Origin of the sequence: Gordonia effusa NBRC 100432, assembly GCF_000241305.1 — a bacterium.
Taxonomy (GTDB): Bacteria; Actinomycetota; Actinomycetes; order Mycobacteriales; family Mycobacteriaceae; genus Gordonia; species Gordonia effusa.
The window spans coordinates 1-55,924 of record NZ_BAEH01000028.1 but is presented as its reverse complement, the minus strand read 5'-3'; the positions used below and the strand labels follow the sequence as shown (position 1 = coordinate 55,924).

The 55,924-nt window shown below is 61.8% G+C and carries 51 protein-coding genes; 21 read left to right on the top strand and 30 right to left on the bottom strand.

Going from position 1 to position 55,924, the window contains the following annotated elements:
• On the top strand, positions 1-2,059 hold a 2,059-nt coding region (gene katG / locus GOEFS_RS04655; RefSeq protein WP_007316726.1), incomplete at its 5' end, for a catalase/peroxidase HPI.
• 197 nt (positions 2,060-2,256) lie between these two features.
• The gene (locus tag GOEFS_RS04650) at positions 2,257-4,353 is read left to right on the top strand and encodes a PhoX family protein (RefSeq protein WP_007316725.1); all 2,097 of its coding nucleotides are present in this window, start codon (positions 2,257-2,259) and stop codon (positions 4,351-4,353) included.
• A gap of 7 nt (positions 4,354-4,360) precedes the next feature.
• On the opposite strand, the gene GOEFS_RS04645 is transcribed toward GOEFS_RS04650, so the two are convergent.
• The 3 genes from GOEFS_RS04645 to GOEFS_RS04635 are packed head-to-tail and all read right to left on the bottom strand — an operon-like array spanning position 4,361 to position 5,674.
• Complete coding sequence (locus GOEFS_RS04645; protein WP_007316724.1) at positions 4,361-4,801, bottom strand: SRPBCC family protein; 441 nt, start codon at positions 4,799-4,801, stop codon at positions 4,361-4,363.
• 10 nt (positions 4,802-4,811) lie between these two features.
• Entirely contained in the window at positions 4,812-5,174 is a 363-nt protein-coding gene (locus GOEFS_RS04640) for an ArsR/SmtB family transcription factor (protein ID WP_007316723.1), read from the bottom strand.
• Positions 5,171-5,674 (bottom strand): SRPBCC domain-containing protein, encoded by a 504-nt coding sequence (locus tag GOEFS_RS04635; protein WP_007316722.1) that lies wholly within the window; start codon positions 5,672-5,674, stop codon positions 5,171-5,173. Before GOEFS_RS04635 ends, GOEFS_RS04640 begins: the two co-directional genes overlap by 4 nt.
• Before the next feature lie 133 nt (positions 5,675-5,807).
• Here GOEFS_RS04635 and GOEFS_RS04630 point away from each other — a divergent pair, with 133 nt between their 5' ends.
• Entirely contained in the window at positions 5,808-6,089 is a 282-nt protein-coding gene (locus GOEFS_RS04630) for a hypothetical protein (protein ID WP_007316721.1), read from the top strand.
• A gap of 453 nt (positions 6,090-6,542) precedes the next feature.
• Here the strand turns inward: GOEFS_RS04630 and GOEFS_RS04625 are convergent, their stop codons facing one another.
• The 3 genes from GOEFS_RS04625 to GOEFS_RS04615 form a co-directional block, all read right to left on the bottom strand.
• Positions 6,543-7,955 carry an amino acid permease gene (locus GOEFS_RS04625; RefSeq protein WP_007316720.1) on the bottom strand — a complete coding sequence of 471 codons (1,413 nt, stop codon included), beginning with the start codon at positions 7,953-7,955 and terminating at the stop codon, positions 6,543-6,545.
• Between the two features lie 604 nt (positions 7,956-8,559).
• Positions 8,560-9,636 carry an LLM class flavin-dependent oxidoreductase gene (locus GOEFS_RS04620; protein WP_007316718.1) on the bottom strand — a complete coding sequence of 359 codons (1,077 nt, stop codon included), beginning with the start codon at positions 9,634-9,636 and terminating at the stop codon, positions 8,560-8,562.
• Between the two features lie 66 nt (positions 9,637-9,702).
• Positions 9,703-10,392: a VOC family protein gene (locus tag GOEFS_RS04615; protein ID WP_007316717.1), complete on the bottom strand. Its 690-nt coding sequence runs from the start codon at positions 10,390-10,392 to the stop codon at positions 9,703-9,705.
• A gap of 90 nt (positions 10,393-10,482) precedes the next feature.
• Here GOEFS_RS04615 and GOEFS_RS04610 point away from each other — a divergent pair, with 90 nt between their 5' ends.
• Both GOEFS_RS04610 and GOEFS_RS04605 read left to right on the top strand, forming a co-directional pair.
• On the top strand, positions 10,483-11,436 hold the full coding sequence (locus GOEFS_RS04610) for a helix-turn-helix domain-containing protein (RefSeq protein WP_040524504.1): 954 nt from the start codon (positions 10,483-10,485) through the stop codon (positions 11,434-11,436).
• Positions 11,437-11,454: 18 nt separating this feature from the next.
• Positions 11,455-12,009: a dihydrofolate reductase family protein gene (locus GOEFS_RS04605; protein WP_007316715.1), complete on the top strand. Its 555-nt coding sequence runs from the start codon at positions 11,455-11,457 to the stop codon at positions 12,007-12,009.
• On the opposite strand, the gene GOEFS_RS04600 is transcribed toward GOEFS_RS04605, so the two are convergent.
• Positions 12,006-12,668 (bottom strand): PaaI family thioesterase, encoded by a 663-nt coding sequence (locus GOEFS_RS04600; protein ID WP_007316714.1) that lies wholly within the window; start codon positions 12,666-12,668, stop codon positions 12,006-12,008. The two genes, GOEFS_RS04605 and GOEFS_RS04600, sit on opposite strands and share 4 nt — an antisense overlap.
• An 82-nt stretch (positions 12,669-12,750) precedes the next feature.
• Here GOEFS_RS04600 and GOEFS_RS04595 point away from each other — a divergent pair, with 82 nt between their 5' ends.
• Positions 12,751-13,605, top strand: a complete 855-nt coding sequence (locus GOEFS_RS04595; RefSeq protein WP_007316713.1) for a crotonase/enoyl-CoA hydratase family protein — start codon at positions 12,751-12,753, stop codon at positions 13,603-13,605.
• Between the two features lie 78 nt (positions 13,606-13,683).
• Here the strand turns inward: GOEFS_RS04595 and GOEFS_RS04590 are convergent, their stop codons facing one another.
• Positions 13,684-14,154, bottom strand: coding sequence for a nitroreductase family deazaflavin-dependent oxidoreductase (locus GOEFS_RS04590; protein ID WP_007316712.1), 471 nt, complete (start codon positions 14,152-14,154; stop codon positions 13,684-13,686).
• A 23-nt stretch (positions 14,155-14,177) separates the two neighbouring features.
• On the opposite strand from GOEFS_RS04590, the gene GOEFS_RS04585 reads away from it, so the two are divergent.
• Entirely contained in the window at positions 14,178-15,101 is a 924-nt protein-coding gene (locus tag GOEFS_RS04585) for an N-acetylglucosamine kinase (RefSeq protein WP_040524502.1), read from the top strand.
• Here the strand turns inward: GOEFS_RS04585 and GOEFS_RS04580 are convergent.
• Positions 15,098-16,348, bottom strand: a complete 1,251-nt coding sequence (locus GOEFS_RS04580) for a hypothetical protein (RefSeq protein ID WP_007316710.1) — start codon at positions 16,346-16,348, stop codon at positions 15,098-15,100. The genes GOEFS_RS04585 and GOEFS_RS04580 overlap by 4 nt on opposite strands.
• Positions 16,345-18,351 carry a molecular chaperone HtpG gene (gene htpG / locus GOEFS_RS04575; RefSeq protein ID WP_007316709.1) on the bottom strand — a complete coding sequence of 669 codons (2,007 nt, stop codon included), beginning with the start codon at positions 18,349-18,351 and terminating at the stop codon, positions 16,345-16,347. Before htpG ends, GOEFS_RS04580 begins: the two co-directional genes overlap by 4 nt.
• 198 nt (positions 18,352-18,549) lie before the next feature.
• Between htpG and GOEFS_RS04570 the strand changes: the two genes are divergently transcribed.
• The gene (locus GOEFS_RS04570) at positions 18,550-19,320 is read left to right on the top strand and encodes a PIG-L family deacetylase (RefSeq protein WP_007316708.1); all 771 of its coding nucleotides are present in this window, start codon (positions 18,550-18,552) and stop codon (positions 19,318-19,320) included.
• 325 nt (positions 19,321-19,645) lie between these two features.
• Here GOEFS_RS04570 and GOEFS_RS04565 read toward each other — a convergent pair whose 3' ends face one another.
• On the bottom strand, positions 19,646-20,932 hold the full coding sequence (locus GOEFS_RS04565; RefSeq protein WP_007316707.1) for an MFS transporter: 1,287 nt from the start codon (positions 20,930-20,932) through the stop codon (positions 19,646-19,648).
• Positions 20,933-21,099: 167 nt separating this feature from the next.
• On the opposite strand from GOEFS_RS04565, the gene GOEFS_RS04560 reads away from it, so the two are divergent.
• From GOEFS_RS04560 to GOEFS_RS04550, 3 genes are read left to right on the top strand one after another with little or no spacing between them, the layout of a single operon-like run.
• Positions 21,100-21,747, top strand: a complete 648-nt coding sequence (locus GOEFS_RS04560; protein WP_007316706.1) for a TetR/AcrR family transcriptional regulator — start codon at positions 21,100-21,102, stop codon at positions 21,745-21,747.
• A gap of 32 nt (positions 21,748-21,779) precedes the next feature.
• Positions 21,780-23,003 carry an oxygenase MpaB family protein gene (locus tag GOEFS_RS04555; protein WP_007316705.1) on the top strand — a complete coding sequence of 408 codons (1,224 nt, stop codon included), beginning with the start codon at positions 21,780-21,782 and terminating at the stop codon, positions 23,001-23,003.
• Positions 23,000-24,199, top strand: a complete 1,200-nt coding sequence (locus GOEFS_RS04550; protein WP_007316704.1) for a DUF5995 family protein — start codon at positions 23,000-23,002, stop codon at positions 24,197-24,199. Before GOEFS_RS04555 ends, GOEFS_RS04550 begins: the two co-directional genes overlap by 4 nt.
• Here GOEFS_RS04550 and GOEFS_RS04545 read toward each other — a convergent pair.
• Genes GOEFS_RS04545 through GOEFS_RS04535 form a run of 3 tightly spaced genes read right to left on the bottom strand, consistent with a single transcriptional unit; the run spans position 24,150 to position 25,441 of the window.
• Positions 24,150-24,605 (bottom strand): peroxiredoxin, encoded by a 456-nt coding sequence (locus GOEFS_RS04545; RefSeq protein WP_007316703.1) that lies wholly within the window; start codon positions 24,603-24,605, stop codon positions 24,150-24,152. The two genes, GOEFS_RS04550 and GOEFS_RS04545, sit on opposite strands and share 50 nt — an antisense overlap.
• A gap of 34 nt (positions 24,606-24,639) precedes the next feature.
• Positions 24,640-25,050 carry a MaoC family dehydratase gene (locus tag GOEFS_RS04540; RefSeq protein ID WP_007316702.1) on the bottom strand — a complete coding sequence of 137 codons (411 nt, stop codon included), beginning with the start codon at positions 25,048-25,050 and terminating at the stop codon, positions 24,640-24,642.
• A complete protein-coding gene (locus GOEFS_RS04535) occupies positions 25,043-25,441 on the bottom strand; it encodes an FAS1-like dehydratase domain-containing protein (RefSeq protein ID WP_007316701.1) in 399 nt (132 codons plus the stop codon). Before GOEFS_RS04535 ends, GOEFS_RS04540 begins: the two co-directional genes overlap by 8 nt.
• A 127-nt stretch (positions 25,442-25,568) precedes the next feature.
• Between GOEFS_RS04535 and GOEFS_RS04530 the strand changes: the two genes are divergently transcribed.
• The 3 genes from GOEFS_RS04530 (at position 25,569) to GOEFS_RS04520 (ending at position 30,875) form a co-directional block, all read left to right on the top strand.
• Entirely contained in the window at positions 25,569-28,901 is a 3,333-nt protein-coding gene (locus tag GOEFS_RS04530; protein WP_007316700.1) for a DEAD/DEAH box helicase, read from the top strand.
• A gap of 86 nt (positions 28,902-28,987) precedes the next feature.
• A complete protein-coding gene (locus GOEFS_RS04525) occupies positions 28,988-29,218 on the top strand; it encodes a hypothetical protein (RefSeq protein ID WP_040524494.1) in 231 nt (76 codons plus the stop codon).
• A 115-nt stretch (positions 29,219-29,333) separates the two neighbouring features.
• Entirely contained in the window at positions 29,334-30,875 is a 1,542-nt protein-coding gene (locus GOEFS_RS04520) for an AMP-binding protein (RefSeq protein WP_007316698.1), read from the top strand.
• Between the two features lie 102 nt (positions 30,876-30,977).
• On the opposite strand, the gene GOEFS_RS04515 is transcribed toward GOEFS_RS04520, so the two are convergent.
• On the bottom strand, positions 30,978-32,567 hold the full coding sequence (locus GOEFS_RS04515) for a (2,3-dihydroxybenzoyl)adenylate synthase (protein ID WP_040524493.1): 1,590 nt from the start codon (positions 32,565-32,567) through the stop codon (positions 30,978-30,980).
• Between the two features lie 23 nt (positions 32,568-32,590).
• Here GOEFS_RS04515 and GOEFS_RS04510 point away from each other — a divergent pair, with 23 nt between their 5' ends.
• From GOEFS_RS04510 to GOEFS_RS04500, 3 genes are read left to right on the top strand one after another with little or no spacing between them, the layout of a single operon-like run.
• Positions 32,591-33,247, top strand: coding sequence for an isochorismatase family protein (locus GOEFS_RS04510; RefSeq protein ID WP_007316696.1), 657 nt, complete (start codon positions 32,591-32,593; stop codon positions 33,245-33,247).
• 5 nt (positions 33,248-33,252) lie between these two features.
• Complete coding sequence (locus GOEFS_RS04505) at positions 33,253-33,966, top strand: 2,3-dihydro-2,3-dihydroxybenzoate dehydrogenase (RefSeq protein ID WP_007316695.1); 714 nt, start codon at positions 33,253-33,255, stop codon at positions 33,964-33,966.
• Positions 33,967-33,999: 33 nt separating this feature from the next.
• Complete coding sequence (locus tag GOEFS_RS04500) at positions 34,000-34,977, top strand: ABC transporter substrate-binding protein (RefSeq protein WP_007316694.1); 978 nt, start codon at positions 34,000-34,002, stop codon at positions 34,975-34,977.
• A gap of 88 nt (positions 34,978-35,065) precedes the next feature.
• Here the strand turns inward: GOEFS_RS04500 and GOEFS_RS04495 are convergent, their stop codons facing one another.
• Positions 35,066-35,425 (bottom strand): DoxX family protein, encoded by a 360-nt coding sequence (locus GOEFS_RS04495; RefSeq protein WP_007316693.1) that lies wholly within the window; start codon positions 35,423-35,425, stop codon positions 35,066-35,068.
• 269 nt (positions 35,426-35,694) lie between these two features.
• Between GOEFS_RS04495 and GOEFS_RS04490 the strand changes: the two genes are divergently transcribed.
• On the top strand, positions 35,695-36,546 hold the full coding sequence (locus GOEFS_RS04490) for a sigma-70 family RNA polymerase sigma factor (RefSeq protein ID WP_007316692.1): 852 nt from the start codon (positions 35,695-35,697) through the stop codon (positions 36,544-36,546).
• Positions 36,547-36,612: 66 nt separating this feature from the next.
• Here GOEFS_RS04490 and GOEFS_RS04485 read toward each other — a convergent pair whose 3' ends face one another.
• From GOEFS_RS04485 to GOEFS_RS04465, 5 genes are all read right to left on the bottom strand, one after another.
• Positions 36,613-37,779, bottom strand: a complete 1,167-nt coding sequence (locus tag GOEFS_RS04485; RefSeq protein WP_007316691.1) for a lipase family protein — start codon at positions 37,777-37,779, stop codon at positions 36,613-36,615.
• A 10-nt stretch (positions 37,780-37,789) separates the two neighbouring features.
• Positions 37,790-39,127: a hypothetical protein gene (locus tag GOEFS_RS04480; protein WP_138917879.1), complete on the bottom strand. Its 1,338-nt coding sequence runs from the start codon at positions 39,125-39,127 to the stop codon at positions 37,790-37,792.
• A gap of 285 nt (positions 39,128-39,412) precedes the next feature.
• On the bottom strand, positions 39,413-40,399 hold the full coding sequence (gene meaB, locus GOEFS_RS04475) for a methylmalonyl Co-A mutase-associated GTPase MeaB (RefSeq protein ID WP_007316689.1): 987 nt from the start codon (positions 40,397-40,399) through the stop codon (positions 39,413-39,415).
• The gene (scpA, locus tag GOEFS_RS04470) at positions 40,400-42,712 is read right to left on the bottom strand and encodes a methylmalonyl-CoA mutase (RefSeq protein ID WP_007316688.1); all 2,313 of its coding nucleotides are present in this window, start codon (positions 42,710-42,712) and stop codon (positions 40,400-40,402) included.
• Complete coding sequence (locus tag GOEFS_RS04465; protein WP_007316687.1) at positions 42,709-44,616, bottom strand: methylmalonyl-CoA mutase family protein; 1,908 nt, start codon at positions 44,614-44,616, stop codon at positions 42,709-42,711. The genes scpA and GOEFS_RS04465 overlap by 4 nt, the downstream gene beginning before the upstream one ends.
• 189 nt (positions 44,617-44,805) lie before the next feature.
• Between GOEFS_RS04465 and GOEFS_RS04460 the strand changes: the two genes are divergently transcribed.
• Positions 44,806-45,531 (top strand): TVP38/TMEM64 family protein, encoded by a 726-nt coding sequence (locus GOEFS_RS04460; RefSeq protein WP_007316686.1) that lies wholly within the window; start codon positions 44,806-44,808, stop codon positions 45,529-45,531.
• Between the two features lie 4 nt (positions 45,532-45,535).
• The gene (locus tag GOEFS_RS04455; RefSeq protein WP_007316685.1) at positions 45,536-46,303 is read left to right on the top strand and encodes an ATP-grasp domain-containing protein; all 768 of its coding nucleotides are present in this window, start codon (positions 45,536-45,538) and stop codon (positions 46,301-46,303) included.
• Here the strand turns inward: GOEFS_RS04455 and GOEFS_RS04450 are convergent.
• The 3 genes from GOEFS_RS04450 to GOEFS_RS04440 all read right to left on the bottom strand — a co-directional run bounded on the left by GOEFS_RS04450 (position 46,298) and on the right by GOEFS_RS04440 (position 49,161).
• Complete coding sequence (locus GOEFS_RS04450; RefSeq protein ID WP_083837236.1) at positions 46,298-47,626, bottom strand: SPFH domain-containing protein; 1,329 nt, start codon at positions 47,624-47,626, stop codon at positions 46,298-46,300. The two genes, GOEFS_RS04455 and GOEFS_RS04450, sit on opposite strands and share 6 nt — an antisense overlap.
• Before the next feature lie 37 nt (positions 47,627-47,663).
• The gene (locus GOEFS_RS04445) at positions 47,664-48,092 is read right to left on the bottom strand and encodes an NfeD family protein (protein WP_007316683.1); all 429 of its coding nucleotides are present in this window, start codon (positions 48,090-48,092) and stop codon (positions 47,664-47,666) included.
• A 190-nt stretch (positions 48,093-48,282) separates the two neighbouring features.
• Complete coding sequence (locus GOEFS_RS04440) at positions 48,283-49,161, bottom strand: DUF3097 domain-containing protein (RefSeq protein WP_040524492.1); 879 nt, start codon at positions 49,159-49,161, stop codon at positions 48,283-48,285.
• Positions 49,162-49,200: 39 nt separating this feature from the next.
• Between GOEFS_RS04440 and GOEFS_RS22320 the strand changes: the two genes are divergently transcribed.
• Positions 49,201-50,022, top strand: a complete 822-nt coding sequence (locus GOEFS_RS22320; RefSeq protein WP_007316681.1) for an Rv1486c family protein — start codon at positions 49,201-49,203, stop codon at positions 50,020-50,022.
• 196 nt (positions 50,023-50,218) lie between these two features.
• Here the strand turns inward: GOEFS_RS22320 and GOEFS_RS04430 are convergent, their stop codons facing one another.
• The 6 genes from GOEFS_RS04430 to GOEFS_RS04405 all read right to left on the bottom strand — a co-directional run.
• Positions 50,219-51,325 (bottom strand): ferrochelatase, encoded by a 1,107-nt coding sequence (locus GOEFS_RS04430; RefSeq protein ID WP_007316680.1) that lies wholly within the window; start codon positions 51,323-51,325, stop codon positions 50,219-50,221.
• Between the two features lie 11 nt (positions 51,326-51,336).
• Positions 51,337-52,176 (bottom strand): NADH-dependent enoyl-ACP reductase InhA, encoded by an 840-nt coding sequence (inhA, locus tag GOEFS_RS04425; protein WP_007316679.1) that lies wholly within the window; start codon positions 52,174-52,176, stop codon positions 51,337-51,339.
• A gap of 48 nt (positions 52,177-52,224) precedes the next feature.
• The gene (fabG1, locus tag GOEFS_RS04420) at positions 52,225-52,962 is read right to left on the bottom strand and encodes a 3-oxoacyl-ACP reductase FabG1 (protein WP_007316678.1); all 738 of its coding nucleotides are present in this window, start codon (positions 52,960-52,962) and stop codon (positions 52,225-52,227) included.
• 68 nt (positions 52,963-53,030) lie between these two features.
• Complete coding sequence (locus GOEFS_RS04415; protein WP_040524495.1) at positions 53,031-53,999, bottom strand: VWA domain-containing protein; 969 nt, start codon at positions 53,997-53,999, stop codon at positions 53,031-53,033.
• A 5-nt stretch (positions 54,000-54,004) separates the two neighbouring features.
• Entirely contained in the window at positions 54,005-54,955 is a 951-nt protein-coding gene (locus GOEFS_RS04410; RefSeq protein ID WP_007316676.1) for a DUF58 domain-containing protein, read from the bottom strand.
• A partial coding sequence (locus GOEFS_RS04405) for an AAA family ATPase (protein ID WP_007316675.1) occupies positions 54,942-55,924 on the bottom strand: 983 nt, incomplete at its 5' end. The genes GOEFS_RS04410 and GOEFS_RS04405, both read right to left, overlap by 14 nt.

Sequence of the window (55,924 nt, the reverse complement as noted above, 5' to 3'; positions counted from 1 at the left end):
GATCTCCAACCCAGAGGGTCCCGACTTCGACTACGCGGCGGAATTCAAAACTCTCGATTTGCCTGCCGTTAAGGCCGACATCGAGGCGGTGCTCACCGACTCCAAACCGTGGTGGCCGGCCGACTTCGGCAACTACGGACCGTTCTTCATCCGCATGGCGTGGCACGCCGCGGGCACGTACCGAATCAAGGATGGTCGCGGCGGCGCCGGTCACGGCATGCAGCGCTTCGCACCGCTCAACTCCTGGCCCGACAACGCCAGCCTGGACAAGGCCCGACGCCTGCTCGGTCCGGTGAAGAAGAAATATGGCCGCAAGCTCTCCTGGGGCGACCTCATTGTCTTGGCCGGCAACGTCGCCCTGGAGTCGATGGGCTTCGATACCTTCGGATTCGGCGGCGGTCGCGTCGACAAATGGGAGCCCGAGGAGGTCTTCTGGGGCACCGAGCGCGTCTGGCTCGACGACGAGCGCTACAGCGGCGATCGCGATCTATCCAACCCGCTGGCAGCGGTCCAGATGGGTCTGATCTACGTGAATCCCGAAGGGCCCAACGGTAATCCGGACCCGCTTAAGGCAGCCGTCGACATCCGGGAAACCTTCGCCCGGATGGCGATGAACGACGAAGAGACCGTCGCACTGATCGCCGGTGGCCATACCTTCGGCAAGACACACGGCGCCGGCGACGCCGACCTGGTCGGCCCGGAGCCAGAAGCGGCGCCGCTCGAGCAGATGGGACTTGGCTGGAAGAGCACCTACGGCTCCGGAGTCGGCGGCGACGCCATCACCAGCGGTCTCGAAGGTGCCTGGAACAGCACCCCGATCACCTGGGACAATAACTTCTTCTGGACGCTGTTCGGCTACGAGTGGGAACTCACCAAGAGCCCGGCCGGCGCTCAACAATGGATCCCCAAGGATGGTGCCGGCGCCACGAGCGTCCGCGACGCGCACGATCCCGAGAAGTCGCACCCGCCGGTCATGCTGACCACCGACCTAGCGCTGCGATTCGATCCGATCTACGAACCCATCTCACGTCGGTTCCTCGACAATCCGAAGCAGTTCGCCGATGCGTTCGCGCGTGCGTGGTTCAAGCTCACGCACCGGGACATGGGCCCGATCGAGAACTACCTTGGCCCCGAGGTCCCCGAGGAGATCTTGATCTGGCAGGACCCGGTTCCCGCAGTCGATCACGATCTCATCGGTGATGCGGATATCGCCACATTGAAAAGTGACATTCTCGCCACCGGTTTGACTGTGGCACAACTGGTTACGACTACATGGGCGGCCGCGTCGTCGTTCCGCGGCAGTGACAAGCGCGGCGGTGCCAACGGTGGCCGCATCCGACTACAGCCACAGGTCGGCTGGGAGGTCAACAATCCCGACGAACTCACTCAGGTCATCAAGACCCTAGAAGGCGTCGCGGAGTCGTTCAACGCGGCGCGGACCGACAACACAAAGGTGTCCTTCGCCGATGTGTTAGTCCTCGGCGGCGCGGCAGCCATCGAGAAGGCCGCCCGCGACGGGGGTGTCGAGATCACGGTGCCGTTCCGCCCGGGTCGCACGGACGCGACTCAGGAATGGACGGACGCGGACTCGTTCGCGGCGCTGGAGCCCGATGCCGACGGTTTCCGCAACTACGTCGGCAAGGGTGCCGAACTGCCAGCCGAATACCTGCTCGTCGACAAAGCCAACCTACTGACACTCTCGACCCCGCAGATGGCGGTCCTCGTCGGTGGCCTGCGAACTCTCGGCGCCAATTACGACGGTTCTTCGCTGGGCGTCCTCACCGATAATCCCGGCGTGTTGAGCAACGACTTCTTTGTCAACATCACCGATATGGATATCACCTGGGCGCCGTCGTCGAAGGATGACGGCACCTACGACGGCACCGATTCGGCTACCGGAGACGTCCGATGGACCGGTTCACGTGTCGATCTGGCATTCGGCGCGAATTCCCAGTTGCGTGCGGTTGCCGAGGTTTACGGCGCCGACGACGCGAAGGAGAAATTCGTGAAGGACTTCGTCGCCGCGTGGACCAAGGTAACCGAGAGCGACCTCTTCTAGGTTCACTCCACCTGAATGGACCGATGGTCGTCCCCTACTCGGGGGACGACCATCGGTCATATCCCCCGTCGCGCCGCTCGCCCCGGTCGTTTTGTAGCGATAGTCGTTCTTGTGCCGTTAACCTGGCTAACCCTATTGGTTTGATCGGACCGCATAGTTTGCTCTCAACCCCGGTCCCTTCAGCCCAAGGATGATCCATGGTCCGCATCGCCCTGCCATTGTTCGCGCCCTATGACCGCCACGACGGTCAATCCAAGCGGGCCCACCTGACTTGTCGTTACAAATGTGGCGACGCATGTTGGCGAGAGCCTGGAAACACCAGCGACAACCCGTATTTCGGCGACGTGGTACGAACCGCGGTGTCTCGCCGAGCGATGCTGCGCGGCACGGCGGGTGCCGCGATCGGCGTCGGAGCAGCATCATTGTTGGCCGCGTGTGGCGATGACAATTCACCTACGACGTCCGGACCAGCGTCGGTCACCGGTTCAGGTGATGGTTCACAGGGAATGAACTTCTCAATCGTCGCGCCCAACAAGGAGGACGCGCTAGTTACCTCCGCCGGATATGAGCAGGCGGTCGTGATCCGTTGGGGTGACCCAATTTTGCCGGGTGCACCGAAATTCGACTTCGAGCGGCAGTCACCGCGAGCACAGGCGCAACAGTTCGGTTATAACAACGACTTCGCCGGACTGATCCCGGTCGAAGATGGTGACGGAAAAGCGGTCGACGGGCATTTCTACCTGGTCTGCAACAACGAATACACCAACCCCGAACTCATGTTCCACAACTACAACCCGGACAGTCCCACCGATCAGCAGGTCGGCATCTCGATGGCCGCACATGGAATTAGCATCGTCGAGGTCGCTACCGAATCAGGCAGTGGCAAGCTGACACCGGTGATCGGCGAGCGCAACCGTCGGATCACCGCCGACACCGAATTCACATTGACCGGGCCCGCTGCGGGTTCCCAATTCGTCAAGACCACAGAAGACCCCTCGGGCACCAAACTGCTTGGCACCATTGCCAATTGCTCGGGCGGTATCACGCCATGGGGCACCATGCTCTCCGGCGAAGAGAACTACAACAACTACTTCGCCAACGCGTCCAAGGTCACCGACAAGACCGCGGCAGAACATCTCAAGCGCTACAGTTTCGACGACGACGCCGACACAAACCTTTGGGCACACTACGTTCCGCGCTTCGACCTGGCGAAAGAACCAAACGAGTCCAACCGGTTCGGCTACGTGGTCGAGGTAAATCCGCATGATCCCAAGTCGACTCCCGTCAAGCACTCAGCGCTCGGTCGTGTCAAACACGAGTCGGCGAATATCTTTGTCACCAAAGACGGCACCGTCGTCGCCTATACCGGCGATGACGAAAAGTTCGAATACATCTATAAATTCGTGTCCAGCAAGAAGATAACCACCGGGTCGACGGCCGCGACCGCCAACGAGAACATGAAGATCCTCGATCACGGCACCCTCTACGTCGCGCAGTTCACCGGCGAAACCCCCAAGGAAATCAACGGAACCGGCAAACTCCCGAACGATGGGAAATTCCACGGTTCGGGTACCTGGATCCCACTACTCGCCGTCGACAACAATGGCAAAGCCGAGTCGAAAATCTCCGGGATGTCGGCCGCGGAAGTCTCGGTATTCACTCGGATTGCGGCCGACCGCGCGGGCGCCACCAAGATGGACCGCCCCGAGGATATCGAGCCACACCCGGTAAGTGGCAAGGTCTATTGCGCGCTCACCAATAATGACAAGCGCGGCACCAAGGGGAAAGCCGCCGCCGACGAGGCCAATCCGCGCAACGAAAACAAGAACGGACAAGTCCTCGAGATCACCGACAATCACACCGGGACCGACTTCACCTGGGAACTATTGCTCGTCTGCGGTGACCCTAAAGCCGCCGACACCTACTACGGCGGCTTCGATAAGACGAAGGTCTCCCCTATCTCCTGCCCCGACAACGTGGCCTTCGATCCGCACGGCAATCTATGGATCTCCACCGACGGCAATGCTCTGAAGAACAACGACGGACTCTTCTCGGTGGCGCTCGAAGGAGCGAATCGCGGTGAGACCAAACAGTTTCTGACCGTTCCGCGCGGTGCCGAGACCTGTGGCCCGATCATCACCGAAGATCGCGTCATCGTTTGCGTTCAGCATCCCGGCGAAGAAGACGATTACAGTGCCGACCGTCCGTTCTCGCATTGGCCCGACGGTGGAAATAACCAGCCACGTCCCAGCGTGGTCGCGGTGTGGAAGCCGGGTGGCAAGATCGGGGTGTAGCGCACGCTCAGTGCCAGTTCGAAATCTGGACGTCACGGGGTGCCGGCGCCCCGGCACCGGTCTCGACCAAGGACTTCAAACTCTGCAGAAAAACCGCCCACTTGGTGCTGCAGTGGTACATGAATTCCACTTGGTCACGCCAGCCGCTGTGCTCGAACAGAACCACGTTGTAGTCGCCATCACGCGCGAGGCGCCAGTCGATGTCGGTGCCGATCCACTCGGCGGGACCGTCGACGACGTGCCATTTGACGTGGTCGGGTTCGATCGAGACGACGGAGATGTCGAAGCCACCTGTTTCGCCGAAACGGAACGCCGTCGTCCCGCCCGGCGAGACACTGCCGGTGACGTCGGTCGTCCACCAGCCGGCGAGTCCGTCGGTAGTGGTGAGTGCGTCGAGTAGCTTCTCGGTCGGCTCGGTGGTGGCGATGCGATGAATGATGCTGAACATGATGGGTCTCCTAGTTCTGTTTCGGCTGATTCTTTTTGGTGTTCTTGGCCTGCTGAATTGATTCGGCGAGGCGTTTGATCCGCAGCATGCGACGATCCCAGGTCGCACCGACTACGGTGAGTTGCGCGACGGCGCGGGCCAATTGGGCTTCATCAACGCGGTAGCGAACTTCGCGGCCGATGCTGGTGCCATGCACGAGCCCGGCCCGGTCGAGCACACCAAGGTGCTTGGTCACCGCTTGGCGGGTAACCGGCAGTCGATCGGCGAGCACCGTCGCGGTCCCGTCACCGTCGACGAGGAGAAGGTCGATCATCTGACGGCGCATCGGATCGCCGACCGCCGACCACAATTGATCGTCGATGTCGGAGGTCATCGTGTCCCTCGCGTGACGGCACGCGCAGCGGTTCGCTCCGCATAGGCGATGAGGTCGGGCAGGTGCTGCCCCCATCCGCGCACGTGATCGTTGTACATTTCCTCCAGTACCGCTGCCTCCCAACCCTTTTCGCGAAAACCGGTCTCAGTCATCGACAGCAGCGTGCCGTCACCCTGCGGAACGAGGGTGAAGGTGACGAGTAGCGCGCGTCCAGAAAGGTCGGTATCGCCAGGCGGATAGCACCAGTTGAAGGAGAACGTCTTACCGGGCACGGCGTCGACGATGCGGAATGACTCGGCGTGGTAATCCGGGTCTTCCGATTTGCCCCACGAGATCACTCCCGACGCACCCGGGGCGTCGCCGTCGAGAGTCAGTTCGTCAGACCACCATTGGCTGATGTGAGCCGGATTGCTGACGACCTCGTATACAACGTCGGGCGTGGCATCTATGTACATCTCACGTGCGATTGTTCCCAGTTCGGGGTCGTGGTCGTCGTTCATTGCGGACTCCTTTTATGCAACCGTTGGTTGCCTATAACGCTAGCTCTTTGACTCTCCATACGCAACCTTCAGTTGCGTATTGATGGTCGTGCACGCTCGCTCGGATGGTCGGCGTCTGGCAAGATCTGACAGCGTGGCGGCATTCGACGACGACGAACTCGAGCGGTACTACCGCCTCGTCGAGCGACGGACGGCGGCACGCGAAGAGGAGGCAACCACCCGGCGGCTCCATCGACGGATCGCCGACGAACTCGTAGGCTGCCCAACGCCGTCGAAGACCGCTTTCGAGAACCGGTCCGCCGCCGCGGCGGCGATCACGACGATGTCGTCGGGCACCTGGCGGACCGTGTCCCTACGCACCTACCGGTGCCAGTGCGGTTCCTGGCACCTGACAAGCAGCACCCGCGACGACTGAGATCGCATCTCGCCGAGTCTCGATACGCCGGCGACCTCGCAAGCTCCGACGACGGCACTCGACCAGCAGAAATCACCGTTGGCCGAGTGCCCGACGAGGTGCTAGCCGAGACGGGTGTATCGAGACCACCCCACACCCGAAAACTACTGGCCACGTTGACATTTCACCTCACCAGGTCTCGATACACCGACGACCGTCGCAAGCTCGGACGACGGCACTCGACCACCCACAATGCGCCCACCGCTGGTTGAGTGCCCGACAAGACGCCAGCCACCCACCGTTGGTCGAGTGCCCGACGAGGCGCTAGCCGAGACGGGTGTATCGAGACCACCCCACACCCGAAAACTACTGGCCACGTTGACATTTCACCTCACCAGGTCTCGATACACCGACGACCTCGCAAGCTCGGACGACGGCACTCGACCAGCAGAAATCACCGTTGGCCGAGTACTACTACGCCGCAGTCGGTGCCGACTGCGAACGAGACCAGATGAAGTAGCCGATCCCGACGAGCGCGAACCATACGGCGCCCACTATCAACGCAATCCGGCCGCCCTCGCTAAAGAACAGGAGCACAAACACCATCGCCAGGAAGGCAAGCGCTGCCCATGTCGTGAACGGTGCGCCGGGTACTCGATAGTCCGACGCGGGAAGCAATCCCGCGGCGACGCGTCGTCGATACACCATGTGACACACCAGGATTGTCCCCCAGACAACGATGATGCCGACCGTCGACACCGACGTAATGTAGTTGAACGCGTGCTCCTCGTCGACCACATTGACGATCACACCGATAATCATCACCGCCGCGCTGAGCACGATACCGACGACCGGCACCTTGCGCGACGAGAGGCGGTCGAGTTGCGCGGGCGCGTCACCTTGCTGGGAAAGACTGCGCAGCATCCGGCCGGTCGAATAGATACCTGAATTACACGACGAGAGCGCCGCCGTCAGCAAGATGAAGTTCACCAGCCCAGCGGCGCCGGGAATTCCGATGTACTGGAAGACCGCGACGAACGGGCTCTGCCCCTCTTCAAAGTTGCGCCAACCGCGTACCGACAGGATCACCAACAGCGCGCCGACATAGAAGATGCCGATGCGGAATGGCACCGAGTTAATGGCCTTACGCAACGTCACCCTCGGATTCTCCGCCTCACCCGCGGTCACACCGACCAGCTCGACGCCGACATAGGCGAACATGACGATCTGCAGACTCAGCAACGCGTTAGTGAAGCCGGTGGCGAAGAATCCGCCGTCGTTCCACAGGTTGGTCACCGACGGCCCAACTTCAGGTCCGAGACCCGCGATCGGCAACAGCACGCCGATGCCCACGATGATCATTCCGAGGATGGCGGTCACCTTGATGGCGGAGAACCAAAACTCGGCCTGGCCGAAAAGACGGACCGAAATGAGGTTGGCGCCGAACAGTACCGCCAGCGCGGTCAACGCGGTCACCCATACCGGAACCGCCGGCCACCAGTAGTTGACGTAGGTGCCCGCTACCGTGATCTCGGCCATGCACGTGGTGGTCCACACCGCCCAATAGGTCCATCCTTGCGAAAACCCGGCAAACCTTCCGATGAACTCATCGGCATACTCGCTGATGCCGCCAGAGATCGGGCGATAGATCAACAGTTCGCCGAGTGCGCGCATGACTATGAATATCGCCAGACCCGCTAGCGCATAAGCCAAGATCAGGGCGGGCCCGGCCTTCTCGATGGCACCACCCGCGCCGTAGAACAGGCCGGTGCCGATCGCGCCGCCAATCGCGATCATCTGCACGGTGCGCGAGTTCAGGCCACGTTGATAGCCTTCGTCGCCTTCGGGAATCTCCGCGGGCGCCTGCGTCTTACTGAGATCTGCCACCCTGACCTCTTTCTACACGGGTTAATGGACCGTAACTCGGGCTACAACCTATCGGGTCCACGTGGAGCAGGTCACATCTACCCACCGGAAATCACACAATCGGACACAGGTCGTAGACGCACAGATAACACGACAACGCCGACGACACCCGAATCAATCACCCTCGCAAAAGAGCAATCATTCGGACGCCGCCGGCGCCGTGTAGCCGCTACTTCAATCAGCAGCCGCCTCCGCTGTCACCTCCTCCTCCGCCGCCACCGCTATCGCAGCCGCCTCCCCAGCCGCCGCCCGAATCGCCGCCCCAACTGCTGCTCGAATCGCCGCCCCAGCCTGAGCTGGAGCTTCCGCCATCCCACGAATGACGACGGCGTGTGGTGTTTCCGGCACTATTTCCGCCCGTATTCGCCAGGGCCGCTCCCAACCCACCGATCACCGCAAAAGCCAGAACAAATGTGATCACAATCCACATCACAATCACCGCCTTCGAACTCCGAGCCAACCCCAGTGGCCGACTTTGGTCCGAGCAGCGTATCCGCCAAGAAGCGCCCCATCCCGTCAATTTCCTGAGAAATCGGTAACGAATAGATCCGGGGTGAAACGACGTTTATGCCTGTGCCACAGTCGATTCCGACGCGAGCAGCTCGCGCACGCGAGGTATGACCCGGGTGCCATATAGCTCGATGCTCGCCATAAGCTGCGAGTGTGGCATCGGACCGCTGGCATATTTGAAGTCGAATCGGTTAAGACCAAGTGTCCGAACGGTTTTCGCGATCTTGCGCGCAACGGTCTCCGGCGAGCCGACGTATTGCGATCCCGATGTCACCTCGGAAATGAACTGTGACCGTTGCATCGCCGGCCACCCGCGTTCGGCGCCGATACGGTCATGCATCAACTTGACATGCGGCCATGCTTGCTCGATGGCCAACTCATCGGTCTCGGCGATATGGCCCGGCGAATGCGCGCCGAGAGGCATCGGGGCCGTCAGGCCGACGTCGGGGCCAAGTTGCTCCTGCGCGCGTTTGTACAGATCGACGTACGGCACGAACCGTGCCGGGTCGCCGCCGATGATCGCGAGCATCATCGGGATGTTGTAGCGCACTGACCGCACCACCGATTCGGGCGATCCACCTACGCCGATCCAGGCCGTCAACTGCCCTGAGTCGGTCTTCGGATAAACGTCCTGGTCGACCAAGGGCGCGCGATGCTTGCCCGACCAGGTCACCGGGCCTTCCTTACGGAGCTCGGCGAATAGATCGAGCTTCTCTTCAAAGAGCATCTCGTAGTCGTCGAGGTCGAAGCCGAAGAGTGGGAACGACTCTGTGAATGATCCGCGCCCGAGAATCACTTCGGCGCGGCCCGAGGACGCGGCGTCGAGGGTCGCAAAGCGTTCGTAGACGCGTACCGCATCGTCGGAACTGAGCACGGTAACCGCGGTACCCAACCGGATTCGTTCCGTCTGCCCGGCAATGGCCGCCAGGACGACGTCGGGTGCGCTGATCGAAAAGTCGTCGCGATGATGTTCGCCGACGCCGAAGAAGTCGACGCCCACCTGGTCGGCGAGTACGGCCTCCGCGATGACGTCTCGGATTACCTGTGGATAGCTCGTGCGAACGCCACTTTCATCAGTGGTGATATCGCCGAAAGTGTCGAGGCCGAGTTCGATCTGGCCATTGGTTGCCATGCGGTTGTCCCCTCTCATTGGGAATTCACCAGGCACAACGTAACCGGACCGTGGTCCTATTCCGCGTCAGGCCGACCCTTGCTCGATCAAGATCGTCGGCACCACCAATGACTGGTCGCGCATGGTGCATACACGCGTTCCGGGTTTATGGCCGACATGAATCTCGCTGATATCGAAGCCGTTTTCGCGCAGCACTTTCCGACTGGCCTCGATATCGCCCACGCGCCAGGCGATCCCCCAGAACGCGATGGCCTCGGGGACATCGGGTTTCACCACCACCTCGACGATGAGGTCGCGATCACGGAAGAAGAGCTGACTAACTTCGACGCCTGGTTCAGCAACCCCGGGGATAACTTGAGCAAGGCGGAAGTCGAGTCCGAGGATCGCACCGAATAGGGCGACCGCGTAATTGCGATCGGCCGCCAAGAACACGAGATGGTCAACGGCCAGAATGCCTGTCTCACTGACACTTTCAGTCGGCGCGGTCGAGTCCGCGGTGACGCCGATGGGCAGCCCCCGAGCGCGTGCGCCATGCTCCGATGTATCGAGCGTGAGGCCGCGCCGACCGAGCAAACGAACAGCGGAGTCGATGCTGTCGGCACCAAACAGAACGAAATTCCCCGCTGGATCGTCTCCCGCGACGCGTACCCGTGCGTTTGGCAACGACCACGCGCCGCCGTCGTCTGAGCCTAAGAGCTTTCGGTAAGCGTCCAGCGTTTCATCGGTGCCGGCGAGCACCACTTCGGCGAGTCCCATGTCGCAACTGTAGCGATGAGACGGGTCCGACCGCCGAATTGAGCAAGAACAGTCATGCGACCGAACGAGGCGGTGATCGATAATCGATTCATGCCATCAGACGTGCCGGCCCGCCCGGACCCGTGGCGTCGCCTCCTCGACGCTGTACTCGATGCCGACAATCAAACGCTCGACGATATGGCCGACGGTGCTCACACTTCGTCGTTTCACTTCAATCGGCAGATTCGCCAGCGGTTGGGCGAGCCGCCAGTTGCGTTGCGGCGCAGGATAACTCTTGAACGAGCCGCCTGGCTGATCCAGCGCGGCACCTCGGTCACCGATTGCGCCTTCGACTCAGGTTACGAATCGGTCGAAGGCTTCTCACGCGCATTCGCTCGGGCCTTCGGCCATCCGCCGACCGCTATGCCACCAGCCACCGACCGCGGTCATTGGCTGCCCGCGCCCAACGGCCTGCATTTTCACTCGCCGACCGTACTCTATGTCGACGCCGGGCATGCGACCGAACATTCCGCGGGTGATGTTCTCGCGCTGATGATTCGCCACGATCTCGATGACACGCGCGAACTGCTGCGTGTGTGCGGCGGCGTCGGCCCCGATGACTACCGTCGTCAACGACTCACCGGTCATCAGGTGCTGCCGTGGCATGGTGCGGAGGAGTCGATCGCCGCGGTCGCCAGCCGTCTGGTGCGTACCAAGTTGCCCTGGCTCGCGACAATCGAGGGCGCGGCCGCCCCGGTACTCGACGGTCCCGACGACGTGGCCACACTCCGGGCCGAACATGAACGGATCGCCCCGCGCTGGCTCGCGGTGATCCGCGATGTCGAGCGTCGAGATGCCTGGTCGGACATGATCATCGATGCCCTCTGCGATCCGCCGGAGTCATTCCTAATGTCGCAGATCGTCGCCCATGAACTCACCTTCGCCGCTCATCGCCGACAGCTCCTACGCTGGATGCTCACCAATGCGGGTATCGAATTAGATTCTCCGACAACAGATCCCGATCCAATAATGTGGCACCGCCGCATCTGGCACGCCGACTCCTGATACCCCGAAGGGATAGCCATGACCCGCTTTCGCTACTTCACCGCCGCCACCCTCGACGGTTTCCTGGCCGACGACGACGACAACCTCGACTGGCTGATGAGCCAGCCCATCGACGAGGCCGGCCCACTCAACTACTCCGAATTCATCGCCGACGTCGGGGCGCTGGTGATGGGCGCGACCACCTACCAGTGGGTCGTGGAGCATAACGCGACGTCGGGCGAGAGTTGGCAGTACACCCAGCCCGCTTGGGTTTTCACCCATCGCGCACTCGAACCCGTCACTGACAACGTGACGATCGTCGCCGGTTCGCCCAGCGACTTCCGGCAGACCCTCGTCGAGGCCGCAGCGGGCAAAGACGTATGGATTGTCGGCGGGGGCGACGTGGCGGCCCAATTCGCCGCTGCCGAGATGCTCGACGACGTACTGATCTCTATCGCACCGGTGACGCTTGGCAGCGGTCGGCCGCTGTTCACCAGGGCGTACGACTTTCAATTGCGCGAGGTTGACCGCAACGGCCCGTTCATCGTCGCGCGCTACGACGTCGTCGGCGCCCGGGGATCGGTGCGGGACTAATCGCCGGGCGCCAACAATCCCGGTGGAGGGTTGTCGCCCAGATTGCGTACTTCTTTGGGGAGAATGAAAATGCCCTCGGCCTCGGCACGGACCACATCATCGACGACCACCTGGCCGGTGACGTAGGTCTTGACACCTTCGACGCGGTCGACTGCCGCCTGAATTCGTACCGGCCCCAACGGCGTCCCCTTGCGGTAGCGAATATTCAGCGTGCCGGTCATTCCGGGTGCGCCGGCATTGACCGCGGCGTCGCCGAGGACCTGGTCAAGCATCGCGGCGATGATGCCGCCGTGCACCAGCGTTGGCGGCCCTTCGTATTGCGGGCCGAGCACGACGTCGGCATAGGTTTGCTCCTCGTCATGCCTGATGTCGAGTGGAGGGGCAACCGGATTGCGCAGTCCCACAACGGCATTACCCCACGTTCGACGCTTACCGTCGATCGTCCACCGGACGCCGAATGATCCTTCGATCGCCGCACTACCGAGTAGCGCGGTCGCCTCCCGAATAAGCTCAATCGCTTTCGCCACGTCGGGTCCGTCGACCTCGGTCAGTACGGTCGCCGCCACCAATTCCCGCACGCGATCTGCCAGCGGTCCATATAACTTCGCGGCGGCCTCAACCTCCGCTGGACTCAAGTCATCCATCACATGTCCGAACATTCGAGGCTCTCCTTACGCTGACTACTGGTGGAACACGTTACAGTTACACCGAGCGACGAGTCGCGGAGTACCGTTTGCGACCATGACCGAAACCCACGCCGTCGCCCCCACAACGTCCTTGGACTGGAAAGCCTTCACCGTCGTCATCGCCGACGATATCGCTGAAGTCACCCTGATCGGGCCGGGTAAAGGCAACGCGATGGGCCCGGACTTTTGGTCGGAACTACCCCCTCTATTCCGCCAGCTCGACGCCGATCCCGCAGTGCGTGCGGTAATCATCACCGGCTCGGGGAAACATTTCTCCTTCGGCCTGGATCTCCCCGCGATGGCTGGGACACTTGCCCCGGTCCTCGCCGATGGCTCGAAGGCCGCACCGCGCACCGCCTTCCATGACCACTTGCTGGATATGCAATCCGGGATCAACGCGGTCGCGGAATGCCGCAAGCCGGTTGTCGCGGCCATTAGCGGCTGGTGCATCGGCGGCGGCGTAGATCTGATCAGCGCCGCCGACATTCGCTACGCGAGTTCGGACGCGAAATTCAGCATCCGGGAAGTACGCGTGGCAATCGTTGCCGACATGGGATCGTTGGCACGCTTGCCCGCAATCATCGGGGACGGGCATTTCCGTGAACTCGCGCTGACCGGCAAGGATATCGACGCCGCACGCGCTGAACGCATCGGGCTGGTCAACGACGTTTTCGATAGCCCCGACGTCGCGCTCGACACCGCTCGTGCGACTGCTCGTGAGATCGCCGACAACGCACCGCTCGTGGTCCAGGGCATCAAGAGTGTGCTCGAGCGCTCCCGCGCGAATGAGATCGCCGACGCCCTTCGCTATGTCGCCGTGTGGAATGCGGCATTCCTACCGAGTAACGACCTCACCGAGGCAATGACCGCAGTATTCGAAAAACGGCAGCCCCGGTACAAGGGCGAATAGTTCTCCTACGGCACAGATCGCTTTATGCGGCGTCAATCGGCGCCGCGTTTTGAGATACGTGCCGTATGAACGACAGCATCAAGCTAGGCGGCCCAGCTTGAATACTGGAATCTTTCGATCGGTTCGCTGGGTATACAAGGCGAAATTCGGCCAAACAGCTTCGAGGGTTCGCCAGCCGTCGTCGTATGAGGCCCCGGTCAGTTCGACGACCGAGGCGGCGGCGAGCACGCCTCGAATGCCGACCTCGGCATGGTCGGTCGCACGGAGATTGAATACCCAAGCCGGCGTGCGGTGATCTCCGAAATACGACCCGGCGATCAACCAGCCGTCCTCAACCGGTGCACACAACAACCGAGTCGATCGACGTACACCCGACTTCCGGCCCACCACGAATAACGTGATGTTGGGCAGCCCGGCGATGTCCAATAGGGCGACCCGGTTGCGGCTGATCCACTGAATAGCCTTGTCGCAGCGCACGATTACCGGCAGAAATCTTGGCAACCAGCTAATACTGCCAACCCAGATCGCCAGCGGCGTCAAGAAACTCATGTTCAGCAGTGTACTTTCAGCAGATGGCAGCGCGAATCTCCATCGACGGCGGACAGTCCGGCACTCGAATCCGACTACCCGACCGCGACGATATCGATGTCGGCCCGATCCGTACCGACCGACCGATTGTCGGCCAGCTGAACGACTACCTGCACGAGGTGTTATCCCAAGCCACCGATGGTGTCGAATATGAACTGGCCGTTGGTGTTTCGGGGCTAACGCCCGCACACGCTCAACCAGCTGAACTACTCGCCGGCTGCGCGGACCTCAATGTCGTACGTGTCGCACTCGCGCATGATTCGGTGTCGGCCTACCTCGGCAGCAACGGATGGGAGTTCGGGGCTGTCGTCGCGGTTGGCACCGGCATCGTCGGACTTGGTGTCTCGACACAGAAGATCACCCGCGTCGACGGTTGGGGATATATGTTCGGCGATGCCGGTAGCGCGTATTGGATCGGCCGAGCCGGCATCGACGTCGCACTGCGAGCGTTCGATATGCGTGGCGCGGCAACGATTTTGGAGAGTAAGACCGTCGAACGATTCGGCCCGCTGCCCGAACTGTATGTGTCGCTTCAATCCGACCCCGACCGAGTGTCGAAAGTCGCGGCGTTCGCGGTCGTGGTGGCGCAGGCCGCCGACGAAGGCGATGCGCTTGCCACACAGATCATTTCCCGCGCCGCCGACGAACTCGCGCATACCGCAAGTGTCGCGGCACTGCGAGGTCATCCCGAGTGGACAACTCCGCCGCGAATCAGCTGGACCGGGAAAGTGCTGACCGCCAACGATTTACTCCGTGGACGGTTCATCGAGCAAGTGCGCGCTACCATCTCCGACGCCGAGATCGTCGAGCCTCTCGGTAAGCCATTGGACGGCGTCGGGAGACTGTTCGACGCACCGGCCGGGCACCCGCTGAGCCAGCAGGTGCACCGGGCCGATGTCGCGAACTAGTCGCCTGGCGTGAACGTAGGTGTTGCTGCCGTCAGATCGACTGTGCCACTGAGGTACTCGCTGGAATCATCGGTCTGCGCTCCGCGATAGGGCGAGGTGTACGAGTAAGACCACTTCACACTGCCCGATATTTTGACCTTACTGGGATCGTCATAGTCGAAGCGGAAACTTAGCTCGCTGAGGTCGGTCGGCTTAGTCCAGCGGACACTTCCGGCGGTGGCCGTACTGTACCCATATTGACCACATCCGGGGCGGTCAACGCTTGCTTTGGACTGCTTCGACGTCGCGCAATTGGTGAAGTAGGTGTCCAATGCCGAGTTGACGACCTGTTTACCCTTTGTGCTCAGCGTAGATTCCAGCGACGGGGAGAAATAATCCTCCGGGCCGAGCGGAAACTCTTTGCGCGTATCCGCCACGGCGATATTTACATTCGACGATCCCCACACCAACGGACCAGGAAAGACGTACACCTTGGTGTCGTTTGAAACGTCCACGCCGAATAGTGACAGCCCGGGCGCCTTATTACTACTGGAAAGCGTGATGTCGAGCGCACCCTTCTCGACGCGCCAGGTATCGCCGGATTTACGCACCTGAATGTCTTCGTCGACATTCTTATCGCCATGCTTGTAGGTGGCGTTTACCGTCGCGATACTGCCGAATGTGCTATCAGGCTTGCGCACCTTGATATCGGTAATCGGGGCGACTTCGCGTTGCTTCTTGACTATTTCGTCGGTGAGCAATTTGTCCGATGCGGGAGTGACTGTAACTTCCAGCGCCTTCTTCGCGTCGCCCGCGGCCAACCCGTCGAGATAGGTCTGGACCGCGGCCTCCGGGCTTTCCGTCGCATCATCGCCACCGGCGAAGACCACGATCAGAGACACCACGAGAACGATGACCAGCAACGCACCGCCGATCCCGAGGCCTATGAACAGCTTCTTATTGCTCTTGTTCGGCGGCGGAGCGCCAGCCGGCCCCCAGGCGGGAGCAACTCCGGGCTGACCGAATTGCTGAGGCCCCGAAGTGCCGTATCCCGGCACCGGGCCCGAGTCTTGCCCGAAAACCCCCTGCTGCGGTTGCTGCGGTGTGGACCACTGATCACCGGTATCGGTCGAATAGTGCCCACCCGAGTACTGGGCGTCGCTAAACGGCGCACCGGGCACCTGCTGGCCGCCGGATGCGTTGATCTGCGTTTGCGCCCACTGCTCGTTGGGCGGCAGCGGCTGGTTGGGGTCCTGCGGGTTTGTCATTGCTCTGTGTCCTGTTCAGGTGCGTCGCCCACCGGCTCAAGTGCCCGGGTCAACGAATCGGCCAATAACCGCGCGAACGCCGCTGGATCTTCCAGCTCGCCACCCTCGGCTATTAACGCCATACCGTAAACCAGCTTCGCCGAGTTCACGAGTTCGGCACGCTCGGCGTCGGCAGTGTGCGCCGACTTCAGTGCTACCACCAACGGATGCCCGGGATTGAGTTCCAGCGCCCGCTTGGAACGTGGAATTGGCTGGCCAGAGGCCCGATAGAGCTTCTCCAACTGCGGCGACATGCTGAAGGCATCGCCCACCAATACCGCCGCGGACTCGGTCAGACGGGTCGACACCCTGGCCTCGGAAATATCGTCGGAGAGCACTTCACCCAGCCATGTCAGCAGGTCAGCGAACTCTTCGTTCCGTTTTGCCTGGGCTTCGTCGGCTGCCTTTTTCTCCTCGTCGGTGTCGCCGGCGTCGAGGTCAACGGCACCTTTCGCGATCGACTGAAAGCGGTGTCCGCTGTACTCCCCCACACCATCGACCCACATCTCGTCGACCGGGTCGGACAGCAGTAGCACCTCAAATCCCTTGGCGCGCAACGCTTCCATATGAGGCGAACTTTCGATTTGGGTGCGCGATTCGCCAGTCATGTAGTAGATGACATCCTGGCCGGATTTCAACCGGGAAAGGTAGTCGTCGAGTGTGGTGAAGCCCTCATCTGTTGTCGTTGACTCAAATGACGCCGCTTTGAGGATTGCTTCCTTGTTATCAGGGTCGTTGACGAGACCTTCTTTGAACACTCGCCCAAATTGCGTCCAGAAAGTCTGGTAGTCATCGGGACGCGATGACTGCAAATCGGTCACTGTCGAGATGACCTTTTTGGTCAATCGACGGCGGATCGCGCGAATCTGGCGGTCTTGCTGAAGGATCTCGCGCGAGACGTTGAGCGACAGATCGGCGGCGTCGACGACGCCCTTGACGAAGCGCAGGTACTCCGGCAGCAGGTTGTCGTCGTCTTCCATGATGAATACGCGCTTGACGTACAGGTGGATCCCGCCGCTGCGCTCACGCATGAACAGGTCGAATGGGGCCTGGCTCGGAATGAACAGCAGTGCTTGATATTCGAAGGTGCCTTCGGCCTTCAGCGTGATGATCTCGAGCGGGGTGTCCCAGGCGTGACTCACATGCCGGTAGAAGTCCGCGTACTCCTCGTCGGATACCTCGTCGCGCGATTTGGCCCACAGGGCCTTGCGCGAATTGATCGTTTCGATCTCGGTGATCATCTCGGCCGGAGTGTCGGTATCGGAATCGCCGGAACTGTCGTCGGATTCCGGCTTGGGAGCGGGCTTTTCGACCTCGATGCGGATAGGCCAGCTGATGAAGTCGCTGTACCGCTTCACCAACTCGCGCAATTTGTGTTCGTTGGTGTAGTCGTACAGATGGTTCTCGTCGTCAGCCGGCTTGAGATGCAGGGTGACCGAAGTGCCCTGAGGGGCGTCGGGCGCTTCTTCAATGGTGTAAGTGCCCCCACCGGTCGACTGCCACCTGGTGCCCACCGGTTCACCCGCGCGTTTGGTGACCAGTGTGACGGTGTCGGCGACCATAAATGTCGAATAAAACCCGATACCGAATTGACCGATCAATTCTTCCGATGCCGCCGCGTCTTTCGCCTGCGCAAGTTTTTCGCGGAGTTCGCCGGTTCCCGAGCGAGCCAAAGTTCCGATGAGTCCGATGACGTCATCGCGACTCATACCGATGCCGTTGTCGGCGACGGTAAGCGTGCGCAGTTCGTCATCGGTGTCGAGCATGATGTGCAGATCGGAGGTGTCGACGTCGAGTTCTTTGTTCTGCAGGGATTCGATGCGAAGTTTGTCCAGCGCGTCAGACGAGTTGGAGATCAACTCGCGCAGAAAGCTGTCCTTATTGGAATAGACCGAATGGACCATCAGGTCCAACAGTTGCTGTGTCTGGGCCTGAAACTCGTAGGTTTCGGACTGGGAACTCATCGACTGACCCTCCGCGAATATTCGACTGCCAATTTTGTGCACGCATCTGGCACCGAGTACGCGGTGCCCACATACGCCTGCGCCCACCCGTGAAATCGGTTGTGGGGGCGGCATTAGTCTAGCGACCTGCTCGGACAACCTCGCCGGGCGGCTATGGTGGAGCCACCTGAGATCTTGGGCGAACGACGAGGAGCATTGGTGACGTTCGACGGGCAACCGCCGCGCATCGTCGGGGTGCACGCGCATCCCGACGACGAGTCAATCTGGACCGGCGGCATCTTGGCCCGGCACGTGGCACGTGGCGGGATCGCCGACACGATTACGTGTACCTGGGCGGCTGGGACTCATCGGCACGGCGAACTGATCACCGCGCTGGGACGGCTCGGTGTCGAGCGTCTGCCAGAGATGCTCGGCTACGCCGACGGCGGCGTACCTGAGTCGGCACCCGATCAACCCCGATTTGTCGATGCGCCTTTCGACGACGCCGTCGGCTCAGTCGTCGAATTACTCCGACGCCTACAGCCCGACATCGTCGTTACCTACGACGCCTACGGTGTATACGGCCATCCGGACCACATTCACGCGCACCGGGTGGCGCTGGCCGCGATCGAAGCGGCAGCCGACTCCCACTTGTTTCCCGGCCGTGGATCGCCGTGGCAGGTCAAATCGCTCTATTTCGTGACAATCGGCCAAGATCAGATGGCCGGCGGTTGGGGCGATCTCGTCGCCAAGACAACCGACCCGTCGACCCTTCCGGGCACTCCGGCGGATCGCATCGACGTCGTCGCCGATGTCCGCGACTGGCTAGCCGTCAAATGGAGCGCGATCCAAGCACACCAGTCGGAGTTCAACCGCAGCCGCACGCTCAAGTCGATGGCCGCATTGGAACCCGCGGCACTGGAGCAATTGATGGGCGTGGAATCTTTCCAGCGACGAGATCTCGTCCCCGGCGGGAGTGACCTGCTGTAGATTGGCCGCTGGTCGAGTCCCCGCCGCTGGTCGAGTGCCCCCATCGCAGGTCGAGTTCCCACCGCTGGTCGAGTCCCCCACTCCAGGTCGAGCCCCCGCCGATGGTCGAGTGCCCGGCGAGGCGCTAGCCGAGCCGGGTGTATCGAGACCACTCACACCGCAAAAACATTGCCACACAACAGTTTTCGCATTGCTTCACCCGGTCTCGATACACCGGCGGGCTCGCAAGCTCGCACGACGGCACTCGACCATCCACAGGAGCTACCTTTCGCATCTCACGTCATCACCGCTCGATACACCTCGATCACCCACAAGGTCGCGCCACCTACAACGTCGCCACGTCATCGCTGTCGGGTGCCCGACGAGCAGGGGCACCAACCGGTTGTTCATCGAGATCTGTTGGCTGCGCCAAACCCCTGCGCCTGCTGTACCAGCCGACAGCGGCGACTACGAGCGCGATTGTCGCGAGCTGCAACACGGCACCACCGATAAGTGGTGCACGTGGCCCGAAGGCTTCGGCGAGCCAGCCCATCATCGGTGAACCGAGCGGTGTGCCACCCATCATGACCATCGTATAGAGCGCCATCACTCGTCCGCGAACGTGATCGTCGGCATTGGTCTGCACGAACATGTTGGTGGCGGTCATCGTCAACAGGCCGGCGAGTCCGACGATCGGCAGGCTCAGCGCATAGGTGAGATAGGTCGGGGTCAAACCGCTCACCGCGAGGATCAGCCCGAAGATCACGGCGGTACCGAGTACGAATCTCAACCGAGGCGCGGACTGCCGTCGGGCAGCGAGCAACGCGCCAAGCAGTGAGCCAATACCCATCACCGACCCGAGAATGCCGTAGGACTGTGCACCAAGGTGAAATTCCTGCTGCACCATCACCGCGTTGGTGAGCTGAAAGTTGAGGGCGAAGGTACCGACGGAAAAGCCGACCCCGAGTGCGATCAACAGCTCCGGCCGATCAGCGACGTACCGAAAGCCCTCGCGTAGTTGACCTTTCGCACGTGCGGTCGGCGCCGAGCGTTCCAGCTTCGACGCATCCAACAAGGCGAGCGCGATCAGCATCGCGACATAACTCAGCGCGTTGGTCAGGATCGCCCAGCCGCTTCCCCACACCGCGATGATCAACCCAGCCAGCCCGGGGCCAATAAGTCGAGCGACATTAAACGACGTGCTGTTCAGACCGATGGCATTGGTCAGATGCTTACGACCGGCGACTTCGGTCACGAACGACTGACGGGCTGGAACGTCGAGTGCCGAACCGATACCGAAGATCAGCGCGACGGCGTACACATGCCATGTCGTGGCGACACCAGTAACCGCAAGGACGCCGAGTACCAGCGCCGATAACGCCATCCAGGTCTGGGTGATGGCCAGCAGAATGCGCTTGTCCATCCGGTCGGCCAGCAGGCCACCTACTGGTGAAAGAACAAGTGCGGGAAGGAATTGAAGAGCGGTGGTGATGCCGACCGCGACTGCCGAGCCACCCGAGAGTTGCAGGACCAGCCAGTCCTGGGCTACCCGCTGAATCCAGGTCCCGATATTCGAGACGACCGCGCCGATGAAATAGGTACGGTAATTGGGGATGGCAAGCGAGGCAAACATCCTCGACTTCGCCAATTCCACCAGCCGCCACCTCGACATTCGATCTTTTAGTTCACTGCGTTGATCAACGGCTAGACCCGTGGCGTTATTCCCGACCGGGTCAGCTCGACGGCCGAGCTGCCGCCGGTGGCATACTCCGACTACCCGTTCGATCCGCAGGAGGTGACATGGCCGGCGCTAACAAGATGTCCTCGCCTGAACAGTCCGCGCGCCGAGGACGCGGCCGTCCGCCCGGACCGCCCGTCGACGTTGACGCGCGGCGAGAAACGTTGCTAGACGCCGCCGAAACCGCGATCGCGAATACCGGCCCCGACGTCGGACTCGCGGAGATAGCTGCGGCAGCGGGCCTGACGAGATCAGCCGTCTATGCGGCGTTCGACGATCGCGAAGCGCTGTTAACCGCACTGGCACAACGACATTCGTCGATCATCGTTGAACGGATGACCCAGATTCTGGCCGACCCGACCGACCCTCGCGCGCAAATCCGCGCGAGTATCGACATCCTCGCCCGGTGGTTCGAGGACCAGCCGACGGTGGCGCGCCTGTTATTCGCCCGACTCAACGCCGCGCGTGGCGACCAGCCGTCATTCGTCATTTCGTCACTCGTATCAATTCTCGCCAACGGGTTCACCGCACGCGGTCTCGATCCCGCTCCCGCGGCCACCTGGGCCCACGGAGTCATCGGCGCGGTGTCCGCGACGATTATCTGGTGGGCCGAAGAACAGACCGTCAGCCGCACAGAGGTCGTCGACCATCTCACCGCTCTTGTCTGGGGAGGTTTCGCCGGAGCTGGCGACACGCCAATCGTTTCTTGACGACGTGAGGTTTAAAAGACAGACTGTCTTTTATGAAACGGATACCAACGACGCCCGAGGCGCAAGCGATCACCGGTGCGCAAAACTGGGCTGCGGTACGAGCCGAATTTCCCGACCGCGTTGACGCGATGGCTGCTGGTCTGCTGGTCGGTGACGTGTTGGCCGACGCGGTCATCGACGAATTGTTCTCACCGGTGGGAATCGGATGGCGCGCGACGGTGGCAGCGCTCGAACAGCCCAGCTCAACGTTGCCACCGGCATTGGCGGACTTTGTTGACGCGACTAGTACCCCACCGACGTGGTTCGAACCTGAACTGGCACGCGCGGGGGCCGATGCCTGGTGGCGATTTGGGTCGCTGCAATCAAGCACGCTGTACCAGTCGCTGATCTACGGATACCAAGCCCGCGGCTTCACCCGCCCGTTGGTGGAGACCGGCCGCCTGACCACCGGGACATTCGACCGCGTACAAGCGACGGCGCGCTGGGTCGCGCTCGCGACCGCACCTGGCCTTATGGCCGCACGTGCACCCGGTTGGGTCGAGACATTGCGCATTCGCCTTGTCCACGCGATGGTTCGCCATCATCTGCTGCAGGGCGACACTTGGGACGTCGAGCAGTTCGGCGTTCCGATCAACCAGACCTATTGCCAGCTGACCATTACCGCGGGATTCCTCGCCTTGCCGGTACACATCGCCAAAGACTTCGGGGTCCGCTATTCCCGGGCCGACCTGGAGGCGATCACCCACCTGTGGCGGTGGATCGGCTGGTGCATGGGCGTCGAAGATGCCTTGCTGCCAACGAGTTTCAGCGATGCGACCCTGACACACCGGATCAGCAAACGATTCGAACTGCGTCCCGACGCCGAATCCCGAATCCTCGTTAAGGCACTGCTCGACGACGGATTCCGCGCCGACCTCGGACTCCCTCGCCCGCTAAATTCTGCCGTGGATATGCTCACCCGCCCTGTCCTCCGGCAGGTTTTCGCCGCGGTGTCGACCCGCTGGGTTGAACCCGAAGTCGCCAAAGGGATGGGGTTGCGGACCACCCCCCTACACCACCTGGTCGACCTCGCCCGCCCCGTGGTCCGGTCCCGCGAAATGGCCCGCACCCTCGGGTTGTTCGGCTCGGAACGTCAAGTGGCCCAACGAGAGTTGCGACTGGTTACCAATCGGCTCGGTCTGGATCTGAGTAACCTGTCAACATTCGGGAACCGCTATAGCAACGCCGACAGCGGACAACTGGATACCGTCGCATGAGCTACAGGTCCCCAGCCGGCTTCACCCTGACGCGCGAACTGTCGTGTCCGCCAGAGGTCGCGTGGCGGCTTCTCACCAATCCCGACGAGATGAATCGCTGGTCCACCGCACCCATCCGGTTGGCATATCCGGGCGTGGGCGAACGGCCCGACGCCGTCGGCGCATTGCGCGTGGTGACACTCGGTGGCCGAGGCACCAAACTCCGAGAAGTGGTGGAATACACCGAGTTTCCGCATCTGTTTCGCTATCGCGTCTACGACGGCGGCCCCTTTCTTCTCGAACATCACGGCCAACAGTGCATCGACGCGACCGATGACGGGTGCCGGGTTACCTGGACCGTCGAGATGCGATTGATCTCCGCCGTGGCATCGCGGGTGCTGGCGAAAACCGTCAGCCGTCAGGTAGCCGAATCTCTCGACCGCTGCGCCGCCCTCGCCGTGGCACCAGAGCAAGATACTGACACCGAGGAGACAACCGCGACGTCTGCCCGTGTATCGGCTACCGTCGATGAGTTGAATCGGTTACGCGCCAACGCATTTGGTGCGTTGGCCGAACAGCGGGCGATCGCCGATCGTCTCGCGGCGACGAACGACCCCAAGCGATGGTTCGCACGCGTCTACCAGTATGTGACCGAGGAGATGATCGAGGCGGCCACCTCGGGCAGCAATACCCTGACGCTCGACAACCCCGATTGGGTGCTCGCATTGATTCCCGAGTTTCACGAGTACTTCACCCGCAATCTCACCTCGTACGAACGCGGCGAGGAGACCGAACCCGCCTGGCAGAGAGCGTGGTCGACCTGCGAGCGGTCGAATCCAGCGAAACCGTACCTACCGGTGATGACTGGGCTGCTGGCCGGAGTGTCGGCACATATCGACGCAGATCTCCCGCGCGCACTAGCGGCAGTACATCAACAGTCCTACGCCGACCGCGACATCCGCGAGTTTCGACCTGATTACTTGCGGTTGACGCCGATCTTCAGCTCGGCATCAAATCGGCTTCTCGCCGATCTGCCGCGCAGTCACAAACCGTGGTGGACACCGCTGGCGGCGCGCATACATCCACAAGTGCGGGACACCCTACTGGCGCGGCAGGGCTACGACGTCGGCCGCCACCGAGTGACGGCCTTCGCCGCGGCCGTCGAGCTTACCGAGCTAGCGCGGCCAACGCCTGGTCAGCGTGAGCATCCATGTTGAACTCGGAGGCAATCACTTCGGCGATGGTGCCGTCGGCGCGGATCGCGAAGGTGGTGCGCTTGGTCGGCATAAGTTTGCCAAGCAAGGCACCGCGAGCGACGTCGTAGCTTTTCGCGACCGAGCCGTCTACGTCGGCGAGCAGCGGATAGTCGAAGGAGTGCTTCGATGTCCACGCCTGCTGCTTTTCCACTTTGTCGCGACTGATCCCTACGCGTTGCACGCCGGCTTGCGCGAAAACACTTGCCAGATCACGGAAATGGCAGGCTTCCAGCGTGCAGCCGGGGGTGCCGGCGGCTGGATAGAAGAACAACACGACTGGTCCGTTGGCCAGCAGCGTCGACAGTCGTTGCGGTTGGCCGGTCTGGTCGGGCAGTTCAAAATCGGGGGCAAGATCTCCAGGTTGCATGTGTACAACCTAGCGCGCCCTTCTTACTGAGTGACTACTGCTCGCCGCGGGGTGCGAGGTAGACGCGCAATGGCCGCAAGACGGCCTTGGCACCTTCATCGGTGACCACGGCGACGCTGATATCGAGCCGATCCGGCTTAGACCGCTTCGCGGAAAGCTGAAGAGTGGCCGGTTCACCCGGTATGACATATACCGGTGCGACAAAGCGGGTGTCGTAACCGGTCATTTCAAGGTCGTTCTCGCTCGCCCAGCGCGTCGCGTGACCGAGCGCGATGCCGGCGGTCAGCATGCCGTGAGCAACCGGCGCGGGCAGACCTGCGGCCTTGGCGGCTTCCGGATCGGTATGGATGGCATTCGAGTCGCCGCCGACCAGTCCATAGCGACGCACTCGTTCAGTGTCGACGATCTCTTCGGCTGTCCACACCACGTCGGTCTGTTCACTCATCGGCCGCGGCCCCTTCTTCCTCAAAAGCGATAGTGGTCGTGACGACGGCGATCTCCGGCTCGTCCGGTGCGCTGACCGTGGTCGTGGTCACGACCTGAACCGCACCCGCGCGACGTCGTACAGTGGTCACCTCGAGCGTTGTCGAAACGACCTCGCCGAGCCGCAGCGTTCGCTTGTAGGTTGCCGCTTCCGCGGTATGCACGACGCCGTGGTGGGGCACCGCACCACTCATGACGAATTCACGAACGACACCCATCAAGACCACATTGAAGTAGCTCGGCGGGACGACGTCGTCGGGCGCGCCGAGTATCGCCGAGAACTCGGCTACGTGTTCGGGATCGACCACAACGTCGTCGATCGCGTAGCTCAGACCTTCCACCAATGAATCCACAATCGATGAGGGTATGCGCCGCGAGGGGTAATCGGCGAATTATCCACATGCGCCACATCTGTGTCGTTGTCCACAACTCGCGCCCACGGTCCCGAGAGTTGTCTGTGGCTACCCGTAGGTTGGTCGCATGCCAACGGCCTCCGGATACACCGTCAACGACCTCTTGCGGTCGTTCTCGGCTGGCGCTATCGAACGGGGAACCGAATACGCCCGACAGAACCGGATTTCGGGCGCGGAGTGGTCGCCCGACAAGCACCGGTTAGTCGCCAATTGCCGCGGCTCCGGTGGCCACGGCTATCGCACAGTCATCGACTTCGCACTTCACACAACGCCACCGACGGTCGTCAATGCCCGCTGCAGCTGCCCGGTCGGATACGACTGCAAACATGCGGTCGCCTTGATCGTCGTCGAAGGCGCGAAGATCCTCGGCGAGGACGACGGGGCGATGTGGCGGCAGTATCTGGCCGAAATACAAGCGGACGGCGCTCCCGCAGACGTCGACGCGTCTGCTCTGCCTCTCGGGCTGATGTTCACCAAGCGCGCTATTCGCGACGCCGTGGCGATCGTAGAGTTTCGACCCGTCACCCTCGGTCCACGGGGAAAGTGGATCAAGACCAAAGCCACCTGGAAGTCACTGTCAACCGCCAGCCATCGTCAGTACGATTCCCGACAGGTCATGGCGCTGCACGACATACTTCGATCACTGACCGGTACCACCGGATACTTCAATCGCGACACACTCACTCTGACCACCGCTCCGCCCGATTTCTGGCGGGCGCTGAGCGACGCTGTCAAAGCTGGCGTCGTGCTGGCGAGTGAAGGTTTCGACACCTCGACCGTCGCACTGGCCGACGAATTCACGCTGACCCTCGACGTTGTTCGCGAGAACACCGGACTGCGACTGCTCCCGAAGGCGCAGCTTGATGACCGCGTGCTGGATTCACATCAGCTGCTGACGATCGGACGGCCAAGGGCGTCGGGTGCGTTCATCGCCGACGACACGACACTGTGGATCGGTCCATTCGCGTCGCCGCTGACCGCAACCGAAACATCGCTGTTCGCCAATCGGCAAAGTATTCCGATCCCCGACGACGATGTTCTCGAATTCGCCGATGCGCTCCCTACACTGCGGCGCCATCGAGAAGTTCACATGCCCGACGCGGTGTGGCAACCACCGGTGATCAGTGCGCCGACACCGACGCTCATGGTCACCGCCGACGAGCACGGCGCCAACCTCTCCTGGCACGTCTCATACGAAATCGACGGCAACACAAGCATTTTCGACGCCGGGGCGCCCGCCCGAAGTGACCGGACTCGCGATGGGACCGCCGAGTCCGCCGCGTGGCAGTCGGTTCGCCCGCATATCGAGAGGGTCGCGGCGGGTTGCGCCACGTGGCGACACCAGGCGATCGACTATATCCACACACATCCTGGCCTAATGCGGGCAACCGAGGCGTTTTCGGTCCTCTCCGCGATTTCGACGGCACCGTCGATCGACGAGGCGCTGGCGCTTGCTCCCCTACAGATGTTGCGTGCCCCACTGCGCATCGGCTCGGCCGAGACCGCGGTCCTCCGCAACGAGACTGTGCCGAAGATCGAAACCGACGACACCCTGCGCGTGCAGTGGCGAGGCATCGATGTTGACTATCGACCGCCCCAGGCCCCACCGCAAATCAGTTTCAGCGCCGGTGAGGACGATCGAACACCCGACAACGATTGGCTCGACCTCTCGATCAATCTCAACGTCGATGACCACGTGCTGCCCATATCCGACGTCATCGCGGAATTGGCTAGTGGCGCAACACATATGGTGCTCGGCGATGGAACCTACTTCTCGCTGGAGACGCCAGAGCTCAGTAGGCTCGGCGACCTCCTGGCCGAGGCTCGGGCATTGGGTGAATTCGATCGCGAGAAGGTAAGCACCGGAACTCTCAACGTGACTCTGTGGGAGGAGCTACTCGAACTTGGCGTCGTCGACGAACAGATCCTGGCCTGGCAGGAGCGATGTAAGCGGTTGTCGGCCGCGCGGCCACCACAACCGGTCGAGCCGCCCGCCGGCCTGAACGCACAACTGCGGCACTATCAGCGCGATGGCCTCGATTGGTTGAGTTTCCTGTGGGACAACCAGCTTGGCGGCATTCTGGCCGACGATATGGGCCTCGGTAAGACGCTGCAGACTCTTGCCCTGATCAGCCGGGCCGTGGCTGCCGATCCTACTGCGCGCTTCTTGGTCGTCGCGCCGACCAGCGTCATCGCGAACTGGGCAGCCGAAGTACGCCGATTCACCCCGGGTCTCGGCGTGTGTGAGGTGGTGTCGACTCGCGGGCGAGCGCGCCAGAGTTTGACTGACCAGATCGGCTCGGCGAATATCGTCGTGACCTCATATACGTTGCTACGACTGGACTTTGACGCCTTCGACACCATCGAGTGGTCGGGCGCGATTTTTGACGAGGCCCAGTTCATCAAGAACCACAACGGGAAAACACACAAGTCCGCACGACGAATCCGCGCATCGTTCAAACTAGCCATCACCGGCACTCCCATGGAGAACAATCTGATGGAGTTGTGGTCGCTCCTGTCGGTAAGCGCGCCCGGTCTCTTCCGCTCGCCGGTCACGTTCCGCGAGCATTTCGCTAAACCCATCGAAGCCGGCCAGGCACCGGAACAACTCGAGGTTCTTCGACGGCGTATCAGACCATTAATGTTGCGCCGCAAGAAAACTGAGGTTGTCACGGATCTGCCGCCCAAGCAGGAGCAAGTGCTCACGCTGCCGCTGGGCAGCAAACATCGCAAGATCTATGACACGCAGCTGGCTCGCGAGCGCCAGAAAGTACTCGGATTACTCGACGACTGGGAATCCAACCAGTTCTTGATTCTCTCGGCACTTACCCGATTGCGCCAACTCAGCCTGCATCCGGGACTCGTCGATGCTGAACAGCGCGACGTCTCGTCGGCGAAGGTGGAGTATCTCGCCGAGCAAGTTCCCGAGCTACTCGCCGAAGGGCACAGCGCGCTGATTTTCTCCACATTTACCGGCTTCCTGCGGCTCCTGCGGGAGACATTCGACGCCGCCGGTATCGCGTATGCGTATCTCGATGGCTCGATGTCGGCAAAGCAGCGTAAGGCCGCCGTCGACGACTTCACCGCCGGTCGAGTGTCAGTATTTCTCATCAGCCTCAAGGCAGGCGGGTTTGGGCTCAATCTCACGCAGGCCGACTATTGCTTTGTCTGTGACCCGTGGTGGAATCCGGCAGCCGAAGCGCAGGCCGTCGACCGCGTGCACCGGATTGGTCAACAGCGACCCGTCAACGTATATCGCCTGGTATCGGGGGCGACGATCGAGGAGAAGGTCGTCGAGTTACAAGACCGAAAGCGTGAACTCTTTACCGCCGTGGTCGATGATGGCGATGCGTTTAGTACCGGAATCACCGCCGACGACGTACGCGGCCTGTTAGGTTAGCCATTCTGACGAATTAGGGACCGATAATGATGTTTTCATCGCGCACCGGTAGCAATCTGCCTGGACAAGGTCGTATCGTTAGATGTGTGAACTTTCGTTCCACGTTGCTGGTGGTAGCCGCATCCTTGGCGGCCGCTGTCGCGATCGCGCTCCCGGCACCCGCCGCGGCCAGCACTCCCCGGGTCGGTGGACCATGCACCAAGAGTGAGGCGTCGTCGGCTCGACAGACCTCCGACGGCACCCGCGTCGTCTGCGTCTACCTAAATTCCGGCCGCTATCAGTGGCAGCGCCTGAGTAACCCGTCGCCGGTTAACTAAGGGTCCCGAGGTAGGAAGATCTGCGTGCCAAGCCGTTCGCGCGGTACGCACCTACCGAGCGCACGGTCGGGGTAATGTCGATCCGTCACCCCATCGCTGTGAGGAGCCGTCCAGAGTGTTTCCCGGAACTTTCGTTGCCACTACGCCCGACAAGCCCGCCGTCATTCGTCCCACCACTGGCGAACAAGTCACCTATCGTCAGCTCGACGAGAATTCCCTCAAAGTGGCGAACCACCTGCGCACCCTGGGCATCGAGGCGGGAGACTCGATAGCCGTCGTCTCCGTCAATGACCTTCGCATATTCGACGTCTACTGGGCTGCGGTACGTAGTGGCCTCTACGTGACTGTCATCAACAATCATTTGACCGCAGATGAGGTTGAGTACATTCTGACCGACTGCGGTGCGCGCGTACTCTTCGCCAGTGCCGAGGTCGCTGACGCTGTGGGCAAGGCCGCCGAGATTGATGCACTCAAAGCCGATGGTCACCAAATCGCTTGGGGCGGAAAGCTTCCCGGATTCGAAGACTACGCCGACGTGCTGGCGGCGGGATCACTCGCTCCATTGTCATCACAGCCGCGGGGAACCGACATGTTGTACTCCTCGGGCACGACCGGCCGCCCGAAGGGAATCAAGATCGCTCCACCCGAAGGACAGGTTGACGAAGTCCCCGACCCTTATACGGCCACCTTCGGTCCGCTGTACGGATTTAACGAGGACACCGTCTACCTCTCGCCCGCGCCGGTGTATCACGCAGCGCCACTTCGCTATTGCGGCGTTGTCAACTCGGTCGGCGGCACCGTGGTGATGATGGATCACTTCGACCCTGAACTGGCGCTGGCGAATATTCAGTCATACCGGGTGACCCACAGTCAGTGGGTGCCCACCATGTTCATCCGAATGTTGAAGCTTCCCAGAGCGATTCGCGACTCCTACGACGTCAGCAGCCTCAAGATCGCGGTTCACGCCGCCGCACCGTGCCCCATCGAAGTCAAGCGGGCGATGATCGAGTGGTGGGGTCCGGTTATCCACGAGTACTACGCGTCAACCGAGGCCGCCGGCGCTACCTTCATCGGACCGCAGGAAGCTCTCGAGCGTCCCGGTTCGGTCGGCAAACCGCTGCTCGGCATCGCGCACGTCGTCGACGACGATGGCGCTGACCTACCGGCCGGCGAGGTGGGCGTCATCTATTTCGAACGTGACGACGTACCGTTCCGCTATCACAATGATCCGGCGAAAACTGTTGCGTCACAACATCCTAATCACCCTAACTGGGCAACCACCGGCGACATGGGTTATCTCGATGAAGACGGTTATCTCTATCTGACCGACCGCAAAGCTTTTATGATCATCTCCGGCGGTGTGAATATCTATCCGCAGGAGGCCGAGAATGTCCTGGTCAATCATCCGGCCGTATACGACGTCGCGGTGATAGGCGTACCCGATCCCGAGATGGGTGAACAGGTCAAGGCGTGTGTTCAGCTGGCGGAGGGGTTCGACGGTTCCGAAGATCTTGCGGCTGAACTGATCTCGTTCACCAGAGACCGACTGGCTCACTACAAGGCCCCACGCAGCATCGACTTTCTCGTCGATCTACCACGAACGCCTACCGGGAAACTAGTGAAAGGCGAACTGCGCAAGCAGTATTGGGCCAGCTAGCGAGCCTGAAATCTGCGACGTCGGACCCGGCGAGGGGATTATCCCCTCGCCGGGGCTCAAGACGCAGGGTTCGGTCGATGTCGCGGCCGGGCCCGGCTCTACTCAGCCAGTGGCTGGTGTCGCCAGCAACTCACGCAACTTTCGCCGGCTCACCTTGCCGACGCCGGTTTCCGGAAAGGCGTCGAGGATCTTCACCGTGTCGGGCAACTTCCACTCCGCGAGCCCTGAGTCACGGACGAACTTGCGAATCAGCGGAAGCGTCGGCGGTTCGTCGGGATCGGCGGCAAGCAGATACGCGACTGTTCGCTCGCCCAGGTATTCGTCCGCCTGAGCGACGACGATGGCGTCACGCACGGCGGGATGCTCGAGTAGCTGCTCTTCCAGTTGCTCCGCGGAAACTTTCTCCCCGCCTCGGTTGACGCGATCACCTCCCCGACCGCGCACGATGAAATTGCCGTCGGCGGTGAGTTCCACGACGTCGCCGGTCCGATACCAGCCGTCGGGTGCGAATGACGCGGCGCCAGCACCTGCCCAGTAGCCTCGAATCGTGTATGGCCCTTGGGTTTCCAAGAATCCGGGACCGTCAGTCACGACGTCGCCATTCTCGTCGACCAGACGGACTTGGTCATCGTCGGACATTGGACGGCCCTGCGTCGTCGTCACAACGTCGATCGGATCGTCAAGGCGGGTGTAACACACCAACCCCTCTGCCATTCCGAAGACCTGCTGCAATCTCACACCCAACGCCGGGCCAACGCGACGCGCCAACTCGTCGGGACAGCGCGCGCCGCCGACCTGGATGGTCTCTAGCGAGGATATGTCGAATTCGGTTCCGCGCTCGGCAGATTCGGTCCACACTCGGGCCAGCGGAGGTACCAGCCCAGTCATCGTCACCTTCTCGCGCTCGACAATCTGCCACGCGACCGACGGGGTCGGAGATGCGGTCAATGCGACCGTCCCACCCGCGTACAGGGCACCGAGAATTCCCGGCGACGACATCGGAAAGTTATGGGAGACGGGCAAAGTGGCGAGATAGACAGTGTCGGCATCAACGCCGCACAACTCGTTGCTACGAATGACGGAATATAGATAGTCGTCGTGGGTCCGCGGGATCAACTTGGGAATTCCCGTGCTACCGCCCGACAGTTGCAGAAAAGCCAGCTGCGCCGGATCGGCACGCGGGTGGTCCACGGGCTCAGCCCAAAGAGCTTCCAGGTTGTCGACGTCGATCAATTGCTGAACCGAATCGACCTGTGCCGCAATGGAATCCGCGAGACGGAGATAGTCATACGAGGAGTCGGCATGCGGGGAGACGATCGCGACGGCACTAGCGGAGCGCGCGATTCCCACCAACTCGGATTCGCGATGGGCCGGCAGGCCGAACACCGGAATCGCTCCCACACGAAACAGTGCGAAGACGATCTCGACGTAGGCCACGCGGTTGGGCACCTGCAGGAGAACTCGATCTTCCGGGCCGATATCACGGGCGACGAGTCCGGCCGCCAGGCGCTCCACGCGGTCGTCGAGTTGTCGATAGGTCAGCCGACGTTCGAGGTCGACGGCCGCTGCGCGGTCAGAGATCTGAGGATCACGTGCTCGTGCCCGCAGCATGTCGTCGAATGTCTCGCCGCGCCAAAGCCCAGCTCGCCGATACTGTTGTGCGAATTCCGGGGGCCAAGGAGTTACCTTCACCTAAGTTAGGTTAGCCTAAAGGAATGAGTATCCCGTCGATCGCCCCCTACGACATCCCCTCGGGCGCATTTCCCAATCGCGTCGACTGGACTCTCGAGCCCAGTCGAACCGCACTGCTCATACACGATATGCAGCGCTACTTTACCGATGCCTACGACACCGACCTCGAGCCGATGGCGACCGCGTTACCGAATATGGTCGCGATTCGCGAGGCGTGCGAGAAGGCGGGCGTCCCGGTTGTCTACACAGTTCAGCCGGGCGACCAGCATCCATCCCGCCGCGGCATTCTGGCCGATTTCTGGGGTAAGGGACTCGAATCCGGCCGCGATGAGGAGATTGTCGATCCACTGGCACCTCGCGATGGAAATATCACTGTCACCAAATGGCGATACTCCGGTTTTCAGCGCACTGACCTGCGCCAACTTCTTGGTCACCACGGTCGAGACCAGTTGATCGTCGTCGGTGTATACGCCCACATGGGTTGCATGATCAGTGCCACCGAAGCCTTTATGAGCGACGTAGCCCCCTTCTTCGTTATCGATGCGATGGGCGACTTCTCCGCCGAAGAACACGAGATGGCGGGCACCTACGTCGGCAAACGAGCCGGTCGCGTCCTACGCGCCGCCGACGTCGTCGCCGCATTGTCCGCACGCGTCGCGGTCGCGTCCGGCACTCGTTGATCTCGATGGTTGACGTCGCCGGTATCACCGGTCGCCGCGCTGTAGTCACCGGAGCAGCGGGCGGTATTGGCTCGGCGGTGGTGACAGCATTGTGCACCGCTGGCGCGAAGGTGCATCAGTGGGATATCGCCGGCACCAATGCCATCCGCGCAGTCGACGTCACCGACCGCAGCGCTGTCGAACACGCCTGGCGCGATTCGGAATCCGAGGGCCCCATCGACATCGTCGTCAGCGCGGCCGGAGTGCTGTCCGACGACTGGGATCGCTGTATGTCAGTCAACGCGGGCGGAGTCCGCAACCTCATCGACGTCGCCGCGGCGGCGATGGGACCACGTCGTCGCGGAACAATCGTACTGGTATCCAGCAATGCCGGAGCTACACCGCGCACCGGCCTAGCCGCTTATGGCGCGTCGAAGGCCGCTGCTACCTCATACGCACGCAGCATCGGACTTAGGTTGGCACCCAACGGAATTCGCGTAAATATCGTCTCCCCTGGATCGACTGACACGGCGATGCTCCGCGGTATGTGGCGTGATTCTTCCGATCGCGACGCCGTAGTGGCCGGCACCCCTGACCAGTTCCGCCTCGGTATCCCCCTCGGACGTATTGCTACACCCGCCGATATTGCCGAAACGGTCGCTTTCTTGGCCTCCGATGCCGCGCGCCACGTGACGCTGCACGACCTGCGCGTCGACGGCGGCGCAACGCTCGATATGTAACCCCTCCCGATCCCTTCAACAGATAGGCATTCCGTGAAATCAAGACTGACCAAACTCGTCGGAATAGCGTTGGCCGTCACCCTCTTCGGGTTCTTGGCCGGATGCTCCACACCAGATGACGAAGCCCAATCCTCAGCTCCGTACACACCGGTGACCGTAAACCACGAATTCGGGTCAACGCAGATCACCCAACGTCCGACGCGCGTCGTCACCTTGTCGACTAGTTGGACCGATACACTTGCCGCGCTTGATATTCCGATTACCGCGCAGTTCGGCGAACAGGGTTACTCGGGTAAGGACAACAAATTCCCGTGGACCCCGGCGCACGGCGGCGAAACCATCATCGTCAAGTCGATGGCCGATATGGATATCACCAAGTTGGCCCAGCTCAACCCCGATCTGATTCTCGCCGGGTATGTCGGTCAAAAGGAAACCTACGACCGGCTTTCCAAGTTGGCACCGACGATTCCGGTGATGAAGAAGGGCGCGACGGTCGACACCTGGGAAGACATCGCCACCACCACCGGAAAGATCTTCGGTGAGCAGGAGCAGGCCACGAAACTCGTCTCGGATACCAACGCCAAGATCGAGAAGTTCAAGAAGGATAACGCCGCAGCGATGGGCAAGACCTTCGTCTTCGCACAATTCCAGCCCACCGGCGGTATCGGCGCGGTGAACAACGCCGAGAAGGACCCCTCGGCCGGCCTTCTCACGCAACTCGGGTTCAAGCTGTACCCACCGCTAGCCGCTCAGAACAAGGGCGGGCCCACACGCAGCATCATCTCCAGCGAACGTGTCGACCTGTTGAATTCGGATCTGTTGATCGCTTGGCCATTGGCAGCGAACTTCGACTTCAACAAGATTCCCGGCTGGAACAACCTCACCGCGGTCCGCAACGGGACCGTCTTGGAAGTATCCAATGACAACGTTCCTGCCTTCGGCGTGCCCAGCGCGCCGTCAGTTTCGTACGTCATCGATCTGCTGACGCCAGTAGCGCAGAAACTGGCCTAGGCGGAGCGATTCTTCAGTCCCGGGTCCCGCAAGTGCGGGACCCGGGATTTTTAGCCCTTTGTCGAAATCGTCACCCGAGTGTTCCGACTCACGAATCAGCCACGGGCCCAATGAAATAGGCGGTCGACAGCAAGGCCAAGAGCAGGTATGCCGCCGGGAAGGCAATGTTGTACAGGACACGCGCCCGTACATGAATGCCGACGGCGCCAATGAAATACAGCGTCAACCCGCAACCAGCGGCGACGCCGATCCACGGTTCAACGGTCAGGCCGACTAGCAGGCCGGCCGCTCCAAGTAGTTTCAACGTCGCAAGGTAGGGCAACGCGGCGGCCGGGACCCCCACTTCGGAAGAGTTCTTCAACACGAATTTCGCTGGCATATAGTCGGGAAGCGCAATGAGTGCGGTCGACACTATGCAGACGATCGTGACGACAAGCAAGATCGTCATGCGCTCCACCTACTCCCAACGTCGCCTTCCGCGGGGGGCGAATGTCGGCAACGATGCAGCGTCCCCCGATGAGAAGCAGCCCGATGCGTGCCAGCACTGGTCGCGGCGGTTCGCGCGTACGCCGCTGTGGTCCGTTCGTGGGACGTGCGAGATTGGTCCATCTGTACGCTCATTGATTGATGTCTCCTCTGAGTCAGTTGAACTTGTTGGACGCGAGATTGGTGGTCTCATCTGTTCCGACGTTTTCGGCACCGGAAAGGTGACATCAAGTGATAACTGCGCACGAGTTCGAAGCAGCCCGGCCGGGACTAACCGCATTGGCATTCCGACTACTCGGATCTCTTCATGATGCGGAAGACGCGGTGCAAGGCGCCTGGATCAAATCGGCGACTGCCCAAGCTGGTGACCTATACAACCCGGCCGCGTGGCTGACCACCGTACTCACCCGCGTATGCCTCGATCAGCTGCGACTGCGCCACCGTCGACGAGAGGAACCTCTACCAGCCGAACTGATCGGAGCGGAGCAGCTAGCTGCTGATGAGCACTATCTGCGACGGGAAAGTGTCTCTCGCGCTCTGATGGTGGTACTCGGGGTGTTGTCGCCATCGCAACGTGTCGCCTACGTGCTTCACGATTTGTTCGATGTTCCGTTCCAAGAGATCGCACGAACGCTCGACATCAGTGCCGATAGCGCTAAGCAGCATGCGAGTCGCGCACGAAAGCGAATCGCGGGTGTTGCGCCGGCGACCGATATCGAATGCGGTGACGAGGCGATCGTCACTGCGTTTCTCGACGCGGCAGCCGGCGGTGACTTCGGCCGGATGATCGATTTGATGACTGACGATTGTGTGCGCATCGTCGATGCTGCTCTGGTCCCACCCGGCACGCCGACCACCGTCACCGGCGCTTCCGAGATCGCACGCGAGACGACATCATTTGCCGACCGAATCCGTGCGAGCACAGCACTGGTCGTCGGGGGCCGGCTCGTGCATGTCATCGCGCCGGGCGGTCACCCCTTCGCCATCATCGACGTAGGCACCAGAACTGGGCAGGTAACCCGGATCAGCATAAGTCGGAATCCCGAAAACTGGAACTCTATCGCGCTGCCTCCGCAGACCTAACTGTCGACGCCAGATCGCGAAGTACCCCACCCGACGAAATCGATTGGGGCCCTTTGCGATACCTAGCTACCTCGGCCAGCGCTGCTGATTGCTCCATTTCAGCGCCGCGGTCTCCGACCAGGGGCCCAATCCGTGACCGGCGTTTGATTGCCGGAAGTCGATCGTCGCCCCGTCCTTGCGTGCGGCATCGACGAAGTTTTTCGTCAGCGGCGCGAACGCGACTGGATCCAGATTGCCCTGCTGAATCAGAATCGGAGCACGGTAGCCCGCGACCGGCACCCTGGTCACCGCCCGCAACGCCGGAATGAGCGGTCCCTGATCGAACGGCCGAGAAACCAACTGGCCCACGGTCATTCCTTTGGTCGCACGACCTTGATTCGGATAGCACAGCGTCTTCGCGTCGGCAATCACCTTGCGTCCCAACGGGGTCAGGTACGAGTCAACCTGAGCGTCAGGCCGGACCGACTTGAGTCCGGCGAGAACATACGAGAAGTACGTGACGTAGTCGGGCACCGCGACCGGCGGCACGCCTGGGCGAATCAGCTTGAAGTAGTCGGCGATATCGACCGGCGGTGAACTCACGGCTGCGCCGACATTCTGGATTTCAGGCGCATATGCCTGCGCCTCATTCGACGCCCACAGCGATGCGTGACCACCCTGCGATCCGCCGCTGGCGATAAACCCGTTGGACGACTTGAGGTTTCGCTGCGCGACGATCGTACGCGCCGCCCGCACCGAGTCCAGTACGTTCTTTCCCGCGGTCGGCCCGTCGAGGTAGGCGTGTTGCCCTGGACCACCGATTCCCGCGTATTCAGTCGCGGTGATGACGTAGCCATCCTTCAGCCATGGTCCCAGCCAATCGTCATACCGGCCGCCGTGGCCCATCCGATCGGTGACCGTGCAGCCATCGCCCAGTCCGGCGGTGCCATGAGCGTAACCGACGTAGCGCAGTCCGTTCGGTCGAGTGCTCTGCTTGGGGATCATCACCGTCCCGCGAACAGGAACGAGCTTTCCGTCCGACCCCGGTGACAAATAGGTCATCGAGATCACGGTCTGTGCACCGGCTATCTTGGCATCAACGTTGCCCGTGATGTCCTTCGACGACAAGACCGTGCCCGCTTGTTGCGGTGCCGCCAGCGCACTGGCCGGGGTCGCGATCGCGAGACCGACAAGGGGTACCGCGGCCGCGAGTGCTATTGCGATTCGACTACGAATTGTCTTCTCACCCTTCATGTTACGTCTCCTACCCGACGACCGCGTCGCGAACCTTGCGGTCCTCGGCGAAACACATCGATCGAAGCACATTGTGGTACGCGTTGAATCCGAAGTTCAACGGCGCGTAAAAGAAGCCAAACGGTCGGGGGATGTATTGCCCGACGCCCGGCAGCAGCATCGACAGTCCGTTACTCCACACAACTTGGGCGAGATAGATGGTGAAGTACATCGTGTAAAACGCCGCTGTCATCGATTTGGTGACCGACAGATCCCACAGGCGAACCGTCTTGCCCATGTTGTCGCCCTTGTTGAAGTTGTGGATGAGTCCGATGAGGATATCCAGCGGAGCACCCGAAGTGCCGAGCGAAATATCGCCGACCGGAATATCCGGCGAGAGGTAGCCGCCGAGCAACGAGATCAACGACTCGATCTGGTTGAAGTCCGCGGGGTCGGCGGGAATCAGGTTGACCGGCACCCAGATGTTTCGCATCCGGTTCTCGACGTCCTTGCTGACTGCGAGAACCTTCGCCTTGGTGGCTGCGTCCTTGTTGGTGTCGGTCAGATATTTCGTGGTGCGATCAACGATGCGCGACATCGACTGGTCGCCGATCGGCTTGCAATCGGTGGTGTCGGCCAAGTCCACATCGTGAGCGATCTGTTCGATCCATCCGGGCACCTTCCCGGCGAAGCGCAGATCCTTAATCGGTTTACCAGCCTGATCCTTCTCCGCCTTGGTCATCGACACGAGACAGGAGTTGAGCAGGTAGCCCGAGATAGAGCGGTAGGCGTACCCGGCACCGTAGATAGCGATGTAGAACGGCATGGTTATCAAGAAGCGCACCGTTATTGGCCCCCAGAGCACCGCGATATTCGGAATGGTGCTCAGTACCACGGTGAGCGGAATGATGACCGTGATGTGAATGAACATCCACACCGTCTCCACCGCCTGGGCAAGTGTCAGGTTCTCGACGGTGATCGCCTGGAATTGCTTGCCGTGACGCACATTCAGGAGTTGCGAGATGACATAGAGCGAGATTGGGTCGCGGTATTTCATCACCGGATCGTCGCGCTGGGCACCCATCTGCTTGGGGTTGTTGGATACCAGCATGTTCGAGATACGAAGCTTATTCATATCCCGATGGGTTTGGGCCTTGATGCTGTCCTTGTTCTTCTTGATATTCGCCGGGAGGTACGGAACAACCGAGTCGAATACCGAGTCGTAGATCTTGCCCAACGTCGCGAAATCGGAGCCCACGCATTCCTTCGGGAGATCCGACGCCGGCTGAGTACTCGGCGCCGTCGGCGCGGCGTTGACGATCGATGACATCGATGTACTGCCGCCAACAGCGGCCACTGAAACCAGCACCGATAGCACCACAATCAAAATCCGGCGCAACACCCGGTTTGCCTCCTGCCAACCCTGACTCCCAGCGGTTTAAGTCACTCGACAAATCCGACAGAAGGATAACCTAATTTAGGTAATCCTTAGGAAAGTAACAGGGGCGTCACGAAGAGGCCAACTACTGTGATCTTTGCCATAGGCGGCTCCGAATCAGTGCAGGTAGAGACCTCGATAGTCCAGTTCGCGAAGGTTGATTTCGGGTTGCAGTGCCCACCGGACCACAGCCTCCGACCGCGTTGGCGGTCGACGCTATCGCCGGTCGAACGCGTTCAGAATTTCCTGCGCGGCCAGGGCCGGCGTGAGATCGCCGGTTGCGACCGCGGTCTCGACCCGCGACCTAACCTGCTCCACCGCGGCGCTCTCACCCAGCCGCGCCAGCACGATGTCGTGCACCATCGCCCACATCCAGCGGACCTCCTGGCCGCTGCGATGCGAGTCGAAACGTCCATCGTCGACCATCGCCTGACGGTGTGCCTGCACGGCATCCCAATACTCGTCGACGCCGGTATTCTCTAACGCACTCATAGTTAGTACCGGAGGCCGCCAGCACGCATCATGCGGATAAATCAGCGACAGCGCACCGCGTAATTCTCTTGCCGCCGAGCGCGCTTCGAGCTGATGTTTTCCATCGGCTTTATTGACCACGACGACATCGGCGAGTTCCAGTACACCCTTTTTGATTCCCTGTAATGAGTCACCGGTCCGTGCGAGGGTCAAAAAGGAAAAGGTATCCACCATATTTGCAACGGTCACCTCTGACTGCCCAACACCGACCGTCTCCACGAGCACAACATCAAAGCCAGCCGCTTCAACGATGACGATCGACTCGCGGGTCGCTTTGGCCACCCCACCCAGCGTTCCCGACGTCGGTGAGGGCCGGATATAGGCATTCGGATTGACGGCCAGTCGACCCATCCTGGTCTTGTCGCCGAGGATGGAGCCGCCGGTACGACTCGAGGACGGGTCAACCGCCAGGACAGCTACCTTGTGGCCGAGTTCGATCAGTCGCATGCCGAGCGCCTCGATCGTCGTGGACTTTCCGACCCCCGGCACACCGGTGATGCCAACACGAAAAGACTTGCCCGCGTGGGGAGTTAGGGTCAGCAGCATTTCTTGCGCGGCCGCGCGGTGGTCGGCTCGCGACGATTCCACCAGGGTGATTGCCCGCGCCAGGTCGGCACGTCGATCAGCAAGCACCCCTTCGGCGAGTGCCTGCGGGTCGACGACGCGCGCCAACTACTCCCCCGCCGCGGCGGAGCCGCCGTCAGAGTCGCTGCCGGAGCCGCCATCAGAGTCGCCGGACAAGTCGTGCCCGAGACTGGTCGCGAGTTTGGTGACCAACTCGACGGCCGAGTCAGCGATGACGGTGCCGGGTGGGAAGATCGCGGCGGCACCCGCTTCGTACAGTTCATCGAAATCGCCGGGCGGGATCACTCCGCCGACCACGATCATAATGTCTTCTCGCCCAACATCTTTCAGTGCATCGCGCAGCGCGGGCACTAGCGTCAGGTGACCGGCGGCCAGCGACGATACGCCGACCACGTGTACGTCGTTGTCGGCTGCTTGGCTAGCCACTTCGTCGGGTGTGGAGAACAACGGGCCAACGTCGACGTCGAAGCCCAAATCGGCAAAGGCCGTCGAAATTACCTTCTGTCCGCGGTCGTGACCGTCCTGTCCCATCTTGGCGACGAGGACACGCGGTCGACGCCCCTCGGCCCGCGCGAATTCCGCGACGATGGCGGTGGCCGCGTCGATATTGCTCACGTTGCCAGCCTCATGTCGATACACACCGCTGATGGTACGGATTTCTGCCTGATGCCTGCCGAATTCCTTCTCCATCGCGTCGGAAATCTCGCCGACGGTGGCACCGTGGCGAGCGGCCTCGATGGCCAGCGCCATCAGGTTGTTCTCCATGCCACCGCCGGTGGCGCCCGCGGCTCGCGTCAGGTCCGCGAGTGCTGTCTGGACGGCGTCTGAATCACGTTCAGCGCGAAGCTTCTTCAGCTTTGCCAACTGCTCGGATCGAACCTGCGAGTTCTCGACTTTGAGGACCTCGATCTCCTCGTCCTCGTCGACTTGATACTTGTTGACGCCGACCAGCGGCTGCTGGCCCGAGTCGATGCGAGCTTGTGTGCGCGCCGCGGCCTCTTCGATGCGAAGCTTGGGCAGACCTTCGTTGATCGCCTGGGCCATCCCGCCGGTCTCTTCCACCTCGGCAATATGCTTGCGCGCCTTTTCCGCGAGTTGCGCGGTCAACCATTCGACGTAATTCGACCCGGCCCACGGGTCGATCGGCCGCGTGGTGCCCGACTCCTGCTGCAAGAGGAGCTGGGTGTTACGCGCGATACGTGCCGAGAAATCGGTTGGCAACGCAATCGCCTCGTCGAGTGCGTTGGTGTGCAACGACTGGGTGTGGCCTTGTGTCGCTGCCATCGCCTCAACGCAGGTGCGGGCGACATTGTTGAATACGTCCTGCGCGGTGAGTGACCAGCCCGAGGTCTGCGAGTGCGTTCGCAACGAGAGCGATTTGCTGCTCGTGGGTTCAAACTGGGCAACCAATTCGCTCCACAGCAAGCGGGCTGCTCGTAGCTTGGCCACTTCCATGAAGAAGTTCATGCCGATGCCCCAGAAGAAGGAGAGCCGAGGCGCGAACTTGTCAATGTCGAGTCCGGCGGCAAGGCCGGCTCGGATGTACTCGACGCCGTCGGCGAGCGTGTACGCGAGTTCCAAATCGGCTGTGGCGCCTGCCTCTTGGATGTGGTAACCGGAGATTGAGATTGAGTTGAACTTCGGCATCCGGGCCGAGGTGTAGCCGAAGATGTCAGAGATGATCCGCATCGACGGTTCGGGTGGATAGATATAGGTATTGCGGACCATGAACTCTTTGAGGATGTCGTTCTGAATGGTCCCCGCCAGTTTCTCCGGCGGCACGCCTTGTTCCTCCGCGGCGACAACATACAGCGCGAGAATCGGTAGTACCGCGCCATTCATCGTCATCGAGACCGACACGCTGCTCAGATCGATGCCGTCGAATAGCTGCCGCATATCCAGGATCGAGTCGATAGCGACACCTGCCATACCGACGTCGCCGCCGACTCGCGGATGATCCGAGTCGTAGCCGCGGTGTGTCGCGAGGTCGAAGGCGACCGACAGACCCTTCTGTCCTGCTGCCAGGTTGCGGCGGTAGAAAGCGTTCGACTCAGCGGCAGTTGAGAATCCGGCGTATTGGCGAATTGTCCACGGCTGGTTGACATACATCGTCGGGTAGGGGCCGCGGATGAACGGCGCCGCACCGGGGATGGAGTCGAGGGGGTACGGATTGTCCCCAGTGGTGACGGCATCGCGCTCCGCACGGGTATAGACCGGGCTGACGTCAATCTGTTCGGGCGTGTGCCAGGTGATTTGCTCGGCTGTGTATCCGTGGGTGCTGCTCAGTCCACTCAGTAGCGCTGCGGTATCACCCGCAGGGTCACCATTCGCGGACGAATCCTCAAGGGGGACATCGGCAAAGCTGGCGATATCGGTGGTCGGGCTCGTTGTGTCTGTCATGCGCTCGCTCCCGCGACATTGGACTCGGCCGGATCGGCACCGTGCGAACCGGTTAGCTGGTCGAGAAGGTCTGTCAAAGTCGATACGGCGTCGATGCCGACGCGCAGTGAGCCGTCGGGCTTATCTGATTCGGACTCGGGCCATTCCTTGAGCGGCCCCGCGAGCAGAACTTTCTGTATCCCGTTGGCGCGCAACGCCGCGAGTACCGCTGGGCCTTCCTCGGCGTATCGTGCCTTGGTTCCGCAAATCACCGCGATCGGAGTTTGGACTGCCACACTCTGCGCCGTCACGGGCCCCGGGTTTATCGCCGCAATCCCGCCTGCCGCCAGCAAATTGGCCACGAATGTAGTGCGGCCGTTATGTTCGGCAACCGTGCCAAGCGGCACTAGCTCAATCGACGGCCGTACACCGGTGGTCGCGAGGACAGCGTCGGAACGGTCGCGCAATTCCTCGAAAGCCTGGGCTACCCGGGCCAATCTGGGCGTGGCGAGTTCCAAGTCGGTGGTCACGGCGGCACGGTCCAGCGGCCGCTCGCCGAGGTTCGGGAACTCGTTGACACCCGTCACCGACGTCCTGCGGTGAGCGACGTCCTCGTCGCGGGTGGCACGAGCCGCAGCGATAGCGTCAGCGATGATATTGTCTGCCAGCGCCTTTCGATATCCGCCCGCGCGTTCGACATTCTGCAGTACCGACCACGCCGCCTGCGCAAGGTCGGCGGTAAGCGATTCGACGAACCACGAACCGCCCGCCGGGTCGAGCACCCGCCCGATATTCGACTCCTCAAGCAGAAGCAGTTGGGTATTGCGGGCGATGCGCCGGGAAAAGCTTGCCTTTGAAGTGCGCTGAGCGATCGGAATAGCAGCGTCATAGCCGAGAACGGTCACCTGGTCGGCCCCACCGACACCGGCACCGAAGGCGGCGACGGTGGTACGCAACATATTTACCCACGGATCACGCTGAGTCAGCATCGACAAATCAGTAACGGCGTGGATTACCGCGGCACCATCGTCGGGAGCGCCGATCACCTGCGCGACACGCGACCATACCTTGCGCATCGCACGCAATTTCGCTGTTACCCCGAACTGATCGTCATCGATCGACACCGCAAAGGTGATCTGCCGCAACGCTTCTGACTCGGTCAACCCGGCACCGACGAGGTCGCGGACATGCGCCAGGCCTGCCGCGACGAGATAACCCAGCTCCTGCGCGTCAGTGGCTCCAGCGGTGGCGAAGTCAGTGCCGTCGAGACGGAACGCCCGGACCCCATTAAGCGCGCTGACCGTCTTGGCTGCGAACGCCGTAGCTTCGACGTCGTCAACATCGATACGCCCCGAGTAGGCCGCCGTTAGCGGTGAAAATCCAAGGGACGCAATGGTTGCGACGGTCGGCGTGACACTCCTCGGCGCGTCGGCCGACGCTGCCTTGACGTCGAGGAATGCCTGGGCGGCGACAACACCATCGGCGCCAGCATCGAGAGTGACCGGAATCAGGTCAAGGTATACCCCGGTGAAAACATCGGCGAGGTTGTCGGATGTGACACCGTTGCCAACATGGAGCCATAATCCACTCGCCCCGCTGTTGAAGGCGTCCAAAATCGCTTCGTTGACCTCGGACGCACCCTGTGCGTCATCGCCATGCCGCTCGGTAACGCGCCATCCTTGCACAACGTCACGCGTGGCGTCGGCGCCACGAACGAACGGGAAACTGCCCGGCAGGCCTGGCTCGGGCGTCTCGTCGCGCCTCGTATAGAGCGGATCGATGACTAAGTCATCGCGAGTGCGCACAGCCAGCAGTTCAGCGGGCGTTCCGGCCAATTGCTCGACGTCGACGCGTTTGCTTTTGGCCAGTACTTGCGCGGCCGATGCCGACCACTTCTCGTAGAGCGCGTCTAGCGGTTCGCTCATTAGCTCGCACCTCGTCCTCGCCGACCCGGGCGGCGGGTCCACTACCTGTTGGTCTGTCACGCCCGGCCGACTATGGCTTCGCGCTCGCTGTGAACGATAGCCGATCGAACGCTCGGCTGGTGACTCAGGTCTCGTGCGGCGCCCCCGACAGATGAGGTCTCCCAGGTACTGACTAGTAAAGTCGTCCCGGTGACATCACAGCAGCAACACCCGACGGGCAGCGATGCTGTGCTGGCCGCCGACATCCGTTCGACGGTGAAGCGTCGGGTTCTCGTGGGTGTGATCGTCATATTGATTTTCATTGGTCCCTACGCGATATTGATGCCGTCGGCGGACGGGGTCCGTGAGTGGGGCGAGGGTCTTGGTGCCTGGTTCCCATACGTGTTTTTCACGCTGTACGCGGTGATCACGATCTTCCCCATCCCGCGGTCCGCGTTTACGGTGATGTCCGGCTTGCTCTTTGGACCGGCCATTGGATTCATCGGGGCGATAACCGCCTCGACAGTCGCGGCGGTCACGTCATTCTTGCTGGTGCGCGCCATTGGCCGGAACCGGGTGCAGCCGTACCTCCGTAGGCCAGTGGCCCGTGCCGTTGAAGCACGACTAAGCCGTCGCGGTTGGCTCGCCGTCGGCTCGCTTCGGCTTATCGCTGCCTGCCCATTCGCGCTAGCCAATTACTGCTCGGCCTTGTCTTCGGTTCGACTGCTGCCTTTCACGCTCGCGACCGTCGTGGGAATGGCACCCGGCACCGCCGCCGTCGTATTTCTCGGCGACGCCCTGGCAGGCAATGTCAACTTTTGGTTGATGGCCTCGACGGTGGTGTTCTTCGGACTGGGCATTTTCGGCCTGATCGTCGATGCGATTCTGCCGGTCCCCAAGGACAAGCGGGAGCAGTTGTCGGTGGACGCCACCTAGCGCTATGACGAACTACCTCGCAGTAACTAACAAACCCTGGATCGCGCAAGCGCTTGGAGCGAAGCAGAAGACCGCCGCCGACCTTCCCCACCCGTTGCCGCCCGATACTTTCATGTGGATTCCCGAGCACTATGTGGCCCGAGCTTACGCCGCCGGGCGGCCGTATCCGCTGACCTCTACTCTTCACTGGCCCCTAGCGTTCGGGGATCAGTTCTTGAAACGAACCGTGCGCTTGTGTCGAGGTCGTGACCTCACATCGACGGATACGCCCGCCTTCGTCAAGCTCGCCGATGCGAAGGTCGCCGAATTGCCCGCCGGATCGGGCACCGAGGACGGCCTTCGACAGTCGCTTGTGGCCCTTGACGCGCTCGATTCGTGGACTATCGTGTCCGAGTTGATCGACCTCGTCGAAGAATGGCGAGTGCTGATAGTCGACGGCACCGCGATCGACTCGAGTCAGTATGTGCGCGCATCTCGCAGTATCGAGACGAAGCTGCCGACGTTCCGCGACATCGAGGAATTCGCTTCTGCCGCAGCACAGTCCGATCCCGGCCATCTGCCGGCGTCGTACATGCTCGATGTCGGCATCACGACGACCGGCGACCTAACGATCATCGAAGCAAATCCCATCTGGTGCGCGAACTGGTACTCACTCTCGACAGAGAATGTAAAGCAGGCACTACAGTGCGAGTTCACGTCGGACGCTAACGCGATGTGGGTGCCCGATCCGATTCTGCTTCGGCGAGTACGCGTTGAGGGTCCGCAGTTATGACTGCCCTTGTGATGGCCAGCCCGACGGGTCTGCCGAATGGCGAGCGGTTCCCTCGCCCGGCGCTCCCTCACTCGCGCCACCCTGGAAGTAGCCCTGTTGCGGCGGGCTGACGGGATACACCGGCTGCTGCGGACCAGCAGCATAGTCGCCGATGGGAACCTGCGGTGCGGGTGGGATATTCGCCGCTGCCGGTGGGGCAGCTTGCCCCGACGGTGAGATCGACGGGGTGAGCGGCGGACCGTCCACTGGTGTGCGTGCGACGGCCTCCGCTTCGGCGACCGCTTTCGCGACTGCGGGATCTGAGGTGAGGGAAAACCAATCGTCGGTCTCCGAGTCGTCGACCGGCTGCGCTTCAAAGGCCGGTGCTTCGTATCGGAAGACGCCGTCCTCCCCTTGTGCCCCAAAGGATTTCGCAAATCCCTGAAGTGCCGAGCCAAAGTCGGACGGCACCACCCACACCTTGCTGGCCTCCCCTTTCGCCATTTCCGGCAGCTGCTGTAGATACTGGTAGGCCAGCAACTCGGGCGTGGGTTTGGCTGCTTTGATCGCCGCGAATGTCTTCTCGATCGCCTTGGCTTCGCCCTGGGCACGCAGGTACTGGGCGCCGCGGTCACCCTGTGCTCGCAGGATGCGGGACTGACGATCGGCCTCGGCGGCGAGAATCGCAGCTTGTTTGGCGCCTTCGGCAGCGAGAATCTGACTCTGCTTGCTGCCCTCGGCGGTCTTAATGACCGCCTCGCGCTGTCCTTCGGCGGTCAGGATGATCGCGCGCTTCTCACGATCGGCCTTCATCTGCTTTTCCATCGATTCCTGGATCGATGGCGGCGGCATGATCGACTTCAACTCAACACGTGCGACGCGCAGCCCCCAGCGGCCGGTCGCCTCATCGAGTACGCCGCGGAGTTGGGCATTGATCGAGTCACGGCTCGTCAGTGTTTCTTCGAGAGTCATGCCGCCGACGACGTTTCGCAGCGTCGTGATCGTCAGCTGTTCGACGCCGATGATGTAGTCGTTGATTTCGTAGACCGCCGCCTGCGGATTGGTGACTTGGAAATATACGACGGTGTCGATGCCGAGGGTCAAGTTGTCTTCGGTGATCACCGGTTGCGGCGGGAATGACACGACGCGTTCACGGATGTCGACCCGTGCTCGGATCCGGTCGATGAACGGCAACAGCAAGGTCAGCTGCCCCGAGACGGTTCGCGTATAGCGCCCCAGTCGTTCGATGACGGCTGCCTCGGCTTGCGGGATGAGGGCAACCGATTTGAGCAGCGCGACCGCCACCAGTAACACAATCAGGCCGACCACAACGAGTATGGCAATGTCCACGGGTCTCTCCTTAGTCGAACATCGTCTGAAATCAATTACCCGCGACTACCGCGGTCGCACCGTCAATCTCCACTACCAGTACATGGGCCCCCGCTTCGAACACCTCCGCGGGTCGATCGGCGCGCGCTGACCAGATCTCGCCACCAATTTTCACCCGACCGTCGCGGTAATCCACTCGCTCGAGAACTAGCGCCTCTTGCCCCGGTAATGCCTCGGTGTTCGTGAGCACGTGCGGCCGGGTCAATAGGTGACGCCTAGCTATCGGCCGCACCGCCGCCAGCAGAAGTACGGAAACCGCCGAGAAGACAACGAGATCGACCCATAGCGGCGGGTCGACGGCAACCTCGACTCCAGCAGCGGCGAAAGCACCGCCAGCCAGCATGAGCAGCACTAGCTCACCACCGAACATCTCAGCGATGACCAGAACGATGCCCATAACCAACCACACGAGCGCACTCATGCGTCCAGTTTGCCACTAATGAGCGTGAAGCCGATCACAGATTTCGTCGACATCGCGGTCCGTACCCGAGGTAGCCCCGCCGTGGAGTCGCGTAGACGTCAATAATTGTCGTGTCCCTCGAAAATCCTGTGGGGTAGTCCTGAGCGAGAATCTAGGTCAGCAGGATCTGCGCAGACGCACCGTCGGGCACCTATTCATCTCCCGGTGCGGCGGTCACATAGTCAATGAGTTCTTCGACGCAGCGCAGTAACGGGACCTCGATGTCTTTGAAACTCGATACTCCCGCCAGGACCCGCCGCCAACCGTCTTGCGGTGTGCCCCAGCCCAATTCGTTACAGATTCCAGTCTTCCAGTCGATGCCGCGCGGGATCGTCGGCCACGCCGCGATCTTTACCGACGCTGGCTTCACCGCCTCCCACACATCGATATAGGGATGTCCGGTAACCAGCACGTTGTCGGGTAGACGTTGGGTCAACCGCTCCTCTTTCGACCCGGCCACGAGGTGGTCTACCAACACTCCCGCCCGACGATGCGGCGCCGGACCGAACTCGACGAGGGCGGCGTCGAGATTATCCAAACCGTCGAGACTGACCACGACAACGCCTTCCGCACGCAGGTCGTCGCCCCACACCCGTTCCACGAGCGTGGCATCGTGCACCCCCTCGACGAACAGGCGGCTGGCCCGCGCCGTCCGCGCCCGTTGAGCCGGAACCACTCGCGACCCCGACGCGGTTCGCGTCGGAACCGGTTGACTTGCCTGCGCCGCAGGACGTTTAAGCGTCACCGGCTCGCCATCGACGAGGAAAGCTCCCTTCCGCATCGCAAAGATTCGGGTACCGCCGTGTCTATCCTCCAGTCGCACGAATAATCCGTCGTACGACTTCTCGAATCCAACGACGGCACCGCAGTATCCCGAAGCCGCATCCTCAACGACGACTCCGCGTTCGGCGACGAGCATCGGCGGATCGGCACGCTGACGACGTTGGGCGCTGGAACTAGGGCTCGACGACGACAAGACGTCGCGTCCGTAACGGTCATCGAGTCGACGCCGGGATGATTGATCGGGCACGCTGGATCACACTAATGGCCGGAGTAAAGTAGACCAACGATGACTCGCGCCAACGCTTCTGAATCTTTATCACTGCTCCGCCCGACGGCCACGCTGGGCGCCTGGGCAGCCGCATGGCTGGCCGGCGAATGCTCCGCCGATGCCGTCCTCGACACCCTCACGGCGATCGCCCCGCGGCATCGTTTAATCACCGACATCGACGATGATGCGACCGATCCGCTGGCCGCCGGTGACACCGGCACCACCGAGATCCTTACGCTCCTGCAGTCAGCGACCTTCGTCGAACTTCGCCTGCCTGCGCCCGGCGACCCACACGGACTACCTCCGGGCGTGATCGCGCGGCAGGTCATGCGCGCTGGCGAAGTACTGCTGCTCACCACTCCCGACGACGTCGCACCGACTCTCCTATTTCCCGGTCGGCAGTTGGGCGACCAGTTAAGTTGGCACGTAGCACAATTCGAGGAACCTGCCACCGCGCTCACCGACTTCCAGGTGGGCACCGCCGCCCGCGATCTCAAAGAAGCCACTCGAACAGCCGCCGACGTCCTGAGCGATCTACCGTCGATGTCGTCGGGCAGCAAGGACACGCTGCGACTCGAACTCGCCGCAGCCGTCGAACGTCGTACCGTAACGCTTCCGCCACATGACAGTTCGCGGATCGACAATCTACTCGCCCAGGCCGGACGCATCGACGCCATCCTCGATGTCGCCTCCGCTCGCGGTGCCACCTTCGGATTGACCGCGCGTCAGGGCGATGGTGGCGACGCACAGATCCGCGAGCTGCGTGCGATCACGCGTCGCGCCGTGACTGTCGGCGTGAACGCGCTGATCATCGAACTGCTGGGCGCACCCGGCGAGTAGTTACATTGGCTCGCAAAAGGATACGGGCTGAAGTCTGCTGTCTGGCGTCCGCCGAGGGGATATCGCCTTGGCGGGGCTGCCGGTGCAGAAACTGGTCGGCAACAGGCACGACTCAAACCTGCAGCGTCATCGACGCCGAGGGAGCATCTCCCTCGCCGGGGCTATCCCCGCAGAAATCAGTCGGCCGCCGAAATCCTTAGCTACTACTCGCGGACCGAACAGGATTAGGCCGTCGCGCCGGCGCCTGACAGCATTTTCCGCCGGCGCAGTAAGTTCCGTTATCCCCCACGCCAAGCGGGACCTCGGACGGCAGTTCACCGCTCCGATAGTTCTCGATCAGATCGACCGCCATCGCGACAAATCGGGGGTCTGTTCCGACGCTGTCGGCCCGCACGTATTCCAGCCCCAACTCAGCGGCCTTCTCCCGCGCTTCGTTGTCGAGATCCCACACCACCTCGAGGTGGTCGGAGACGAATCCGATCGGACTCACGATCACCGACCGAACTCCTTGTGCGGCAATCGCTTCCAAATGATCGACGATGTCGGGCTCAAGCCACGGGATCTGCGGTGGCCCCGACCTCGACTGCCACACCTGATCGAAGTCGCCGAAACTCGCGGCAGCGGCCACGCGCTGCGCTGTCGCTAGCACCTGCCCGCTGTAAAGGCGACCGCCATCCTCCGACGCTGGCAACCCCGTGAGTGCCCAATCGGCGCCGGATGGACCCGAATTACGGTCTGCCGCATCAGGAATCGAATGCGCGGTGAACACCAGCCGGGGCGTGAACTCCCCCGATAGCGACGCAGCCGCCCGACGTACGGAGTCGGCCGCGGCATCGACGAAGAGCGACTCGAACCAGTACTGCGGTAGTTTGCGTAACACCATGCCGGCCGCCCGATCGCCGAGCGCGGCTAATGCCCGGCCGATATCCTCGTGATACTGCGCGCAGCCGGAATAGCCGCCCCACGCCGACGTCGGAAAGACCAGCACCCGACGATGACCCGCGTCGTACATCTGCGCGACGGTGTCCTCGACCATCGGATGCCAGTTGCGATTGCCGAAATACACCGGCAGATCGATTGCGCGCGAAGCCAATTCGGCTCGAAGCGACTCGATCATGGCCAAGTTCAGCTCATTGATCGGCGAGACTCCACCGAAATGCAGATAGTGCTGCGCCACCTCGTCCAGTCGCTCCGGTGGCACGCCGCGGCCTCGCGTCACGTTCTCCAGGAACGGACGCACATCGTCGGGCTTATCCGGTCCACCGAAGGACAGGAACAGGATCGAGTCGAAGTCGACAGACATCGCGGCAGACGTCAGGCCTGGTCCAGGAAGTTCTCCGGGAACCAGGTGTTGTGGCTCGCACCGCCGTCGACGTAGACGATCGACCCGGTGGTCGCCGGCAGGAAGTCCGACAGGAGGGTCACCACGCTGGTGCCGACCTTGCCCGGATCGTTGACGTCCCAGCCGATCGGCGACGCACCGTCCCAGTAGGTGTTGAGCATATTCAGCTTCTTGGCATCATCGGTGGCCGTACCCGAAATCGCCTTCGCGGCAAGCGTTTTGATCGGTCCGGCGGCGACGAGGTTGGAGCGGATCTTCTTCGCGTAACCCACTTCGCGCGCGACGTACCGGTTGACCGACTCCAGCGCCGCCTTGGCCACACCCATCCAGTTGTAATCCGGCAGGGCGGTGCGGGGGTCGAAATCCATTCCGACGATCGAGCCATGCTCGTTCATCACGGGCAGCACGGCGCGAGCCAGCGAGGCATAACTCCATGCGGAGATCTCGAACGACTTAGCGACGTCGGGTCCCGGGCCGTCCAGGAACGGCAGGGCTTCTGGTCCCATCAGGGTGCGCGGCGCGAACGCGATCGAGTGCACCACACCGTCGAGGCCTTCCGGCGCCAACTCACGAACCTTGTCAGCGAGCGCGCCCAAATACTCCTCGTCGGTCGCGTCGAGGGGAATGGCCGGCGGCACTTCGCTCGGCAAACGCTTGGCGATACGGTCGATCAACCGCAGCCGATCCGGGATGCCGGTGATGATCACCTTGGCGCCCTGTTCCTGGGCGACCTTCGCGGTGTGAAAGGCGATCGAAGCGTCAGTGATGATGCCCGTGATAAGTACTGTCTTGCCGTCGAGAATGCCGGTCATGGGTGCTCCTGAAATCGGGGGTCAGAATATCTGGCGAGAGTGCGGGGTCTAGTGACCCATGCCCAGTCCGCCGTCGACGTTGATCACGTTGCCAGTCACGTAACCGGCGGCGTCGGAAGCCAGGAATGAGACGACGGCCGCGACGTCCTCCGGTTGCCCCATCCGCTTGGCCGGGATGGCCTGCTTGACGGCGGTCTCGGTGTATTCGGCCGGCAATGCGCGCGTCATGTCGGTATCGATGAGTCCCGGTGCGACGACATTCGCGGTGATGTTGCGGCTGCCGAGTTCACGGGTCACCGAGCGGGCCAAACCGATGACACCGGCCTTCGACGACGCATAGTTGGCCTGTCCCGGTGTGCCCATCAGCGCAACCACCGAGCCCAGGTAGATGAACCGCCCCCATCGATTCTTCAACATGTCGCGGGTTGCCGCTTTGGTGACCCGGAACGCGCCGGTCAGGTTGGCGTTGACCACCGTCTCGAACTGCTCGACATCCATCCGCATCACCAGAGTGTCGTCGGTGATACCCGCGTTGGACACCAAAACCTCAACCGGCCCTTGATGTTCGGCAACCTCTTTGAACGCCCGCGTCACCGAGTCGTTGTCGGTGACATCGCATTGCACGCCGAAGAGGCCGTCCGGGGCACCCGAACCACGGTGCGTCACCGCGACCTTATGACCGTCCTGCGCGAGCTTGCGCGCAACGGCCAGTCCGATGCCGCGGTTACCGCCGGTGACGAGCACCGATCGGGACTTCTGAGTCGGGGTGTCGGTTGTGTCAGCCATAGTGGAAGAACCTATCGGTAGAGGTAGTGGGCGCCGACGGCAGGGCGCACGTAACGGGTCACCGCGAGTTACGGGAGACGACGATTAATCGTCAGCGCGAGTGCGGCGGAGAGAACGGCAAGCAGGCTACCCCAAATCAACCACGGCCTCGAATTATCGCCGCGTCTCATTTCGTAGCCGATCTGGCGTTGCAACGATTCGTAGACCTTATTCAGTTCGTCAAGGCTCGACGCGGTGAAGAAGGTGCCATGCGCCAGATTGGCGATCTTCTTCAGCGACGGGTCATCGACGGGAACATCGATCAGCTCGCCATCAAGCATTAATGTGCCGGTCTTAGTGCCGAACGAAATCGTCGACACCGGAACCCGATCTTCCGCGGCTTTTCGAGCCGCGGTGAAACCGCCGCGCGGATCATCGGGACGGTCCGGGACAGTCTGCTTACCGTCGGAGAGCAACACGATATGCGCTGGCGGTGCCGCGTTGTCACCCCCGAGAACAGCATTGAGGGTTTTTATCTGCTGGAGCGCGGCGAAGATGCCTTCACCGGTTGCGGTCTTGTCGGCGAGTTGAAGTTTGTCTACCGCGACCTTGGTGGCGTTGTGATCCGGCGTCGGCGACACCAGCGTCGACGCGGTGCCGGCGAAGGAAATTAATCCGAGGTTGATTCCATCGGTGAGATCGTCCGCGAATTTCTTCGCCGCCGACTGCGCGGCCTTTATCCGTGAGGGCGCGACGTCCGTCGAGTTCATCGACCGAGAAACGTCGATCACCAGCACCACGGTCGCCTTGTCGCGAGGAACTTTGCGATCGCTCTGCGGACCCGCCATGGCGATCGTCAGCAGGATCAACGACACCAGCAAGACCGCGATCGGAACATGCTCGAACCGGTTGCGCTGTTGCGGCGCAACCTTATTGAGCAGATCGAGATTCGCGAAGCGATACGCTCGCTGCTTGCGACGTCGGATGATGTAGACGTAAAACACCGCGAGCGCGACGATTACGAGCAAAAACAGCAGGTACCACGCGTTGGAGAACACCCAGATCACCCCACCCCGGCAGCCAGCCCGCGACGACGCTGCGCGACGAAACGAACGGTGTCGGTGATCCAGTCACGATCGGTGCGCAGTCTCAACGTCGGCCCGCCACAACTGCGAAACTCCCGCTGCACCTGCTGAGAATGTTCATGCGCGGCGGCTGCGAAATCCCGGCGGACGGTGTCGGTGATAACGATGTCACGCACGTCGCCGGACTCGGCGTCGGCAAGTCGAATCTCTCCGACGTCGGGCAAATCCAGGTCGCGCGGATCGAGCACCTCGACCGCCAGCAACTCGTGATGCCCGCCGAGCGCCCGTAGTGGACGGTCCCACGTGATCGGCCCGAGGAAATCGCTGATCACCACAACCAGCCCACGTCGTCGTTCCGGACGACGCAATGCCTCGAGTCCCTCGCGCAAGTCGCCACGGACGTTCGCACCTGAACGTCGTGTCGTCGCAATGGTTTTCAGCAAGTTCTGAGCGTGAGCGCGCCCGCCTCGGGCCGGCACGCGGACTACCTTGTCGCCGGTGATGATGACCGCGCCAATCCGATTGCCGCCACCTGCGGTCAGATGCACCATCGCCGCGGACGCGGCGACTGCGAGGTCTCGTTTAGTGCAATTCACCGTGCCGAAATCAAGGCTCGCCGAAACGTCGACGAGCAGCCACGTCTCCAACTCACGATCGGCAATCATCTGACGCACATGAGGTTGTGTCGTGCGCGCGGTCACTGACCATTCCATCCGCCGAATATCGTCGCCGGGCTGATAGACGCGAGCCTCCCCCGGTTCCGACCCCGGACCGGGAATCAAGCCCAAGTGCTCACCCTGCAAGACGCCGTCGAGCTTGCGGCGGACCGACAGCTCAAGGGTCCGCAGCGCGGCGCTCAGCTTCGGGTCTTCGAGCAGTCCCGTGCCGAACGACGGAAGCTGGCTGTTCGCGTCCTTAGCGTCCGGCATTGTTTCCCGGTGCGGTGAAGCCGGATGGTTGCCCGGTCACGGGCGCCCCGACATTATTCGCCGACGGCGACACGGCCGGTGGCCGCTGCCCACCAGCCGGTGTGACGCCTGCCGACGGCGGCTGCCCCTGCGGGGCGGGATACCCCGGAGTCACCGGTTGCGCACTGACCTGCGGCAACCCGATCGTCTGCAACACCCGGGTGATGACCTGGTCGGCGTCGACGCTGTCCGCGAGTGCGTCATAGCTCAACACCAGTCGATGACGCAGCACGTCGGGCACAATTTCCACCACGTCCTGCGGGATGACATAGTCGCGACCGCGAACTAGAGCGAGCGCGCGAGCCGCGGCGACAATACCCAACGTCGCACGCGGAGACGCACCGTACGACAACCACGACGCGACATCGGACAAGCCGACCTCGTGCGGACGTCGCGTCGCGTTGATGACACGAACCACGTAGTCGACCAACGCGTGATGAACGAAGACATTCGCCGCGGTCTCCTGCAACCTCAGCATTGCCGCTGGATCGAGAACCCGCGACGCCGTCGGAGGCTTGTTACCCATCCGATAGACGATTTCGCGCTCTTCTTCGACCGACGGATAGTCGACATGCACCTTGAACAGGAACCGGTCGCGTTGCGCCTCGGGCAGCGGGTAAACGCCCTCATTTTCGATCGGGTTCTGGGTGGCCATGACCAGGAACGGATCGGGCATCGGGTAGGTGGTGCCGCCGATCGACACATGTCGCTCAGCCATCACCTCAAGCAGGGCGGACTGCACTTTGGCCGGCGCGCGGTTGATCTCGTCGGCCAGCAGGAAGTTCGCGACCACCGGGCCCAGCTCGGTGTCGAACTCCTCCTTGCCCTGTCGATAGATACGAGTGCCGATGAGGTCAGTGGGAACCAGGTCGGGAGTGAACTGGACACGCGAGAAACTACCGCCGACCACTGTCGCGAAGGTTTCTACCG

Coding starts and splice junctions, on each gene's coding strand:
- GOEFS_RS04650 (WP_007316725.1), top strand. CDS start 2,257: ATGGTCCGCATCGCCCTGCCATTGTTCGCGCCCTATGACCGCCACGAC.
- GOEFS_RS04645 (WP_007316724.1), bottom strand. CDS start 4,801: ATGTTCAGCATCATTCATCGCATCGCCACCACCGAGCCGACCGAGAAG.
- GOEFS_RS04640 (WP_007316723.1), bottom strand. CDS start 5,174: ATGACCTCCGACATCGACGATCAATTGTGGTCGGCGGTCGGCGATCCG.
- GOEFS_RS04635 (WP_007316722.1), bottom strand. CDS start 5,674: ATGAACGACGACCACGACCCCGAACTGGGAACAATCGCACGTGAGATG.
- GOEFS_RS04620 (WP_007316718.1), bottom strand. CDS start 9,636: ATGGCAACCAATGGCCAGATCGAACTCGGCCTCGACACTTTCGGCGAT.
- GOEFS_RS04615 (WP_007316717.1), bottom strand. CDS start 10,392: ATGGGACTCGCCGAAGTGGTGCTCGCCGGCACCGATGAAACGCTGGAC.
- GOEFS_RS04610 (WP_040524504.1), top strand. CDS start 10,483: ATGCCATCAGACGTGCCGGCCCGCCCGGACCCGTGGCGTCGCCTCCTC.
- GOEFS_RS04605 (WP_007316715.1), top strand. CDS start 11,455: ATGACCCGCTTTCGCTACTTCACCGCCGCCACCCTCGACGGTTTCCTG.
- GOEFS_RS04600 (WP_007316714.1), bottom strand. CDS start 12,668: ATGTTCGGACATGTGATGGATGACTTGAGTCCAGCGGAGGTTGAGGCC.
- GOEFS_RS04595 (WP_007316713.1), top strand. CDS start 12,751: ATGACCGAAACCCACGCCGTCGCCCCCACAACGTCCTTGGACTGGAAA.
- GOEFS_RS04590 (WP_007316712.1), bottom strand. CDS start 14,154: ATGAGTTTCTTGACGCCGCTGGCGATCTGGGTTGGCAGTATTAGCTGG.
- GOEFS_RS04585 (WP_040524502.1), top strand. CDS start 14,178: ATGGCAGCGCGAATCTCCATCGACGGCGGACAGTCCGGCACTCGAATC.
- GOEFS_RS04580 (WP_007316710.1), bottom strand. CDS start 16,348: ATGACAAACCCGCAGGACCCCAACCAGCCGCTGCCGCCCAACGAGCAG.
- htpG (WP_007316709.1), bottom strand. CDS start 18,351: ATGAGTTCCCAGTCCGAAACCTACGAGTTTCAGGCCCAGACACAGCAA.
- GOEFS_RS04565 (WP_007316707.1), bottom strand. CDS start 20,932: ATGTTTGCCTCGCTTGCCATCCCCAATTACCGTACCTATTTCATCGGC.
- GOEFS_RS04560 (WP_007316706.1), top strand. CDS start 21,100: ATGGCCGGCGCTAACAAGATGTCCTCGCCTGAACAGTCCGCGCGCCGA.
- GOEFS_RS04555 (WP_007316705.1), top strand. CDS start 21,780: ATGAAACGGATACCAACGACGCCCGAGGCGCAAGCGATCACCGGTGCG.
- GOEFS_RS04550 (WP_007316704.1), top strand. CDS start 23,000: ATGAGCTACAGGTCCCCAGCCGGCTTCACCCTGACGCGCGAACTGTCG.
- GOEFS_RS04545 (WP_007316703.1), bottom strand. CDS start 24,605: ATGCAACCTGGAGATCTTGCCCCCGATTTTGAACTGCCCGACCAGACC.
- GOEFS_RS04540 (WP_007316702.1), bottom strand. CDS start 25,050: ATGAGTGAACAGACCGACGTGGTGTGGACAGCCGAAGAGATCGTCGAC.
- GOEFS_RS04530 (WP_007316700.1), top strand. CDS start 25,569: ATGCCAACGGCCTCCGGATACACCGTCAACGACCTCTTGCGGTCGTTC.
- GOEFS_RS04510 (WP_007316696.1), top strand. CDS start 32,591: ATGAGTATCCCGTCGATCGCCCCCTACGACATCCCCTCGGGCGCATTT.
- GOEFS_RS04505 (WP_007316695.1), top strand. CDS start 33,253: ATGGTTGACGTCGCCGGTATCACCGGTCGCCGCGCTGTAGTCACCGGA.
- GOEFS_RS04495 (WP_007316693.1), bottom strand. CDS start 35,425: ATGACGATCTTGCTTGTCGTCACGATCGTCTGCATAGTGTCGACCGCA.
- GOEFS_RS04485 (WP_007316691.1), bottom strand. CDS start 37,779: ATGAAGGGTGAGAAGACAATTCGTAGTCGAATCGCAATAGCACTCGCG.
- scpA (WP_007316688.1), bottom strand. CDS start 42,712: ATGACAGACACAACGAGCCCGACCACCGATATCGCCAGCTTTGCCGAT.
- GOEFS_RS04465 (WP_007316687.1), bottom strand. CDS start 44,616: ATGAGCGAACCGCTAGACGCGCTCTACGAGAAGTGGTCGGCATCGGCC.
- GOEFS_RS04455 (WP_007316685.1), top strand. CDS start 45,536: ATGACGAACTACCTCGCAGTAACTAACAAACCCTGGATCGCGCAAGCG.
- GOEFS_RS04445 (WP_007316683.1), bottom strand. CDS start 48,092: ATGAGTGCGCTCGTGTGGTTGGTTATGGGCATCGTTCTGGTCATCGCT.
- GOEFS_RS22320 (WP_007316681.1), top strand. CDS start 49,201: ATGACTCGCGCCAACGCTTCTGAATCTTTATCACTGCTCCGCCCGACG.
- GOEFS_RS04430 (WP_007316680.1), bottom strand. CDS start 51,325: ATGTCTGTCGACTTCGACTCGATCCTGTTCCTGTCCTTCGGTGGACCG.
- inhA (WP_007316679.1), bottom strand. CDS start 52,176: ATGACCGGCATTCTCGACGGCAAGACAGTACTTATCACGGGCATCATC.
- fabG1 (WP_007316678.1), bottom strand. CDS start 52,962: ATGGCTGACACAACCGACACCCCGACTCAGAAGTCCCGATCGGTGCTC.
- GOEFS_RS04410 (WP_007316676.1), bottom strand. CDS start 54,955: ATGCCGGACGCTAAGGACGCGAACAGCCAGCTTCCGTCGTTCGGCACG.